The organism is Pseudomonas sp. GV105, from assembly GCF_003058185.1.
Taxonomy (GTDB): domain Bacteria; phylum Pseudomonadota; class Gammaproteobacteria; order Pseudomonadales; family Pseudomonadaceae; genus Aquipseudomonas; species Aquipseudomonas veronii.
The window spans coordinates 57,672-99,245 of the sequence record NZ_QBUF01000020.1 but is presented as its reverse complement, the minus strand read 5'-3'; the positions used below and the strand labels follow the sequence as shown (position 1 = coordinate 99,245).

The 41,574-nt window shown below is 60.0% G+C and carries 26 protein-coding genes, 1 tRNA gene and 2 pseudogenes (1 of these 29 cut by a window edge); 10 read left to right on the top strand and 19 right to left on the bottom strand.

Annotation, left to right across the window (positions count from 1 at the left end):
* Positions 1-95 precede the first annotated feature (95 nt).
* Together C8K66_RS28620 and C8K66_RS28615 are read left to right on the top strand one after the other, a co-directional pair.
* Positions 96-470, top strand: a pseudogene (locus C8K66_RS28620) (tyrosine-type recombinase/integrase); the annotation flags it as partial.
* 158 nt (positions 471-628) lie between these two features.
* Complete coding sequence (locus tag C8K66_RS28615) at positions 629-1,114, top strand: hypothetical protein (protein WP_017475282.1); 486 nt, start codon at positions 629-631, stop codon at positions 1,112-1,114.
* Positions 1,115-1,274: 160 nt separating this feature from the next.
* Here C8K66_RS28615 and C8K66_RS28610 read toward each other — a convergent pair whose 3' ends face one another.
* The 10 genes and pseudogenes from C8K66_RS28610 to C8K66_RS28565 form a co-directional block, all read right to left on the bottom strand.
* Positions 1,275-1,532, bottom strand: coding sequence for a hypothetical protein (locus C8K66_RS28610; RefSeq protein WP_108526636.1), 258 nt, complete (start codon positions 1,530-1,532; stop codon positions 1,275-1,277).
* Positions 1,533-1,658: 126 nt separating this feature from the next.
* Positions 1,659-1,934, bottom strand: a complete 276-nt coding sequence (locus C8K66_RS28605) for a hypothetical protein (RefSeq protein ID WP_108526635.1) — start codon at positions 1,932-1,934, stop codon at positions 1,659-1,661.
* Positions 1,931-2,770, bottom strand: a pseudogene (locus C8K66_RS28600) (integrase domain-containing protein); the annotation flags it as partial. The gene C8K66_RS28605 and the pseudogene C8K66_RS28600, both read right to left, overlap by 4 nt.
* A gap of 77 nt (positions 2,771-2,847) precedes the next feature.
* Positions 2,848-3,258: an NUDIX domain-containing protein gene (locus tag C8K66_RS28595; RefSeq protein WP_108526634.1), complete on the bottom strand. Its 411-nt coding sequence runs from the start codon at positions 3,256-3,258 to the stop codon at positions 2,848-2,850.
* Positions 3,259-3,427: 169 nt separating this feature from the next.
* Entirely contained in the window at positions 3,428-3,793 is a 366-nt protein-coding gene (locus C8K66_RS28590; protein WP_238587234.1) for a hypothetical protein, read from the bottom strand.
* Between the two features lie 14 nt (positions 3,794-3,807).
* Complete coding sequence (locus C8K66_RS28585; RefSeq protein ID WP_017848531.1) at positions 3,808-4,314, bottom strand: Panacea domain-containing protein; 507 nt, start codon at positions 4,312-4,314, stop codon at positions 3,808-3,810.
* Between the two features lie 298 nt (positions 4,315-4,612).
* Positions 4,613-4,688, bottom strand: a tRNA-Thr gene (locus C8K66_RS28580).
* A gap of 130 nt (positions 4,689-4,818) precedes the next feature.
* On the bottom strand, positions 4,819-6,195 hold the full coding sequence (locus tag C8K66_RS28575; RefSeq protein ID WP_046385021.1) for an HlyD family type I secretion periplasmic adaptor subunit: 1,377 nt from the start codon (positions 6,193-6,195) through the stop codon (positions 4,819-4,821).
* Positions 6,185-8,338: a type I secretion system permease/ATPase gene (locus C8K66_RS28570; protein ID WP_046385020.1), complete on the bottom strand. Its 2,154-nt coding sequence runs from the start codon at positions 8,336-8,338 to the stop codon at positions 6,185-6,187. The genes C8K66_RS28575 and C8K66_RS28570 overlap by 11 nt, the downstream gene beginning before the upstream one ends.
* A gap of 46 nt (positions 8,339-8,384) precedes the next feature.
* Complete coding sequence (locus tag C8K66_RS28565) at positions 8,385-9,737, bottom strand: TolC family outer membrane protein (protein WP_046385019.1); 1,353 nt, start codon at positions 9,735-9,737, stop codon at positions 8,385-8,387.
* A 347-nt stretch (positions 9,738-10,084) separates the two neighbouring features.
* On the opposite strand from C8K66_RS28565, the gene C8K66_RS30925 reads away from it, so the two are divergent.
* Both C8K66_RS30925 and C8K66_RS28555 read left to right on the top strand, forming a co-directional pair.
* Positions 10,085-26,392: a retention module-containing protein gene (locus C8K66_RS30925; RefSeq protein ID WP_108526633.1), complete on the top strand. Its 16,308-nt coding sequence runs from the start codon at positions 10,085-10,087 to the stop codon at positions 26,390-26,392.
* 123 nt (positions 26,393-26,515) lie between these two features.
* Entirely contained in the window at positions 26,516-26,854 is a 339-nt protein-coding gene (locus C8K66_RS28555) for a hypothetical protein (protein ID WP_057003600.1), read from the top strand.
* Between the two features lie 44 nt (positions 26,855-26,898).
* Here C8K66_RS28555 and lapD read toward each other — a convergent pair whose 3' ends face one another.
* Both lapD and lapG read right to left on the bottom strand, forming a co-directional pair.
* The gene (lapD, locus tag C8K66_RS28550) at positions 26,899-28,857 is read right to left on the bottom strand and encodes a cyclic di-GMP receptor LapD (protein ID WP_046385016.1); all 1,959 of its coding nucleotides are present in this window, start codon (positions 28,855-28,857) and stop codon (positions 26,899-26,901) included.
* 11 nt (positions 28,858-28,868) lie between these two features.
* Positions 28,869-29,585 (bottom strand): cysteine protease LapG, encoded by a 717-nt coding sequence (gene lapG / locus C8K66_RS28545; protein ID WP_017849958.1) that lies wholly within the window; start codon positions 29,583-29,585, stop codon positions 28,869-28,871.
* A 265-nt stretch (positions 29,586-29,850) separates the two neighbouring features.
* On the opposite strand from lapG, the gene bcsQ reads away from it, so the two are divergent.
* On the top strand, positions 29,851-30,810 hold the full coding sequence (bcsQ, locus tag C8K66_RS28540) for a cellulose biosynthesis protein BcsQ (RefSeq protein WP_108526632.1): 960 nt from the start codon (positions 29,851-29,853) through the stop codon (positions 30,808-30,810).
* 241 nt (positions 30,811-31,051) lie between these two features.
* On the opposite strand, the gene C8K66_RS28535 is transcribed toward bcsQ, so the two are convergent.
* The 5 genes from C8K66_RS28535 to C8K66_RS28515 form a co-directional block, all read right to left on the bottom strand.
* Positions 31,052-32,239 carry a methyltransferase gene (locus C8K66_RS28535; protein WP_108526631.1) on the bottom strand — a complete coding sequence of 396 codons (1,188 nt, stop codon included), beginning with the start codon at positions 32,237-32,239 and terminating at the stop codon, positions 31,052-31,054.
* On the bottom strand, positions 32,220-32,909 hold the full coding sequence (locus C8K66_RS28530) for an ABC transporter permease (protein ID WP_046385364.1): 690 nt from the start codon (positions 32,907-32,909) through the stop codon (positions 32,220-32,222). Before C8K66_RS28530 ends, C8K66_RS28535 begins: the two co-directional genes overlap by 20 nt.
* A 38-nt stretch (positions 32,910-32,947) precedes the next feature.
* Positions 32,948-33,643 (bottom strand): ABC transporter permease, encoded by a 696-nt coding sequence (locus C8K66_RS28525; RefSeq protein WP_046385013.1) that lies wholly within the window; start codon positions 33,641-33,643, stop codon positions 32,948-32,950.
* A gap of 74 nt (positions 33,644-33,717) precedes the next feature.
* Positions 33,718-34,470 (bottom strand): ABC transporter substrate-binding protein, encoded by a 753-nt coding sequence (locus C8K66_RS28520; protein ID WP_046385012.1) that lies wholly within the window; start codon positions 34,468-34,470, stop codon positions 33,718-33,720.
* Positions 34,471-34,483: 13 nt separating this feature from the next.
* Positions 34,484-35,257 carry an ABC transporter ATP-binding protein gene (locus C8K66_RS28515; RefSeq protein WP_017849951.1) on the bottom strand — a complete coding sequence of 258 codons (774 nt, stop codon included), beginning with the start codon at positions 35,255-35,257 and terminating at the stop codon, positions 34,484-34,486.
* 555 nt (positions 35,258-35,812) lie between these two features.
* Between C8K66_RS28515 and gabP the strand changes: the two genes are divergently transcribed.
* Positions 35,813-37,204, top strand: a complete 1,392-nt coding sequence (gene gabP / locus C8K66_RS28510; RefSeq protein WP_017849950.1) for a GABA permease — start codon at positions 35,813-35,815, stop codon at positions 37,202-37,204.
* 79 nt (positions 37,205-37,283) lie between these two features.
* Here the strand turns inward: gabP and C8K66_RS28505 are convergent, their stop codons facing one another.
* Positions 37,284-37,697 carry a hypothetical protein gene (locus tag C8K66_RS28505; protein WP_046385011.1) on the bottom strand — a complete coding sequence of 138 codons (414 nt, stop codon included), beginning with the start codon at positions 37,695-37,697 and terminating at the stop codon, positions 37,284-37,286.
* A gap of 69 nt (positions 37,698-37,766) precedes the next feature.
* A complete protein-coding gene (locus tag C8K66_RS28500; protein ID WP_108526630.1) occupies positions 37,767-38,714 on the bottom strand; it encodes an alpha/beta fold hydrolase in 948 nt (315 codons plus the stop codon).
* A 213-nt stretch (positions 38,715-38,927) separates the two neighbouring features.
* Between C8K66_RS28500 and C8K66_RS28495 the strand changes: the two genes are divergently transcribed.
* The 4 genes from C8K66_RS28495 to C8K66_RS28480 all read left to right on the top strand — a co-directional run.
* Positions 38,928-39,119 carry an antitoxin gene (locus C8K66_RS28495; RefSeq protein ID WP_081610227.1) on the top strand — a complete coding sequence of 64 codons (192 nt, stop codon included), beginning with the start codon at positions 38,928-38,930 and terminating at the stop codon, positions 39,117-39,119.
* Entirely contained in the window at positions 39,106-39,417 is a 312-nt protein-coding gene (locus C8K66_RS28490; protein ID WP_032805156.1) for a type II toxin-antitoxin system RelE/ParE family toxin, read from the top strand. Before C8K66_RS28495 ends, C8K66_RS28490 begins: the two co-directional genes overlap by 14 nt.
* A gap of 41 nt (positions 39,418-39,458) precedes the next feature.
* On the top strand, positions 39,459-40,433 hold the full coding sequence (locus C8K66_RS28485) for an arsenic resistance protein (protein ID WP_079442658.1): 975 nt from the start codon (positions 39,459-39,461) through the stop codon (positions 40,431-40,433).
* 78 nt (positions 40,434-40,511) lie between these two features.
* Positions 40,512-41,574, top strand: partial view of a glycosyltransferase family 39 protein gene (locus C8K66_RS28480; protein WP_108526629.1) — the 5' portion only. 545 nt of this gene lie beyond the right edge of the window; only the first 1,063 of its 1,608 coding nucleotides appear in the window; its start codon is at positions 40,512-40,514; its stop codon lies off the right edge, out of view.

The following is a 41,574-nucleotide window of genomic DNA, read 5'->3' as shown; positions in this document are numbered from 1 at the left end:
CACCCTTATCGTTGCTGTTAGTCATAAACATACCCGTTTGCCTATCCCTTATCGTAAGGGGGAAACGGTGTCCTGTCTTTCATGGGGCTCGTTCACAGCAGAAAACTCAACATCCAGTGCAGTTTGAAATTACTGAGCAAACACGAACAGTTCTGGAGGCCTGGATGCGTCAGGCGCATCTTCGCAGTGAGGACTTTCTGTTCCCGACGCGATTGCATGACTCAGATCATCTCTCCACCAGGCAATACGCTCGAATAGTCAAAGCATGGGTAACAGCCATTGGACTGGACCCGACGATGTACGGTACCCACACGTTACGGCGAACCAAGGCTTCGTTGATCTATCGTAGGACCAAGAAATTGAGGGCAGTTCAACTCTTGCTTGGTCATACGAAACTCGAAAGCACTGTCAGGTATTTGGGCATCGAGGTAGACGATGCTCTAGAAATGGCAGAGCAAACAGACGTGTAATCTTCCACTGCGACGGTCTGCGGCAGACCGTCGCTTTCCGACCCAAAGCTGTCGGTCAGATCCCTTGGATGTGGGACAAGTAGCCCAAACGCCTACGCATTCCCTGGCTGATATTTGAGAGGGTAAACTGAGCACCTTTCCATCTGTGTGGTACCGATATGGACATCAATCTACTGACCGAATCCATGCTTGGCCACTGGCGTGCTCCCTCGGGTGTCTGGCAATGCGAATTCCAGTTCGGCAGCCGATTGATTTACGTCCAGCACCACAATGACGAGCCACCTTACGCCAGGCTCGCCGCTGCGCAACGCGCGGTCAAGGCTACGTGGGATGATTTGCCCCAGGCACTGACGTTTGCCGAACAGCACTGTAAAGCACAGATGCCCGAACTGATGCGGTTGTACGAAACCCACATGCCGTGGGAATCTCCGTTGTTCGTGTACTCGATCCACTTCGATCTCGACAAACCTTACCCTAGCTATACCATTTCCAAGAACCCTGACTTCGATTGGGATCGCATCCTGATCGACGAAGATGAACTGTGCCAGGAGCACAGTGTTTGCATGGAGCAATATGAGCCAAAGGATAACTTTTGGGTTTACGTCAGGCGCGTGGGGTTTCAGCAATTCGAGCTTGGGGATTAGCTTGGCAATCAACTATGTATACCCCCCAGCCCCTGAATCACCGCTGATTAAGTAGACACTGGAGAGCGTCCACTTCTGGCCGAACGCAGTCGTTGGTGACGGCCGTCCATAGGCCATAAGCAACTCTAGGTGGCGAGCCGCACTTGTCTGATGCAAAGGATTAAGTTGCGACGTCAGTGGAGCCAAGAAGTAGCTCATAGGTCAACCCTGACGCATAAAACGAAGTTCGCCACTCTAGAAAACCTGGACGGTCCTCGCATAGAAGGCGGACGATCTGCCCATCCTCTGCGATAGAGACTTCTTCCACCAAAGCGATATCTCCCGGTGCCGCCTCTCGAGAGCTAATCCAATCAGTGAAAACTACTTTTGATTGATCAGCGCTGATTAGTTTTATGAGATCGCCTTTAGAAAGTGCCATGTTCTTTCGCCTGGATTTTTACTGATAACAAGAGCATGGGCATATCGGCTTTTTTAAGACAAGGCTTTTTTGGTCCGAGGGCGTCCTTTGGGCGATGTCCGCTTCTGGCCGTTTTCTGACCTTCGTTTAGAGGTTGAACTGCCAGGATTTTCCTAAGCGATGAGTGAGTAATTGCATGGTCAGCAAATAGTAATAGCGCGTCGATTGAGTGTGCTGGTTTAGGTGGTGATTCAAAAAACACACAAGGTGTTTTCTCTGCCAAGTCCATGGATTGTCGCGTTGCCAGCGCTCAGCGATCGCTGTTTGGATGGCCTTCGCCTGACGCAGGTGGCGTTGGCGCGTGGTATGCGACCCGGTCAGGACGCCCGTCAGGAACAGATCCATATCGAATACCGTGCTCATGCGCGACCACCAATGTAAGCGGCCACCACGACGATACGGTTGTGCCCCAGCTCATAGCTGATTTGTACTCGGGCTTCCTGATCGAGACGTCGGTCGAGTTGATAGCAATGGCCACCGTTGATGGGGGCGGGATGGTGGGTGATTTGCTCATAGCGTTCGCACGCATAGGCTGCCCGCAATTCGTGGAAGCCTTTGAGGTTGTACTGATGGAGGATGTCCCGTGCAGGACGGACGATTCCCCGTTGGAAATCGAGGTAGCTTTCGTTCGGTGCAAGTAGGTTGCGGCTACCGTCGGGTGAGACCTGTTCGGCGAATCTCAGCGCCTCGCGAATATGATCATCCGCCCTGATCCAGCGAGGTGCCGAGGCACCTGAGCGGCCCCCCTTGGTGCCATCCTGGATGTTGATCTTGCCGTATTGTTCGGCCTCACGTTTTAAGCGCGGAAGGTCGGCCAAAATGGCCTCACGTAAGCGCATGCCGGTGGCTCGCGCTAATTGAGCGATGGCCGCGGCACGCGGCTGCTGGTGTGCGCAAAGCACCTCTACAACCCTCTTCACATGTTCGCGGTCTTGGCCTTGCGGCACCGAACGACGAACACTGGTGCGCCGCATTCCTAGCGCCTTGCTCGGACTCGGTACTTTCACATACTGATCACCGCGAAGCGCTGCCAGGGTCCGATTGACGCTGGACAATCGGTTTTGCGCAGTGGCGATGGCGAGATCGCTGCGCTCAACCAGGTGACGCAGATGCTCCGCGTAATCCAGCAAGGTCTGCCGATCAATCTGCCGTGCGTCATTAATTCCCGGGACATCCTCCGACCGACACCAGCGGGTAAAAACGGGGTCAGACCCTTATTCCCCAGCCTCATCGGTGGGCGCTGGCCTGAATGACTCAAGAAGAGCTGAATACATACTCAGACTTCAGCAAGAGTAGTCCTGAGAAAGCTCAAAGCATCCTTGAAAACCTGATGCCATCTTTCAGAAGGCTCACTCACTAGTGGATGCCAAAAAAATCTGAACTCATGACCTCCATCGTCTTCTGCAAAATGCACCCAAGTATCGGGAAGGTCTTCGGCAACATGACACTCATGAAATGCCCATGTGTGTCCCGTTTCAATGGCACGCCATTCACCCAAATTTCGCCCTACCGCGGATTGAATCCCTGCTTCTTCTATCAGCTCTCGCACGGCAGCCAAATCGGTGGACTCACCTGGCTCCACACTGCCCTTGACCAGTTGTAGCCCTGCCAATGGATGCTCAAATGCCAAGATCTCTAGCGTTTCACGGGCTCGCAGAACCACAGGACAAGATTTATCTGCTCTCATGCCGTCACACCTTTCCCTGTTTCAACTAATCCTTAGGTAAGTCGAGAAGCATAGAGGAAGCAAGCTGTCATCGAAACCGAGTGACGCGAAAGCCCCGTCAAGGCGTGTTCTGCCCACAGAGGGGGCGCAAAAAAGGCGCCTCTGTAGGCGCCTTTGTGCACAACGAAAACTATTCACCTTTGCTTGATGTCTTGGCGCCAAATAGAAAACCGAGACATGTAGTGGTGATTCCGTACAGCCACTTCCTCAAGTCGTCCAAGCCTGGTGTTTGATTGGCAGGAAAAAAGCTGCAGCAGACAATGACAATGCAAAGGATCAGAAGCATTCCTGCAATATTCGTAGGTGCCGACGAGCTGGAGCCCCAGAGTTTTCCTAGGTGCCCCAGTTTCTGCTGGTTATGAAGAAGCTTGTAGCGTGCGGCGTCTTCAGCGAAGAAATTAGACTCGTCCTGACCTGTAGCCTGGCCTCTCGTGGTTGAGATCGCTTCTGCTTTAGGGTCAATTGGTACTTCGTCGATTGGCAGTTGCGGCTTCACACTGCTATTCGAAGTCAATGTGCTGCCGCCTGCTGCTGGGCCTGGGCTTTAGCTGCAGCTTCGCCAAACCATTGAGTGATGCGCTCAAATGGAATATCCATACCTCGGAGCCCAGGATTTTGACTCCAGGTCTGATCCCATGGAGTTCCTGGTGCGTGCGTCATTTCTGACAAAGCGATGCCGGTATAGCCACCATAGCTGTTCCATACGTTGCTCAGAAACGCACGAATATTTGGGTCGGATGGAATCGGTACCTCATTCGCCCCAAAAATGCCTATGTCAGTAGCTTTCGCCTTAATATCGCCCGAGCCGAACTGCCTGAATTCACGATAGAGCGAAGGAATAACCGGACCGTACTGCCACGCCTCAACCGACTCATTAATCAGAGGTGTGCCGGTGTAGCCGGCATACCAACCGTGAGCGTAGTAAACCAACTTTTGCAGTTTCATTGGGGTAATCGACTCGCCGTTTGCTGCCGCGAGTTCGAGAAAATAGTTGGCGATTGATTTTGGACTGAGCACGTTAATTTCCTCCTGGTTTCCCTGAGGCAGCGATCACCAGTTGCAACACTGGCACAATGACCCTAGCTCAGGCGGCGCAGTATCGCACCAATGCTGGGTGCCTACCACACAATTTGGCCTTCCGCAAAATATTTCAATACTGTATTTATGCACAGTATTTGACGGAGGTACAGCCTGAAACTTCAACCAGCTATTTCATGGGTTGATAGAGGTGGTTTCGGGGGGGGCTTGTTACGTGGCTTGTTACGTGCAACACAAAAAACAAAGGCCTGCATCGCTGCAAGCCTTTGTTTTTAAATGGTGCCGGCACCAGGAGTCGAACCCGGGACCTACTGATTACAAGTCAGTTGCTCTACCAACTGAGCTATACCGGCGTGTTAGGGCGACGATTATAGCGATTGAAAAAGTTCTGTAAACCCCTGAAATCTGACTATTTTTGCGAAAACCCAAGTTTTCGCCCTTCGCCCTGCATTTACCTGCTTCTCCCGCAGCAAAATGCCCCGATCAGCGCTCGTGCATGGCCTCTGCGCGGGATTTGATGATTGGCTTGAGCAGGTAGCTCAAGATGCTCTTCTTGCCGGTGATGATGTCCACAGAGGCCACCATGCCGGGGATGATCAGCAGGGGTTTGTCGTCGGTGCCGAGGTGGCTGCGGTCGGTGCGCAGTTTGATGACGTAGAAGGTGTTTTTCTTCTCTTCATCCATCACGGTGTCGGCGCCGATCTGTTCGAGTTTGCCTTTGAGGCCGCCGTAGATGGTGTAGTCGTAGGCGGTGAATTTGATCATTGCTTCCTGGCCGGGGTGGAGGAAGGCGATGTCTTGCGGGCGGATCTTGGCTTCTACCAGCAAGGTGTCGTCCAGCGGTACGACTTCGGCGATGTCGCTGCCGGGCTGGATCACGCCGCCTACGGTGTTGACCAGCATTTGCTTGACGATACCGCGCACGGGGGAGGTGACCATGGTGCGGCTGACGCGGTCTTCCAGGCCTTTGGAGGTGGCTTGGGCCTTGCTCAGGTTGGTGCGTGCTTCGTTCAGTTGAGCCAAGGCTTCGCTGCGGAATTTGCCGCGGGTCTCGTCGATTTTGCGTTGCACTTCGTTGATGGCGGCCTGGGCGCGGGGGATGGCCAGGGTGGTGCCGTCGAGCATGCCGCGGGTTTCCACTTCGGAGCGTTTGAGGCGCAGCACTTCTACCGGCGAGACCGCGCCCTGTTGGACCAGCGGTTCGGACATGCCGATCTCCTGGCGCAGCAGGTTCAGGCTGTTGCGGTATTGGTCCTGCTTGGAGGCGAATTCACGCAGTTCCTGCTGGCGTTGCAGCAGTTGTTGTTGCAGCCCGCCGATTTCGTCCGACAGTTGCTGGCGTCGGCTCAGGTACAGCGACTCTTCGTTCGAAGCCTGGTTGGGCACGGCTTTGCGCGCGTCTTCGGTAATGTTCAGCGGGCGATTTTCGACTTCGGCGCTGAGGCGCTCCACGCGCAGTTCCATGGCCACGCGGTCGGCTTCGGTTTCGCCGACGTTGGAGGCAAAGCGTGTGTCGTCCAGGCGTACCAGCGGCGCACCGGCGTCGACGATTTGGCCTTCATGCACGTAGATCTGGGCGACGATGCCGCCTTCCAGGTTCTGGATTTTCTGGATGCGCGAGGAGGGGATCGCCTTGCCTTCGCCTTTGGTCACTTCATCGATGATCGCAAAGTGCGCCCACAGTATCAGGAACACGAAGAAGCCGATCACGCCCCAAATGGTCAGGCGCACGATGCGCGGGGCGTCGTCGACCAGGGCTTTTTCGACTTCGGGCAAGGGCTGGTCTTCGAGCGAGTCGGTGCCTCTGAAATAGCCGAAGATGACGTCTTTCAAACGGCGTGGGCCGGATTTAAGCAACACTGATCTGCCCCTTTTTCAGCGCTTCCATGACGGCCGCTTTTGGACCGTCCGCGAGTATCTGGCCACGGTCGATCACCAGCAGGCGATCCACCAGGCTCAACAGCGAGGCGCGGTGGGTGACCAGAATCACCGTCTTGTTTTCGATCACCGACTGCAAGCGCTGTTTCAGGCGCTCTTCGCCGGTGTTGTCCATGGCGCTGGTCGGTTCGTCCAGCAGCAGGATCGGTGGGTTCAATAGCAACGCACGGGCGAGGGCGACGTTTTGTCGCTGGCCGCCGGAGAGGTTTTGCCCGCGTTCGCCCACTTGCAGTTCGTAACCTTGCGGATGCAGCCTGGCAAATTCATGCACGCCGGCCAGTTCTGCGGCTTGCAGCACCATTTCGTCGTCCACGTAGCGTGCGCCCGAGACGAGGTTGTCGCGCAAGGTGCCGGCCAGCAGTTGGATGTCCTGGGCCACGTAGCCGATGTTGTGGCGCAATTCGCTGACATCGATCTGGCGAATGTCCACGCCATCGACCAGCAACGAGCCCGAATCCGGCTGGTAAAGACCGACCAGCAGTTTGGCCAGCGAGCTTTTACCCGAGCCGCTGCGCCCGATGATGCCGATCTTCTCGCCCGCCCGCACATTCAGGTTGATGCCGCGCAGCGCCAGGTTTTGTTGGTTCGGGTAGGTGAAGTCGACTTCGCGGAACGTCATCGCGCCTTGCAGCGCCTTGCGGCTGAGCGGGCGTTCGTCGTAGTTGCGTTCTTGCGGCAACTCCATCATCTGGTCGACCGAGACCATCGTCACCTTGGCTTGCTGGTAACGCGTCAGCAGCCCCGACAGTTGCGCCAACGGGCCCAGTGCGCGGCCGCTGAGCATGTAGCAGGCAACGAGGCCGCCCATGCTGAGGGCGCCATCAATGATCTGGTACACACCGAAAATGATCATCGCCACGCCGGCCACTTGCTGGATCAGCAAGGTGATGTTCATGGCCAGGCCGGACAACACCTTGACCCGCAGTTCCAGGCGGCTGAGGGTGCCAATGGTCTGTTCCCATTGATACTGGCGCTCGCTTTCTGCGTTATTGACCTTGACCGCATCGAGCCCGGCGAGGGTTTCGATCAGGCTCGACTGACGCTCGGCGCCCAGGGCCATGGTGCGCTCCAGTGTCGCAGTCAGCGGTTTCTGGAGCATGTGGCCGATACCCAGGGCCAGCGGGAAGGCGATGATCGGAATCCACACCAGGTGGCCGCCGAGCATGGCGATCACCACCAGGATGATCAGGGTGAAGGGCAGGTCGATCAGGCTCGCGAGGGTCAGCGAGGTGAGGAAGTCGCGCATCCCCTGGAATTCATGGATGTTCTGCGCAAAGCTGCCGACCCGCGCCGGGCGCACTTTCATGGCCATGCCCACGATGCGCTCGAACAGCGTCGCGGAGATGATCAGGTCGGTTTTTTTGCCCGCCAGGTCCAGGCATAAACTGCGCAGGCTCTTGAGCAGCAGATCGAACAAGTACGCGCCGCAGATACCGATGGCCAGCATCCACAAGGTGGCGGTGGCCTGGTTGGGGACCACGCGGTCGTACACGTTCATCACAAACAGTGGTGCGGCCAGGGCGATCAGGTTGATCACCAGGCTCGCGGCGATTGCGTCGGCGTAGAGCCAGCGCGAGCGCTTGAGGGTGTCTCGAAACCACGAGCGTGCGCGCGGGATCAGCGTGCCGCTGGTGATGTCAAATTTATGCTGCGGTTGGGCGAAAAATACCCGACCGCTGTAATCCTGACTCAAGGTTTCACGGCTGACCTGTACTTCGCCGCCGTCGCTTTCGCTGAGCAGCAGTCGCGCCGTGTCGCCTTCCCAGCCCAACAGCACCGCGCTGCGCCCTTCCTTGAGCAGCAGCATGGCGGGCAGTGCGATGGATGGAATCTGTTCCAGCTTGCGCTGCAGCAACCGCCCCTGCAAACCCGCCCGAGCGGCTGCACGCGGCAGCAGCTCGGCGCTCAGACGCTGGGCCGCGAGTGGCAGCCCAGTGGTCAGCATTGCGCGGCTGGCGGGTTTGTAATGCAGTGAGCAGAGTGTCAACAACCCGTCCAGCAAGGGGTCGTCATGCTGACTGCGCGGGTCATGGTTGAGTTGCGCCACACCTATTTCAGAATCCAAGCTGACTCTCTCTTACTGCAGTTGAGTGGTCCAACGCCGTCAAGAATCAGTTCATCCCTGGCAGGTTTACCGACGGTTTAATATCGTTCTGCACAACCGATGCCATCGGCGCTACCACGCCCTGACTTCTCAGCAGTTGGCCCATGTCGGCCTTGATTCGATACTGGGTGTAGATCTGCAGGTTTTTGATCTGCGCCAGACGCTGCTGAGCGGTGAACAGTTCATTCTCGCTGTCGAGCAAGTCGAGCAGTGTACGCTCACCGAGGCTGAACTGCTGTTGATACGAGGTACGTACTCGCGTGCTGCGGTCCACGTATTCCTGCGCGATCGGCACCTGCTGGGTGGCGTTGTTGTAGGCGTTCCACGCCAGGCCCAGCTCTTCGTTCAGCTGACGCAGGGCGTTGTTGCGGATGTCCAGCGCCTGGGAGGCCTGGGAAGCCTTGGACTGCAGGTTGGCCTTGTCGGTGCCGCCGTTGAACAGGTTGAACTGCATGTTCAGCATGGCGGAATAGCTGTTGTCATGGCCTGGGTCGCCGGCGATGTTGTCGTTGGCCGAACGTTGCAGTACCGCATCGAAGCGCGGGTAGAAGGTCGACTTGGCGGATTCGTACTGCTTTTCAGCGGCGGTGATATCCGATTCGGCAGAGCGCAATACCGGGCTGTCGGCAATCATCTGGCGGCGTGCGTCATCCAGGCTGGCTGGCAGCAAGGTCACGATGCCCGCTGGCTTTTCCAGTTGGTCAGGCTCTTGGCCGACAACGCTCATGTAGTTGGTATTGGCGTCAGCCAGGTTGGTCTGTTCGGTGATCAGGTTGTTTCGAGCCTGAGCTAGACGGGCTTCGGCCTGGTCCATGTCCGCCATTCTTCCGACGCCACGGCTGGTGCGCAATTTGATCTGGTCAAAAATGCGTTCGTGGCTTTTCAGGTTCTCTTCTGCCAGTTGCACCATCTCGCGACGGGTCAAGACATCCAGATAAACCTGGGCGACCGTCAGGGCGGTGCGCTCGGTCGTGTTGAGCAGCGCATAACCGCGGGAATTGGCGGTGGCTTGTTGGCGGCCTACTTCATTTTGGGTGCCAAAACCCTGGAACAGGTTTTGCTGCAGACGAATGGTCGATTCGCCGCGGTTCATGGTTTTCCAATCGTGGCTGTTGCTGGCCGCGCGGGTGGTGGTGTTGTCCGAGCTTTCACGGCCATAACCGCCCAGCAAGTCGACTTTAGGCAAGTAGCCGCCTTTGGCTGCGTCGACTTGGTAGTCAGCAGCAATGCGCGCATTGACACCCGCTTGGATCTCCGGATGGACTTCCACCGCTTTCTGCATCGCCTCTGTCAGGGTTTGAGCCTGTACGAAACTGGCGGCTAGAGCAAAAGGCAAAGCTTTGAATAAGTGCAAACGCATTGTGATTCTTCCCTGGGGATTGGTTGCCTGGAAAACCGCAACAAACTTGAAATAGTGCATTGGATTGGCAACCGAAATCACTGCTTGTCATGAGTGCTGGACGGTGCAAACAGAAAGTCGCGATGCCGTGTAAATATCAATGTGACATTACCGGGCGGATTGTTTAGGATGGCGCCAAATAGGTCAATACCTTGACGGAAAAGTAATTCGTCGAGCAAAACACCAAAATATTGACGCCAAATTTTTTACATGGGTTTAACGTACTCCAGCTATTGAATCGGCACTAGAGAGAAAGGCCGGTCTCCATGATGGATGCCCCCTGAACGGTAATACACGGAGAGTCTTTTATGAGCAGCGTTGCGGTCGTCAAAAGCATTGTCGGTCAAGTGTTTGCGGTATCCCCGGAAGGGATTCGTCGCCTGCTGGTAGAAGGGGATCGTTTGTTTGCAGGGGAGCAGGTGGAAACCGGTCCTGCCGGCTCCGTGTCGCTGGAGCTTGCCGATGGCCGCACCCTTGACCTGGGGCGCGACACGCAATGGAGCGCGAACACGCCTGACTCAGTGACCGACCTGAGTGCCGCCACTGCCCAGGAAGCACCCTCCGTTGCCGAACTGCAGCAAGCCATCGCTGCCGGTGCCGACCCGACCCAAGACCTTGAAGCCACAGCTGCCGGCCCGACTGCCGCTGGCGCGGACGGCGCCGTGGGTGGCGGCCACAGCTTTGTCGTGCTGGACGCCACCGCAGGCACGGTTGACCCTACCATCGGTTATCCGACGAACGGCTTGAATGCCGCCGATGCCGCGACCAGCCTGTTCACCGCCGCTACCAATAACAGCCTCGATCCGCGCAGCGTCACCATCACCTTGACTGCCACGCCGAGCATCACCGAAGCCGGCGGCGTCGTGGTTTACACCGTGTTTGTCACCCAGGCGCCGACCAGTGACCTGACCGTCACCTTGTCCAACGGCTTGTCTGTCGTGGTCCTCGCCGGCCAGACCGCGGGCGCGCTGAACGTCACGTTCGCGGGCAATGACACGCCTTACCTGGATGCCTCGTCGATCTCCACCACCATCACCGGCACGTCCGGCGGCGGCAACCTGATCATCACCACCGACCCGGCGCCGGCCGTTACGCAGATCAATGACACCATCGACACCACCACCGTCACGCTGAGCGCGAACGCGTCGGTCGATGAGGGCGGCAAGATCGTTTATACCGCGACCGTGAACAACGCCGCGCAGACCGACGTCACCATCACGCTGTCCAACAACACCACCATCACCATCGAAGCCGGTAAAACCACGGGCACCGTCAGCGTCGATACGCCGGCAAACCTGGCCGATGGCAAAGACCTGACCGTCAGCGCCACCATCACCGGTGCAAGCGGCGGTAACTACGAAAACCTGGCGATCAACCCGGAAGCCGCCACTACCACCGTGATCGCTGTCGACAACCCGAGCGTGCTGGTCGCAGACACCAACACGGTTGCCGAGGAGCAGGTTGCCACTGGCAACGTGCTGAGCAATGACAGCGACATCGACAACGTGCTGACCGTCGCGACGTTCACCGTTGGCGGCACCACGTATAACGCAGGCCAAACCGCCATTGTCGAAGGTGTCGGTACCGTCACCATCGGTGCGGATGGCGCGTATGCGTTTACCCCGGTCAAGGATTACAACGGTGAAGTGCCGCAAATCGGCTACACCACCAATACCGGTTCGAGCAGCACGCTGGACGTGACGGTGACGCCGGTTAACGACGCGCCGGTGGCAGTGGTGGTTGCAGCGAACGGAGCTGAAGATCCGGCCCAGGGCATTGCGGTCAAACTGAGTGCGACCGATGGGGATGGCTTGGCGAACGTGAAATCGTTCACTGTCGGCACGCCAACCAATGGCACGTTCTACACCGACGCGGCCATGACCAAACCGGTGACCGGCTCGATCGACGCGGTCAACGGCGAAGCGACGATTTACTTCAAGCCGAACGAAAACTTCAACGGCACCGCGAATTTCACCTATACCGCGACCGACAGCGGCAACGCGGATGGCAGCAACCCGCTGACCTCTGCTCCGGCTAACGGCACTGTCACTGTGACGGCGGTCAACGATGCACCGGAAGCGATCGCGACCACTGCAACCGGGACTGAAGATCCAAGCGTAGGCATTGCGGTCAAGCTGAGCGCGACCGATGTGGATGGCCTGGCGAACGTGAAATCGTTCACCGTCGGCGAGTCGGCCAACGGCACGTTCTACACCGACGCTGCCATGACCAAGCCGGTGACTGGCGCGATTGACGCGGTCAATGGCGAAGCCACCGTGTACTTCAAGCCGAACGAAAACTTCAACGGCACCGCGAACTTCACCTATACCGCGACCGACAGCGGCAACGCGGATGGCAGCAACCCGCTGACCTCTGCGCCGGCTAACGGCACTGTCACTGTGACGGCGGTCAACGATGCGCCTGAGGCTGTGGCGACCACTGCGACGGGCTCTGAAGATTCGGTCCAGGGCATCGAAGTCAAGCTTTCGGCCACCGACGTAGACGGCGTGGACAACGTGAAATCGTTCACTGTCGGCACGCCAACCAATGGCACGTTCTACACCGATGCTGCCATGACCAAACCGGTGACTGGCTCGATCGACGCGGTCAACGGCGAAGCGACTGTTTACTTCAAGCCAAACGAAAACTTCAACGGCACCGCGAATTTCACTTATACCGCGACCGACAGCGGCAATGCTGATGGCAGCAATCCGCTGACCTCGACTCCAGCCAACGGCACCATCACTGTCACTGCGGTGAACGACGCGCCGGTGGCTGTGGCGACCACTGCGACCGGTTCTGAAGATCCGGCCCAGGGCATCGAAGTCAAGCTTTCGGCCACTGATATCGATGGCGTGGACAACGTGAAATCGTTCACCGTCGGCACGCCTACCAACGGCACGTTCTATACCGACGCTGCCATGACCAAGCCGGTAACCGGCTCGATCGACGCGGTCAACGGCGAAGCCACGGTTTACTTCAAACCGAACGAAAACTTCAACGGCACGGCGAACTTCACCTATACCGCGACCGACAGTGGCAACGCTGACGGCAGCAACCCGCTGACCTCGACCCCAGCTAACGGCACTATCACCGTGACGGCGGTCAACGATGCGCCAGAAGCTGTCGCCACTACCGCGACCGGTTCTGAAGATCCGGCCCAGGGCATCGAAGTCAAGCTTTCGGCCACTGATATCGATGGCGTGGAGAACGTGAAATCGTTCACCGTCGGCACGCCTACCAACGGCACGTTCTATACCGACGCTGCCATGACCAAGCCGGTAACCGGCTCGATCGACGCGGTCAACGGCGAAGCCACGGTTTACTTCAAACCGAACGAAAACTTCAACGGCACGGCGAACTTCACCTATACCGCGACCGACAGTGGCAACGCTGACGGCACCAACCCGCTGACTTCTACTCCGGCCAACGGCACTATCACCGTGACGGCGGTCAACGATGCGCCGGTCGCCGCACCGACCACCGCAACGGGTTCTGAAGATCCGGTTCAAGGCATCGAAGTCAAACTGAGCGCGACCGACGTAGATGGCGTGACAGACGTGAAATCCTTCACCGTCGGCACCCCAACCAACGGCACCTTCTACACCGACGCGGCCATGACCAAGCCAGTTACTGGCTCGATCGACGCCGTTAACGGTGAAGCCACCGTTTACTTCAAACCAAACGAAAACTTCAACGGCACCGCGAACTTCACCTACACCGCGACCGACGGCGGTATCGCTGACGGCGGCAGCCCGCTGACCTCTGCGCCTGCCAACGGCACTATCACCGTGACTCCGGTCAACGACGCGCCAGTGGCTGCGGCCACTACCGCAACGGGTGCTGAAGATCCAAGCGTAGGTATCGCGGTCAAACTGAGCGCCACCGACGTAGACGGCGTGACAGACGTGAAATCCTTCACCGTCGGCACCCCAACCAACGGCACCTTCTACACCGACGCGGCCATGACCAAGCCAGTAACTGGCTCGATCGACGCCGTCAACGGCGAAGCCACCGTTTACTTCAAGCCAAATGAAAACTTCAACGGCACCGCGAACTTCACCTACACCGCGACCGACGGCGGTATTGCTGACGGCGGCAGCCCGCTGACCTCGGCTCCGGCCAACGGCACCATCACCGTGACTCCGGTCAACGATGCACCGGTCGCCGCACCGACCACCGCAACGGGTTCTGAAGATCCGGTTCAAGGCATCGAAGTCAAACTGAGCGCGACCGACGTAGACGGCGTGACAGACGTGAAATCCTTCACCGTCGGCACGCCAACCAACGGCACCTTCTACACCGACGCGGCCATGACCAAGCCAGTAACTGGCTCGATTGACGCAGTCAACGGCGAAGCCACCGTTTACTTCAAGCCAAACGAAAACTTCAACGGCACCGCGAACTTCACCTACACCGCGACCGACGGCGGTATCGCTGACGGCGGCAGCCCGCTGACCTCGGCTCCGGCCAACGGCACCATCACCGTGACTCCGGTCAACGATGCGCCGGTCGCCGCACCGACCACCGCAACGGGTTCCGAAGATCCGGTTCAAGGCATCGAAGTCAAACTGAGCGCCACCGACGTAGACGGCGTGGCAGACGTGAAATCCTTCACCGTCGGCACCCCAACCAACGGCACCTTCTACACCGACGCGGCCATGACCAAGCCGGTAACCGGCTCGATCGACGCGGTCAACGGTGAAGCCACCGTTTACTTCAAGCCAAACGAAAACTTCAACGGCACCGCGAACTTCACCTACACCGCCACCGACGGCGGCATTGCTGGCGGCGGCAGCCCGCTGACCTCGGCTCCGGCCAACGGCACCATCACCGTGACTGCGGTGAACGACGCTCCGGTACTGGGCAACGCCTCGACCAACGCGTTCGGCGACACCTATATTGAAGGCAAGCCTGGCGGCTACGTGGCGGCGAACCTGACCGTCAGCGACGTCGACAACAACACCCTGCAAAGCGCAAAAGTCACACTCGTCAACCACCTGGCAGACGATGTACTGATCGCAGATGTCAGCAACACCAAAATTGCAGTCAGCTACGACAAGGCCACGGGCATCTTGACCTTGTCCGGTGAGGCCACCACGGCTGAGTACCAGGAAGTCCTGCGTTCGGTACACTTCGCCAGCGAAAGCGAGAACCCGGACCCGGCCAATCGCACCCTGACCATCACCGTCAACGACGGCCAGCTGGATTCGGCGCCTGTCACCTCCGTGGTGTACGTGGTTCCGGTGAACGATCCGCCTGAGGTCAAGTTCGACAGCACCACATTCACTGAGCAAAAAGACGCAGTCGCGCTGGTCGAAAACCTGACCATCAAAGACGTCGACAACACCACCTTCAGCAAAGTCGTGGTCACCGTCGACCACCTGGCTGCAGGTGATTTGCTCAGCAATACCGATGTGCTCAAGGCCCTGGCCGTTGCCGGGATCACCATCACCCAGAGCGGCAGCGCCGCCGACGGGAAAATCGTCTACACCCTCACCAGCGACTCGAAGGCCGGCAGCAGCGCCGCCGACTTCGTCAAACTGGTTGAAGCCATCACCTTCCAGAGCCCGGGCAATAACCCTGTCGGTACCGATCGTACCGTCACCATCGATGTGACTGACAACGGTGGCGGCAACCTGGATCGCGAACCGCCGGAAACCGGCAGCGCCACTGGCAAGGTCACTATCGACCTGTTCAACGACGCCCCGACTGCATCGGCCGACAACACCACCGCCGATGAAGACCATACCGCCAAGATCGTGCTGGACGGCAAGGATGTGGACGGTACCGTCTCCAGCTTTGTCATCACCACCTTGCCGGAAAACGGCAAGCTGTACAGCGATGCCACGCTGCAAACCGAACTCAAAGTCGGCGACTCGGTGCCAGCGGGTGCCGACGGCAAGGCCGCGGTTTACTTCGCCCCGACCGGCGACTGGAGCGGCAAAACCGAGGTGACGTTCACTGCGGTCGACAACGGCGGTAAATCGAGCGCCGTAACGACGGCCGACATCACGATCGCGCCGGTTACCGACACTCCGCACCTGGGCCTGCTCGGCGGCGGCCCTGTGACCTCGATCAACTTCGACAGCGCCAACCTCAATGGTTCGTGGGGCATCGTCGGGGTAAATGACGCCAACAACGCGCCTGTCAGTGGCACCCCGAGCACTCCGTGGCTCACGGGGAATGCCGGCGGCCAAGTCGAAATCGGCCAAAGCAGCAACTACGGCGTAGAGACCCCAGGCAACAGCCAGGTCATCGAGCTTGAGAAAAACGCCGGCGACGACTCCAGCCTGTACACCATCATCAAGGCAGAAGCCGGCACGGCGTACACCATCTCGGTCGACTACTCGCCGCGTGCGGGTGCCGAGAACAATTCGGTGATCGACGTATTCTGGGGCGGCGTCAAAGTCGGCACCCTGGATACCACCACCGTCGGCATGAAGACTTACACCTTCGTCGTGCCGGTCACTGCTGACGGCGATGCCAAACTCGAGTTCAAAGCCCCGGCCGGGGATGCAAACAACTCGTTGGGCGGCGTGCTGGACAACATCAACGTCACCCAGGTGCTGAACACCGGCCTGGAAGACCATGCGATCAAGCTGTCGACCATCGACGCATACGCCACCGACAAGGATGGCTCCGAGACGCTCAAGCTGGAAGTCGGTGGCATACCGCTCAACGCGACCATCTCCGATGGCACGCCGGGCCACACCTTCACCGCGACGGCTGGCAATCAAAGCGTCGACATCAGCAATTGGAACAAGGCCACCCTGGTCTTCACCCCGGCGGAAAACGCCAACGGCCTGGTGAACCTCACTGTCACTGCCACCGCGCAGGACGGCACGGCTGATCCGAAGTCCGAGTCGATCACCCTGCCGATCAACGTGATTGCCGTTAACGATGCGCCAGAAGCTATCGCGACTACCGCGACCGGTTCCGAAGATCCGGTTCAAGGTATCGAAGTCAAACTTTCGGCTACTGATATCGATGGCGTGGAGAACGTGAAATCGTTCGCGGTTGGTACGTCGACCAACGGTACGTTCTATACCGATGCGGCGATGACCAAACCGGTGACTGGCTCGATCGACGCCATCAACGGCGAAGCCACGGTTTACTTCAAGCCAAATGCGAACTTCAACGGCACGGCGAACTTCACCTATACCGCCACCGACAGTGGCAATGCTGACGGCAGCAACCCGCTGACCTCGGCGCCTGCCAATGGCACCATCACTGTGACTGCGGTGAACGATGCGCCGGTTGCCGCACCGACCACTGCAACGGGTTCTGAAGATCCGGTCCAGGGTATCGAAGTTAAGCTTTCGGCCACTGACGTAGACGGCGTGGCGGACGTGAAATCGTTCACCGTCGGCACGCCAACCAATGGCACGTTCTACACCGATGCGGCCATGACCAAGCCAGTGACTGGCTCGATTGACGCGATCAACGGCGAAGCCACCGTTTACTTCAAGCCGAACGCGAACTTCAACGGTACCGCCAACTTCACTTACACCGCCACCGACGGTGGCATTGCTGACGGCGGCAGCCCGCTGACCTCAGCACCTGCCAACGGCACCATCACCGTAACTCCGGTCAACGATGCGCCTGTGGCTGTGACCACTACCGCGAGCGGTGCTGAAGATCCAAGCGTAGGTATCGCGGTCAAGCTGTCCGCCACCGACGTAGACGGCGTGGCAGACGTGAAATCCTTCACCGTCGGCACGCCTACCAACGGCACGTTCTACACCGACGCCGCTATGACCAAACCGGTGACCGGTTCCATTGACGCAGTCAACGGCGAAGCGACCGTTTACTTCAAGCCAAACGAAAACTTCAACGGCACGGCGAACTTCACCTACACCGCCACCGACGGCGGTATTGCCGACGGCGGCAGCCCGCTGACCTCTGCGCCTGCCAACGGCACCATCACGGTGACTCCGGTCAACGACGCGCCTGTGGCTGTGACCACTACCGCGACCGGTGCTGAAGATCCAAGCGTAGGTATCGCGGTCAAGCTGTCCGCCACCGACGTGGATGGCGTGGCAGACGTGAAATCGTTCAACGTCGGCACGCCAACCAACGGCACGTTCTACACCGATGCGGCGATGACCAAGCCAGTGACCGGCGCTATTGATGCGGTCAACGGCGAAGCGACCGTTTACTTCAAGCCGAACGCGAACTTCAACGGCACGGCGAACTTCACCTACACCGCCACTGACGGCGGTATCGCTGACGGCGGCAGCCCGCTGACCTCCGCGCCTGCTAACGGCACTATCACCGTGACCCCGGTCAACGATGCGCCTGTGGCTGTGACCACTACCGCAACCGGTGCTGAAGATCCAAGCGTAGGTATCGCGGTCAAACTGTCCGCCACCGACGTAGATGGAGTGGCAGACGTGAAATCCTTCACCGTCGGCACGCCAACCAATGGCACGTTCTACACCGATGCGGCCATGACCAAACCGGTGACCGGTTCCATTGACGCGGTCAACGGCGAAGCGACCGTTTACTTCAAGCCGAACGCGAACTTCAACGGCACCGCGAACTTCACTTACACCGCGACCGACGGCGGTATCGCTGACGGCGGCAGCCCGCTGACCTCCGCGCCTGCTAACGGCACTATCACCGTGACCCCGGTCAACGATGCGCCTGTGGCTGTGACCACTACCGCAACCGGTGCTGAAGATCCAAGCGTAGGTATCGCGGTCAAACTGTCCGCCACCGACGTAGATGGAGTGGCAGACGTGAAATCCTTCACCGTCGGCACGCCAACCAATGGCACGTTCTACACCGACGCGGCGATGACCAAACCGGTGACCGGTTCCATTGACGCAGTCAACGGCGAAGCCACGGTTTACTTCAAACCAAACGAAAACTTCAACGGCACTGCGAACTTCACTTACACCGCCACCGACGGTGGTATTGCCGACGGCGGCAGCCCGCTGACTTCGGCTCCAGCCAACGGCACCATCACCGTAACTCCGGTCAACGACGCGCCTGTGGCTGTGACCACTACCGCGACCGGTGCTGAAGATCCAAGCGTAGGTATCGCGGTCAAGCTGTCCGCCACCGACGTGGATGGCGTGGCAGACGTGAAATCCTTCACCGTCGGCACGCCAACCAACGGTACGTTCTACACCGATGCGGCCATGACCAAGCCAGTGACTGGCTCGATTGACGCAGTCAACGGCGAAGCCACGGTGTACTTCAAACCAAACGCGAACTTCAACGGCACGGCGAACTTCACCTACACCGCCACCGACGGCGGTATTGCTGACGGCGGCAGCCCGCTGACCTCTGCGCCTGCCAACGGCACTATCACTGTGACTCCGGTCAACGACGCGCCTGTGGCTGTGACCACTACCGCGACCGGTGCTGAAGATCCAAGCGTAGGTATCGCGGTCAAACTGTCCGCCACCGACGTAGACGGCGTGGCAGACGTGAAATCCTTCACCGTCGGCACGCCTACCAACGGCACGTTCTACACCGATGCCGCCATGACCAAGCCAGTAACTGGCTCGATCGACGCGGTCAACGGCGAAGCCACCGTTTACTTCAAACCAAACGCGAACTTCAACGGCACGGCGAACTTCACCTACACCGCTACCGACGGCGGTATTGCTGACGGCGGCAGCCCGCTGACCTCGGCTCCAGCCAACGGCACCATCACCGTGACTGCGGTGAACGACGCGCCGGTCGCAGCACCGACCACTGCAACGGGTTCTGAAGATCCGGTCCAGGGTATCGAAGTTAAGCTTTCGGCCACTGACGTAGACGGCGTGGCGGACGTGAAATCGTTCACCGTCGGCACGCCAACCAATGGCACGTTCTACACCGATGCGGCCATGACCAAGCCAGTGACTGGCTCGATTGACGCGATCAACGGCGAAGCCACCGTTTACTTCAAGCCGAACGCGAACTTCAACGGTACCGCCAACTTCACTTACACCGCCACCGACGGTGGCATTGCTGACGGCGGCAGCCCGCTGACCTCAGCGCCTGCCAACGGCACCATCACCGTGACCCCGGTCAACGATGCGCCTGTGGCTGTGACCACTACCGCGACCGGTGCTGAAGACCCAAGCGTAGGTATCGCGGTCAAGCTGAGCGCCACCGACGTAGACGGCGTGGCAGACGTGAAATCCTTCACTGTCGGCACGCCTACCAACGGCACGTTCTACACCGATGCGGCGATGACCAAGCCAGTGACCGGCGCTATTGATGCGGTCAACGGCGAAGCGACCGTTTACTTCAAGCCGAACGCGAACTTCAACGGCACGGCGAACTTCACCTACACCGCCACCGACGGCGGTATCGCTGACGGCGGCAGCCCGCTGACCTCGGCGCCTGCCAACGGCAGCATCACCGTGACTCCGGTCAACGACGCGCCAGTGGCTGTGACCACTACCGCAACCGGTGCTGAAGACCCAAGCGTAGGTATCGCGGTCAAACTGAGCGCCACCGACGTAGATGGCGTGGCAGACGTGAAATCCTTCACCGTCGGCACCCCAACCAACGGCACCTTCTACACCGACGCCGCCATGACCAAGCCGGTAACCGGCTCGATCGACGCCGTCAACGGCGAAGCCACCGTTTACTTCAAACCAAACGCGAACTTCAACGGCACCGCGAACTTCACCTACACCGCCACCGACGGCGGTATTGCTGACGGCGGCAGCCCGCTGACCTCTGCGCCTGCTAACGGCACTATCACCGTAACTCCGGTCAACGACGCGCCAGTGGCTGTGACCACTACCGCAACCGGTGCTGAAGATCCAAGCGTAGGTATCGCGGTCAAACTGTCCGCTACCGACGTGGATGGCGTGGCAGACGTGAAATCGTTCACCGTCGGCACGCCAACCAACGGCACGTTCTACACCGACGCCGCCATGACCAAGCCAGTGACTGGCGCTATTGATGCGGTCAACGGCGAAGCGACCGTTTACTTCAAACCAAACGCGAACTTCAACGGCACCGCGAACTTCACCTACACCGCCACCGACGGCGGTATCGCTGACGGCGGCAGCCCGCTGACCTCAGCTCCGGCTAACGGCACCATCACCGTAACTCCGGTCAACGACGCGCCAGTGGCTGTGACCACTACCGCGACGGGTGCTGAAGATCCAAGCGTAGGTATCGCGGTCAAACTGTCCGCCACCGACGTAGACGGCGTGGCAGACGTGAAGTCCTTCACCGTCGGCACGCCAACCAACGGCACCTTCTACACCGACGCCGCCATGACCAAGCCGGTAACCGGCTCGATCGACGCCGTCAACGGCGAAGCCACCGTTTACTTCAAACCAAACGCGAACTTCAACGGCACCGCGAACTTCACCTACACCGCCACCGACGGCGGTATTGCTGACGGCGGCAGCCCGCTGACTTCGGCTCCAGCCAACGGCACCATCACCGTAACTCCGGTCAACGACGCGCCTGTGGCTGCGGCCACTACCGCGACCGGTGCTGAAGACCCAAGCGTAGGTATCGCGGTCAAGCTGTCCGCCACCGACGTAGACGGCGTGGCAGACGTGAAATCCTTCACCGTCGGCACGCCAACCAACGGCACGTTCTACACCGATGCGGCCATGACTAAACCGGTAACCGGCTCGATCGACGCCGTCAACGGCGAAGCCACCGTTTACTTCAAACCAAACGAAAACTTCAACGGCACCGCGAACTTCACTTACACCGCGACCGACGGCGGTATCGCTGACGGCGGCAGCCCGCTGACCTCAGCGCCTGCCAACGGCACCATCACCGTAACTCCGGTCAACGACGCGCCGACTGCGAGCAATGGCTATGTAGAAAGCAACGAAGACACCCCAGTCGAGCTGAAATGGTCGACGTTCGGGGTCAGTGATGTGGATTCCACGGACCTGAAAGTCGTCTTCACCAGCCTGCCCAACGGTGCCATCGAGTACAAAGTCGACGGTGTCTGGGTCAAGCTCAGCGCGGCTGATCTGAAAACCGATACGTCGCCGGGCAAGGCCTTCAGCCAGGCCGACTTCGACAATCACAATGTGCGTTACAGCCCAGCGGCCAACGAGTCGGGCGATAACAGCTTCGGCAACGCCGGCGTCGGTAACAAGCAGGGTGATTACACCGAGCTGAAGTTCCAGGCGACCGACGGCCAGCTCAACAGCGATACGAAAACCATCACCGTGGATATCCACCCAGTGACGGACGTTCCTGTCGTGACCGTCGGCGCATTCGGTGACGTGCCAACCGGCTTGACCATTCAAACCTGGACCGGCGGCAACCTGCCGGGTGCATTGGGTACGAACGGCAATGGGGTTGTTCAGTCCAGCGATTTGATCCGGGTCATCAACGCCCAAACGCCTGACAGCGCAGCCTCCACGGGTGTGACCGCCAACGTGAGCAACGCTAATGTGGTGGAACTCACCGCGACCAAAGTCTCCGGCCTGATTTACCTGGAAGCCGGCAAGAGCTACAGCTTCACCGGCAGCGCCGATGACAGCCTGGCGGTTACCGTCGGCGGCAAGTTGGTGTCGACCGAGACCTGGAGCCAGGGCACCGGGATCAACGCAACCCCCTTCACGCCGACAGAGTCGGGTTATTACACCCTCGACATCTATCACTACAACCAGGCCGGCCCGGGCAACTACGACGTCAATGTCTCGATCAACAACGGCCCGTCGATGGCGTTGGGCAGCAGCGGCGTGCAGACCTATACCAGCCTGGAAGCGTTGAAAGCCGCCGGGGCGGTGTTTGACGATGCTCACGTGGTCAACGGAGAAGGTTATTACACCGGCTACGTTTATAACCACGGCCTGGAAGACACTGCGATCAAGATCAGCCCGATCACGACCACGTTTGTCGACAATGACCAGTCGGAATCGCACAAGGTAGAAATCAGCGGCCTGCCTGAAGGCGCTGTCATCACCGACGGCGCCACGGGCCACAGCTATACCTCGACGGGTGCGACCACCCAGTACGATGTCAGCAATTGGAACCTGGCTACCCTGACCGTCACTCCGGCCAAGGATGCGACTGCCAATTTCGATCTGACTGTGACGGCAACGGCCAAAGAGTTGAGCACGCAGGTTGAAGAAGTCACGACTGGCAAGGTGAGCGTGGTGATCACTGCGGTCAACGACGCGCCGGTGGCTGTGGCCACCACTGCGACGGGTGCTGAAGACCCAAGCGTAGGTATCGCGGTCAAACTGAGCGCGACCGACGTAGACGGCCTGGCGAACGTGAAATCGTTCACCGTCGGCACGTCGACCAACGGCACCTTCTACACCGACGCGGCCATGACCAAACCTGTGACCGGCGCCATTAACGCTGTCAACGGCGAAGCCACCGTGTACTTCAAGCCGAACGCGAACTTCAACGGCACGGCGAACTTCACCTACACCGCGACCGACGGCGGCAACGCTGACGGCAGCAACGTACTGACCTCGCCAGCAGCCAACGGCAGCATCACCGTGACTCCGGTCAACGATGCGCCAGTGGCTGCAGCAACCACCGCGACCGGTTCTGAAGACCCAAGCGTAGGCATCGCGGTCAAGCTGAGCGCGACCGACGTCGATGGCCTGACCAACGTCAAGTCGTTCACCGTCGGCACGCCAACCAATGGCACGTTCTATACCGACGCGGCGATGACCAAAGCGGTGACCGGCGCCATTAACGCTGTCAACGGCGAAGCCACCGTGTACTTCAAGCCGAACGCGAACTTCAACGGCACGGCGAACTTCACCTACACCGCGACCGACGGCGGCAACGCTGACGGCAGCAACGTACTGACCTCGCCAGCAGCCAACGGCAGCATCACCGTGACCCCGGTCAACGATGCGCCGGTTGCAGCGGCAACCACCGCGACCGGTGCTGAAGATCCAAGCGTAGGTATCGCGGTCAAGCTGAGCGCGACCGACGTAGACGGCCTGGCGAACGTGAAATCGTTCACCGTCGGCACGCCAACCAATGGCACGTTCTATACCGACGCGGCGATGACCAAAGCGGTGACCGGTGCGATTACCGCGGTCAACGGCGAAGCCACCGTGTACTTCAAACCGAACGCGAACTTCAACGGCACGGCGAACTTCACCTACACCGCCACCGACAGCGGCAACGCTGACGGCAGCAATGTACTGACCTCGCCAGCAGCCAACGGCAGCATCACCGTGACTCCGGTCAACGATGCGCCGGTTGCAGCGGCAACCACCGCGACCGGTGCTGAAGATCCAAGCGTAGGTATCGCGGTCAAGCTGAGTGCGACCGACGTAGACGGCCTGGCGAACGTGAAATCGTTCAGCGTCGGCACGCCAACCAATGGCACCTTCTACACCGACGCAGCGATGACCAAACCCGTGACCGGCGCGATTACCGCGGTCAACGGCGAAGCCACCGTGTACTTCAAACCGAACGCGAACTTCAACGGCACGGCGAACTTCACCTACACCGCCACCGACAGCGGCAACGCTAACGGCAGCAATCCGCTGACCTCGGCCCCGGCCAACGGCACTATCACCGTGACCTCGGTCAACGACGCACCGACCCTGGACCTGAGCACCACAGACGGTTCCGTCCTCACCAGCTACAGCACGGCCTACTCCGAGCGCAGTACGGGTGGGATAGCGATCACCGGCAACGTAGCCATCGGTGACGTCGACAGCAGCCAGATGCAAAGCGCGACCATCACCTTGAAAAACGCCAGCGCGGGCGACCAGCTCAGCTCGAGCCTGGTGACCGTGGGCGGTACTTACAACGGCGTCACCCTGACCAGCGTTGGCACCGACGTCAGTGGCAAAATCGTCCTGACCCTGTCGGGCGCGGCTGACACGGCCACCTACAAGTCGTTGCTCGAGTCGTTCCAGTACTCCAGCACCAGCAAGTATCCGACCACGGGTGATCGCACTGTCGAGATCGCCGTGAAGGACAACGCCGGTGCTGACAGCCTGAGTTCGTCGGTGGCCACCAGCACCATTACCGTTACGCCACAGACTTATGTGGTGACGGAAGGCGGCGGCGCCGCCGATGTCGTCGACCTGAGCAATACCTCGGCCAACAACATGGTGGTCGGTGACAAAGGCGGTATCGTCAATGCCGGCAGCAACTACAACATTGCCTTTATCGTCGATACCTCGGGCAGTATCGGCAGCAGTGCGATGAAGTCGATCAAGGCGCAGCTTGCGAGCGTGTTCGATACCTTGATCAGCAATGCCGGTAAAAGCGACTCGGGTGTTGTGAAAGTACTGCTGGTCGACTTCGATACGCGGGTCGAAGCGCAGGTCTCTGTCAACCTCGCCGACAAGGACGCCGCTAAAGCGGCCTTGCAGGCTGTGTTGACTCAGATGACGTCAAAATCGAGCGACATGACCAACTATCAGGATGCGTTCAACGCCGCCACCAACTGGTTCAAAGGCGACGAAGCCACGAGCAATGTGGGTGCAAAAAACCTGACGTACTTCATTACCGACGGTGAGCCGAACATGTACACCGCCATTCAGGGTAACCCTCTCCTGGGCTCGACCAGTTGGTTCGGCTCGAATGTTTACTTTGATAGCATCGTCAATAGCGGCAATTACGTCTTGGGTCAGACCAACTCGGTCACAACGACAATCAACGGCAGGACGCAGGTGATTGTCGATGGCGACGGCAAGGTCTACTCCTACGATGGTTGGGGTAATAAAAACCTCGAAGGCACCGTGGTGGCCAACAGCAGCGGCGGCTTTGACGTGGCGTCGGTCTACAACGATTCCAGCACCGCCATGAGCAACGCCCAGTCGGCCTACTCCGATCTGGTCAACGCGGTTCCAGGCAAGGTTGTCGTCGAGGCCATCGGTCTGGGCTCGAACATTGATACCGCTGTGCTCAAGCAGTTTGATACCGATCATACCGTCGCCACGATCGACACCGCGAAGCTGGCGGATGCCATCACCGGCCACGCGGCCGATACCGGCGCCGACACCCTCACCGGTGGTTCGGGCAACGACATTCTGTTCGGCGACCTGATCAGCTACAACAACCTTGAAGGCAGTGCTGCACTCAAGGCGTTCGCGGCCGACAAACTGGCCACGACCGTCGATCACATTGATGACCGTACCTTGCACCAGTTCATCACCGAACACGTCGCTGACGTGGGTGCATTGGCCAGCGCGTCGAACATCTACGGCACCAACGACGGCGCTGACAAGCTGATCGGCAACGCCGGCGACGACATTCTGTTCGGCCAAGGCGGTAACGACGTGCTCAACGGCGGGGCGGGTAACGACATCCTGGTGGGCGGCAAGGGCAATGACACCCTCACCGGCGGCGCGGGGGCGGATACCTTCGTGTGGCTCAAAGGGGATACCAACACCGGGACTGGCGTCGATACCATCACCGACTTCAAGCACAGCGAAGGCGATAAGTTGGACCTGTCCGATTTGCTGCAAGGCAGTAACGACACCAACCTGACCAACTACCTGAAGTTGAGCACCGACTCGGCGGGCAACTCGACGCTGAGTGTCAGCAGCAGCGGTTCGTTCACGGCGCAGGGTGGCGGTACGGCCGATGTTACGATCAAGGTCGATGGCGCCAGCTGGGGCAGTGGCAGTGCCGCGATCAACAGCCTGATCGCCGGTGGTGATCTGACCGTCAAGCATCACGACTGATCACCCTGGAGCGCCAATCTTTCGGGATTGGCGCTCCGTGGGCACCAGCTTCGGGAAAATGTGTGTAATCTCTGTAGGAGCCAGGTGCGGCGCCTGCAGGGATTTTTTATTGGGAGAACGCTGATGTTCTACGTGCAACGCGATCAATACAACGCTTTGGTTCGCGTCGAGACGCAGGCCTTCGCCGAATCCACCGGGACTCTACCGGCGGATCATCAGGACATTCAGGCGTGGTTTGCCACGGATGTGATCGACAACAGCCTCAAGCAGCTCCAACAGAGCGACTCCGAGATGATTCGGGTGCTCGATGACTTGATCCAGGTGCTGACCGCCAAGGGCGTGATCCGCATCACTGACCTGCCGCCCGCCGCGCAGGTCAAGGTGATGGAGCGTACCCAGGCACGGACGGCGCTGGGCGGTTTGAGTGAGCTGATCAATGACGATGAAAGCGGTTTGATCTGAGGCGCACGCACCTCTTTCACGGCATGAGCGTCAAGCCGGCCTGATTACTCGGCGCTCCACGTCCACGGCGCAGGTTCACCGACCAGTTGGCCTTGCACCCCTTCGATGCCCATCTCGCGAATCACGCGCAACTCACCTTCGGTTTCCACGCGTTCTGCAATCAACGGCAAATCGATGCTGTGGGCGGCACGCTGGATCGCCTCGATAAAAAAGCGCTTGTGGCTTTCCTGATCAATGGTCCGGATGTAGCTGCCGTCGATTTTGAGGTACGCCAGGCCCAGGTTCGCCAGGTTGCCGATCATGCTGAAACGCCCGCCGAAACGTTGCAGGCCGAGGCTGTATCCGAGGCTGCGCAGGCGCCGGGTGAGACGCTCCAGCTGGGCTTGCTCGGGCACTTGCTCTTCGCCGATCTCCAGCGTCAGGCGCGTACCGAGTGTCGGGTGTTGCGCCAATCGCTCGAACATCCGCTCCAGGGCTTGTGGGTCATTCAAGGTCGCCGCCGAGAGGTTCAACGCCACCGATTGGTTGTGTTGTGCCAGGTGTTTGATCACCAGGTCGAGCATCAATTGGTCAAGGCGTGCGGTCCAGCCGAAGCGCTCCAGCCAGGGCAGGAAGTGCCCCGCCGCAATGGTCTGGTCCTGGTTGTCGAGCAGGCGCGACAGTACCTTGTAGTGCAGCACCTGACGGGTATCGCTGCTACTGACCACCGGCTGGAAAAACAAGCGGAAGCGCCCCTGATTCAGGGCCTCGTCGAGCAGGGTGTGCCAGCTATGCGGATCGTCGCTGACGGTGTCCCGGGTCTGGCGCTCCAGGCATACCCAGGTTTGGCCGCTACTGGCTTCAGCCTGGGCCAGGGCCTGGTCGGCCAGCTTCAACAGGTCGGCCGAGGCATCGCCGGGGTTGTAGGGCGCGAGGCCGATGTAGGCCACGCTCTGCATGTCTGTGGCGCCCGTTTCGTACAGGCTCTGCAGGGTGGTTTCCAGCGCCTGGGCCAATTGCACCGCTTCGTGACGCACCAGGCCTGGGGCAAGCACCGCGAACTCGCCGCCGCGGCTGCGGGTGATCAGGTTGTGGGTTTCCGGGTACTTGGCGCAGGTCCGCACCAGTTGCTGGCTGACGGCTTGCAGCAGTTGGTCGGTGCGTTGCCCGCCCAGGCGCTGGTTGAGACCGGCGAGGTCATTGACCCGCAAGATCAGCAGGTAGCCTGAACTGGCTTCTTCCAGGTTGCTGACCCGCGAGTTGAGCTGCATCTCGAAATAGCGCCGGTTGGCCAGCCCGGTCAGGCTGTCCTGGTAGGACTCCACGCGCAGCTTCTCGCTGCGCTCGGTCTGTTCATTGAACAACGCCTTGAGCTTCTCGACCATCTGGTTCATGGCCTGCACCACGCGCCGCAGTTCGGGGGTGCGGGGCAGGTCGGGCAAACTGATGAATTCGCGCCGCGCGATGGCGTGGGACTGTTCGACCATATAGTCCAGCGGCTTCAACTGACGGCGCAGCAACAGCGCGCCGAGCACCGCACTCGCGGCGCCGCAGAGCAGCAACCAGCCCAGGCTGCCCAATGCGCTCTGCCACAGTTTGGCCAGGGCGAACATCGGGTGGCTGATCACCTCGACCCGTGCCGCCTGCTGCCAGCCTCGGCTGACGATGGCATCGCCGCCGGCCGGCGCGAGGCCGATCATTTTCACGAACCAGGCTGGTACGCCGCTGGCATCAGGCTCGGCGGCACGCTCCACCAGCACCTGGTTATTGCTCAGGTCCACCACGCGGATGCTCGCGTAGTAGCCACTGTCAAAAATCGAACTGACCATCAGCTCGGTCATCGCCGGGTCATCGATGTTCGGCGTCAGCGACAGTGCCAGTGCGGTGGCCGCATCCTGGGCGTGGGAACGCAACTGGTTGACGTACTGCGCACGCGAGCTTTCCAGGCTGACGATGAAGCTACCGCTGAAGGCAACCACTAGAAACACACAGATAGCGATCAGCAATTGTTTGAACAGTGACATCGTAGCTCCTGTTAATTATCCGAACTGGCCGGAAACCCTTCGGCGGTCATTTTTTTCAAGACATCCTGCCAGCGTGACAGGCGCTTGCTATCACCGACTTTTTTGTTGCCCGCCGCGCCGGTCAGCCACAACCCTTCGCCGTTGAAAGCATAGACGGGCAGCAGGTCCGGACGTTGGCTGGCCGGCAGAATGGGGTCCATCAGGCTGTCCAGTACCAACGGCATGGCTTCCGGGCTTGCATAGTAGGTCAGTACCATATGCGCGCGATTCTGGCGCAAGGCCTTGACGTAGGTTATGCGCAGCTTCTCGGCCGGGACGCCCAAGTGACGCAGGCTGAAGTATTTGGCGATGGCATAGTCTTCACAATCACCGGCACCTTTCCACAGGGATTGAATGGGCGTCGCCCAATAATCGATCTCGTGCCACAGGTCGATATCTTCTTCGTAGTGCAACTGGCGGTTAAAGAATAAGTTGACCACGTTGAGTTGTTCGGTCTCGCTGACCTGCTTTTGCGCCGTGAGCAGGTGTTGCCAGGCATCGATACGCTGGCGCCCGGCGCCCAGGGGCCCGTACAGCGCCTCGGCGCGGCGGCTGATCTGGCTGAAATCCCAATCGGCGAGCAGATTGCCCAGCAGGCCGCCACCCAGCAACAGCGTGATGGCCAGACCGTACAGGAACCGAGGGAAGTTAAAGCGTATCGCCACTGCGAATACCCGAGCTTGCAGCATTGAAGGTGCGGCAATGGTGCGGTGATACCGGGTAAAAAACAATGGCACGATGAAATCACTTTGTAGCAATTTATCCTGAATAAGTGCCGGTAAATTGGCTATTTTCCGCTCGTCTGAAAGGGTGGCGGCAATTCCATCAAAATAATGACACCTCATAACGCCTGTCACAGAATGTCGCAACCAAAGCGCCGACAAAAAGACTTGCGGTCAGCCTTATCTTGCCGACCTTTCACGTCTTTAATGGCACTGTGAAGGAGTTATGGCCATGAGCCGTACCGATGATCTGTTTGCCCCGTCCGGCAAGAGCCTGACCCGGGAGCCCAAGGCACGGAACGCTCGGCTGCACTTTTTCGGCACCCTTCCATTCGATGATGGCACCCGCGCTAACCAGAAAGACGGCTCGCGCTTTTGCGCCAATGCGCCAGCGGCCTATGAACAACCTCATCATTATGACTTGAGCACACCGCGCCCAACCGTGGTGGCGCTGGTCTCGGTCAACGGCGGCGTCGGCCGCAGCACCCTGGCCACGGCGTTGAGCAGCGGCTTGCAGCGCTTGGGGGAGTCGGTGGTGGCGCTGGATCTGGACCCTCAAAACGCATTGCGCCAGCATTTCGGCGTGGCCCCGGAGCTCCTGGGCGTCGGCCGCGCCAGCCTGCTCAATACGCGCTGGGAGACGCTCCTGCAAACAGGGTTTGCCGGCTGCCGCGTGATCCCCTTCGGGCACACCGATATCAAGCAGAAGGACAACCTGCAACGTTGGCTCACGCGTGAACCGGAGTGGTTGGCGCAGCACCTGTCGACTCTGGGGTTGAGCGAGCGCCCGCTCATGCTCATCGACACCCCCGCCGGTAATAACGTCTATCTGCATCAAGCGTTGAGCGTGGCCGATAGCGTATTGGTCGTCGTCCAGCCGAATGCCGCGTGCCTCGGCACGCTTGACCAGTTGGACGCGGTGCTGGCGCCTTATCTTGAGCGTGAACGCCCGCCACATTGCCACTATGTGATCAATCAACTGGAAGAAAACTCGGCGTTCAGCCGGGACATGGTCAATGCCTTCAAACTGCGCCTGGGCGATAATCCGTTGGACGTGGTGCATCGCGATCCATCGATCAGCGAAGCCCTGGCCTTTTCCACGGACCCGCTGGATAACTTGGCGGCGAGCGCCGCCTGCGACGATCTCAAGAGGCTGTGCCGGTTGTTGATCGCACGGAAAAAAGCCCGCTAAATCACGCTTTATGCGCTGAACGCGAAATGCTTATGCACAATCGGCAGGTCGCCGATGGCGTCGAATGGGGTTTGGGCGGAACCATTCTCAACACGGCGCAACCGCCTGTTTTGCGTGCGTTTTATTCGTTGCACAAAAAATGATCAGTATGGCATTTGGCCTGTAGCGCAGATGGCTACAACTTCTGTAAGGATTTCATCAACAGAGTTATCCACAGGGCGCGCGTAGGAAAAAATGCGCTTTAATCGCGCTCAGCCAGCACCATAAGGTTGCGTGGGGTCAGGGTGGTTTCGCAGAAGCTGCCTACCGCCACGGTGTAGCCCTGTTCCCGCAGAAACAGAGCCCGATCCAGCACCAGCCACAGCTCCAGCGGGCGGCGGAACAACCCTCGCAGCAGTTCCAGGTTTCTGACCTCGGCCAAGCGCCGCCAGCCGTGTGCCTCCAGCGCTGTCCAATCCTGCTCGCCTGTGGATAAACCTTTGAGGCCGGCCAACTCGCGGCAATAGTCGGCGAAGGGTTTATCCAGCCAACTGGCGGGCAGGGACGGCGTGGGCAGGTACGTGTCGCAATGGCGCAATTGGCGCTGCAAGTGATCGAAACCCAGGCGCCTGGCCATGGACGTATCCCGTTGCCGGCGCACCCGCTTGCCGGCGGTGACGGTTTCACTGAGGGGCAGCCCCAGGTCATCCACTGATAAGCGCAACGCCGAAGCGCGGCCGACGCTCGACAGTGGCTGATAGCGATCGGTGCGGATGCGGTTGTAGCAGCAGGGTGCCAGCGCCAGTTGCTTGCAGCCGGCAGTGCTGGCCAGTTGCAGCAGACGCACGTGCAGGTCGCCGCAGGCGTGCAGGGCGACGGGTGTGTGTTCGGCGCTGACCGTCACGTCGGCCAGTACGTCTTGCAGGTGATGGGTGACGGGCAGTTGGTGGTGGTCGCTCAAGGCCTGCCCGGCGGCGATCAGGGCCGGATCGTATTCCAGGCAGGTCAGTTGCTGCCCGCTGTGCAGCAGGCGGCGGCCGAGGTGGCCTTTGCCGGCGCACCAGTCCAGCCAGTGCCGCGGTGGTTGCGCGAATCCCAGGGCAGCACCGAATGCTTCGATCTGTTGCCACTTGCGGCCGGGCACATCGACGTTCAGGCGCTGGCGGGCGGGTGCCAGGGGCTGCGTCGGTAACTTATCCACAGCACTGAGGCGCTGCGCCTGCGCGGCCAGCTGTGGAAAAGGCGCCGGGGCGGGCAGCTCATGGGGCCGGTTGTGGCTGCTTTCCGCGTCGGCCAGCGAGCGCCGGCGCAGCCACTGGGCGAGCGCGGGATGTTGGGATTCCCAGGGTAACTGGCGATGCGTGAAGGGCCGTGGTCGCCACAGCCCCTGATGTTCGCTGAGGAACGCATCCAGCGCCTGGAAGTGCGCTTCAACGTCCCTGGCAGGCATCGACTCGCAGCCAGCGTTCCAGCAGTTTGAAACCGCGCACCAGCACATAGGCCATCAGCAGGTAGAACAGGCCGGCGGCGAAGAAGATCTCCACTGGCAGGTACGTGCGCGCAATGATGGTGCGCGCCATGCCGGTCAGTTCGAGCAGCGTCACGGTGCTGGCCAGGGCGCTGGCCTTGAGCATCAGGATCACTTCGTTGCTGTACGCCGGCAGGCCGATGCGCGAGGCGCGCGGCAGGATGATATAGAACAGCGTCTTCGGCTTGGACATGCCCAGGGCCCGCGCCGCTTCGATTTCACCCGGCGGGATGGCCTGGATCGCACCGCGCAGGATTTCGGCGATATAGGCGGCGGTGTGCAGGGTCATGGTGGCGGTGGCGCACCAGAACGGATCGCGCAGGTACGGCCACATGAAGCTGTTACGCACCGCGTCGAACTGCGCCAGGCCGTAGTAGACCAGGAACAGTTGCACCAGCAACGGCGTGCCGCGAAAGAAGAAAATGTAGCAATAGGGCAGAGTCCGCACGTACCAGCGGCGCGAGGAGCGGGCGATGCCCAGCGGGATCGCCAGCAGCAGGCCGGCAATCACCGCAATGGCCACCAGCTCGAGGGTGAGAGTCGCGCCCTGGGCCAGTTTGGGCAGCCACTTGATGATCACGGCCCAGTTCAGGCCCAGGTCGAAATGGGACAGCCAGCTGTAGTCGCCGTTCATTGGGTGCTCCTTGCAAAGCCGCGACTGGCGCGTTCTTCCAGGAAGTGCATGCCAGTCATGGCCAGCACGGTGAGGCCCAGGTACATGAACGCCGCCACCATGAAGAAGGTGAACGGCTGCTTGGTCACGGTCACGCCGATCTGCGCATGGCGCATGATTTCTTCGAGGCCGATCACCGATACCAGCGCGGTGTCTTTCATCAGGATCATGAACAGGTTGCCCAGGCCCGGCAGGGCGATGCGCCACATCTGCGGCATGATCAAGCGGGTGAAGATGCGAAACTTCGACAGGCCCAATGCCACACCGGCTTCACGGTGGCCCTTGGGAATGGCGAGGATCGCGCCACGGAACACTTCCGTGGCGTAGGCGCCAAAGCACAGGCCCAGGGCGATGACCCCGGCGGCGAAGGCGCTGAGGGAAAGGTCGGGGTTACCGAAAAACTCCCCGAGGGCACGCATCAGGTTGACCGTGCCGAAATAAATCAGCAACACCCACAACAGTTCGGGAATACCGCGAACGAGGGTCGAGTAAGCCCCGCCCAGCCACTGCAGCGGCTTGTATGGGGAGGTCTTGGCCAAAGCGCCGGCCAGGCCGAGTACCAGCCCCAGGCACAGGGCCGTGAGCGCCAGCTTGACGGTCATCAGCGCGCCGGCGGCGAGCGCCGGGCCGAATCCGTAGAGATCGAAATTCATGGTGTTTTCATATCGCGGCAGGCAAAGCTGAAAGCCGACGCGCCCCTGGGAGCGCGTCGGGCATACCGTTCAGATCATTCGATGCTGAAAGGGAAGTACTTGTCGTTGATCTTCTTGTAGGTGCCGTCGGCCTTGATCTCTGCCAGGGCTTTGTTCAGGCGTTCGCGCAGCGGGTCGCCTTTGCGCACGGCGATACCGATCTTGTCGCTCTCGACCACCGGGTTGCCCTTGAATTCGTAGGCGGAACCGTCTTTGCTCTTGAGCCATTCGTACTGCACGTACTTGTCGGCGAGGATGCCGTCCAGGCGGCCGGACGTCAGGTCGAGGTAGGCGTTTTCCTGGGTGTCGTAGAGCTTGCTGGTGGTGTCTGGCAGCTTGTCTTCCAGGTAGGTGCCGGCCAACGTCGCGCGTTGTGCGCCGATGATCTTGCCTTTCAGGTAGGCCGCGTCGGTCTTGAAGTCTGCCGTGGCTTTAGGTGCGATGAACTGCAGCTTGTTGGAGTAGTACGGGTCGGTGAAGTCGACGGCCTGCTTGCGCTCGTCGGTGATCGACAGCGAGGACACCAGGAAGTCGAATTTCTTCGCGTTCAGCGCCGGGATGATGCCGTCCCAGTCCGATACATACACTTCGCACTTCTCGACTTTCATCTTGGCGCACAGGGCGTCGCCGATGTCTTTGTCGAAGCCGACGACGTTGCCGCTGGCATCTTTATTGTTGAACGGCGGGTAGGCCGCTTCGATCCCCATTTTCAGGGTTTCTGCCATGGCCGAGGCGCTGAACGCCATCGAAACGGCCGCGGCCAGAAGGAATTTTTTATAGTTCTGCATGCATGTTGCTCCGTTAGCGGTTGCTGGACATGAATTGTTTGCAGCGCGCCGAAAGCGGGTTTTCAAACACCTGCTGTGGCGATCCTTGCTCTTCGACCAGGCCTTGGTGCAAGAACACCACTTCACTGGACACCTGGCGGGCGAAGCCCATTTCATGGGTGACCAGCAGCATGGTGCGGCCTTCTTCGGCCAGCGCGCGGATCACATTAAGTACTTCCTGGACCATTTCCGGGTCAAGGGCCGAGGTGGGTTCGTCGAACAGGATGACTTTCGGCTGCATCGCCAGGGTACGCGCGATGGCCGCCCGCTGCTGCTGGCCGCCGGACAATTGTGCGGGGTAGGCGTGGCGCTTGTCGCCGATGCCGACCTTGGCCAGCAGGGCTTCGGCCACTTCGATGGCTTCGGCCTTGCTCTGGCCGAGCACGCGGCGTGGGGCCTCGATGATGTTGTCGAGGATGCTCATGTGCGGCCACAGGTTAAAGTTTTGAAACACAAACCCGATTTCGCTGCGCAGGCGGTTGATCTGCTTGCCGTCGGCGGCTATCAGCTCGCCGTTCTTCGCGGCCTTGAGCTTGAGCTCTTCGCCGGCCACCAGGATCTGGCCCTGGTGCGGGTTTTCCAGCAGGTTGATGCAGCGCAGGAATGTGGACTTGCCGGAACCGGAGGAACCCAGGATCGAGATCACATCGCCGTCGCGAGCGGTCAGCGAGATACCTTTGAGTACCTCCAGCTCACCATAGCGTTTATGCAAGTTGCGGATTTCAAGCGCGGGCGCGGCCAGAGCCATGTGCGGTCCTCATTGTGTTCGTTGCGTTCCTGCTGTTGGGTCGCCTTCCTGGCGAGGCGCCAACCTAGCATAGCGTCCGGATGGCAGCCAACAGCGCGGCGGATGCTTAACAGGTGGTCTGCGGCAAGGTGTCGCATCGGCACAGCGGCGTGTCGCGCCATCAACAACCGAACAGCCGTTTGAACCTGGAAAACCCGCAGGCTTCGCGTGAAAAAGGGCGCGATGGTGCCAGCTTTGGGCGGGTGTTGGAAGGGTTAACCGGGCAAACGGTGACCATCGGCCCTTTTATGGGGCGTCACGTACTTTTTGTGTGTATTTGTGGTGCGCGCGTTCGGGTAAAAGTGAGTCGCTCGGTAACGCTGTAGCGGAATGCCAGCATTCTCAATGACTTGCGAGGGCTGCTGGATCGTCCTACAGCCCGCGTCAATCGGGGTTTTGTAACATTTTGGCGCAAATATTGCGTAAAAAATAAAGAACGCCCTGTTTGTTTCTTTTCACGTGAAAGGCACGCGCCGGGCGGACCGTTTTCGCAATTCCTCGTTTAAAGGTGTGTCAATGAGTAGTACGCATAGCTCCAATGACCTCGAACAGGGGCTCAAACCGCGTCACGTCACCATGTTGTCGATTGCCGGCGTCATCGGTGCCGGTTTGTTTGTCGGCTCCGGCCACGCGATCGCCGCCGCCGGCCCTGCGGTACTGCTGGCATATGCCGCCGCCGGTGCGCTGGTGGTCTTGGTGATGCGGATGTTGGCCGAAATGGCCGTGGCGTCGCCGGACACCGGTTCGTTCTCGACCTACGCCGATCGGGCGATCGGTCACTGGGCCGGTTTCACCATCGGCTGGCTGTACTGGTGGTTCTGGGTGCTGGTGATTCCATTGGAAGCCAACGCCGCCGCGACCATCCTCCATGCCTGGTTCCCCGGCGTGGCCATCTGGGCGTTTACCCTGATCATCACCTTGCTGCTGACGGCGACCAACCTGTTCAGCGTGAAGCACTACGGTGAGTTCGAGTTCTGGTTCGCGCTGATCAAAGTCGTCGCGATCGTGGGCTTTGTGATCCTCGGCCTGCTGGCGATCTTCGGCTTCTTGCCGACCAGCCAGGTCAGCGGTGTCTCGCACCTGTTCGACACCCAGGGCTTCATGCCGAACGGCATGGGCGCTGTGCTGGCGGCCATCCTGACCACCATGTTCTCGTTCATGGGCACCGAGATTGTCACCATCGCGGCCGCCGAGTCGAAGGACCCGGGCCAGCAGATCACCAAGGCCACCAACTCGGTGATCTGGCGGATTGGTTTGTTCTACCTGCTGTCGATCTTCATCGTGGTGTCCCTGGTGCCTTGGAACGATCCGACCCTGGCTGCCGTAGGTTCCTACCAGACAGTGCTGGAAAGCATGGGCATCCCGAATGCCAAGCTGATCGTTGACCTGGTGGTCTTGGTTGCCGTGACCAGCTGCCTCAACTCGGCGCTGTACACCGCCTCGCGCATGCTGTTTTCCCTGGGTCGTCGTGGTGATGCACCCGCCGTGTCCAAGCGCACCAACAAAAGCGGCACGCCTTACTGGGCGGTGATGCTGTCCACCGGCGCAGCGTTCCTGGCGGTCTTCGCCAACTACGTGGCACCGGCGGCGGTGTTCGAATTCCTGCTCGCCAGTTCCGGCGCCATTGCGTTGCTGGTGTACCTGGTGATTGCGGTGTCGCAACTGCGCATGCGTCAGAAGCGTACTGCGGCGGGCGAGACGCTCGCTTTCAAAATGTGGTTGTTCCCAGGCCTGACCTACGCGGTGATGGTGTTCATCGTCGGTACGCTGGGGATCATGCTGTTCCAGGAAGCCCATCGGGTCGAGATCATCGCGACCGGGGTCTTGAGCTTGCTGGTGGTGGCGGCGGGGCTGCTCGTTTCGAGCCGTCGCAAGGCCCAGAGCGTAGGCGCTGCAGTACTGAATTGATGTGATGGAGTGCGGTGCTTGATTGCGCCGCAGTTCAAATGTGGGAGGGGGCAAGCCCCCTCCCACATTGCGTTTTGCGTCAGTCTTGGGAAATCACCAGCGCCTGGGATGCGGCGACGTAATCCGCCTGGAACTGCGGCGACTCGACCCACGCCAGGGCTGCCGCTTCATCCTCGGTGTCGGTAGCCCACTGCCGATATTCGATCAGTGCCGCCAGGATAAAGTCGGTGGCCTCTTCTTCGCCTTCCTGCTCCAGCACCAATGCCAACAGCGGGTGCGCCAGGAATGCCGCGCACAGCGCTTGCTGGCTGATTTCGCCGGCAGTACGCATCTCGACAAACAATTCAGTCAAATCCACCGACTCAAGATCGATGCGGCTGTCATCGCCGGCAAATGCATCCGGCTTGCTCGCGACGGCGCGTTGGGTACGGTTTTGCTTGGCCTTGGCCTTTGCCCGGTGGGCACGTTTCTGCTGCTTGTTCGGCGAGGCCATGGGCTCACGTCCTTGGTTCAGGATCTGGGTGGGTATTGAAGCGCAGGTTGAGGGAAATCCCAAGGGGTTCTAGACGCGCGCCGTTATGCGACGGCCCGGTGTACCGGGTGTTAGCGCGCCGTGCTTCAGCCATGCCAGCGCAATCGGCCACAGCCGATCCTCATACTCGCTGCGAAAGAACGCGAAATGTCCGACCTGTGTTTCTCCGATATCGTCAGGGGCGATGCGCAGGTGAGTGCGTTCGCTGCTGGCGAAGTAGCTCAGCAAGCGCTCGATGGCCGGCACGGTGCCGAAGGGATCGTCGGTGATGCTGATCGCCAGCACCTGCGCCGTTACCCGGGCAAACGGCAGTTCACCCAAGGCGCGCCCGCTGGGCCGTGTTTCATAGCTCGGCGTCGGCGTGCCCCAGTCCCGTACCACGCCGGCCGGCGTATCCTCCAGCCAGCCCAGGCGCTTGCCCGGGAAGTAGCCGAACAGCGCCGTCACCAGTGGCATCACCACATGCCACTTGCCAACCATGCGCCAGCGCCCGCTCGCTGCGTAATCGCGCCAGTAGGCGAATTGCGCGCCCACCGTCACCAGGCGCCGGATCACTGCGCCGGACGCCCCGAGCCCCGCTGCGCAGCCGCCAAAGCTGTGACCGACCACGTCGATCGGCTGCCCCGGGAACTCGCGCTGCGCCCGCTGCAATATCGCCTCGAAATCCAGGCGGCCCCAATCCGACCATGAGGCCTTGAAGCCTCGCAGCGAACCACGGCGGGACTCGCCGATGCCGCGATAGTCGTAGGTGATGACATCGAAGCCGTTGGCGAACAGGTAGTCGGCGAAGCGTGAATAGTGGCGACAGCGCACGGAGGTGGCGGCGTTGATGATGACGACCGGGCGTGTAGGGTCGCTTCGGATATGGCGCCAGGTGAAGCCGCCAAGCGGGTAGCCGTCTGCGGCGGGTGCCCTGAAGGAAGTGTTTTGGCAGGGTTGAGTTGCAGGCGTTGGCGAAGAGGCATCATTCAAATTCATCGTTTTGGGCCTGTGCCGATTTTTTATTTTTGGTAACGGTTGGCCAGTTTGCCAGCACTTGTACTTCGTTCCGCTGACTCACTAATCTCTGGCGCTCACAACGCCTACAACGCCCGTGCACAGTGGCTTGTTCCGAAAAAACCACACATCTGAGAGAAACGACAGCCAACCATGGACAGATTAGACTGGCAGGCATCCATTACGGAGGTCTCTATGAGCATTCCACGTTCTCCCATCGTTTCGGAGTTTGAAACAGAAGAGCAAGCTGCCAGCTACGACCGTTGGTTTCGTGCCAAGGTGCAGGCTTCAATTGACGATCCTCGTCCTAGTATTCCGCACGATCAGGCGATGGCTGAAGTCGAGAAGGTGCTGGAAGAGAGGCGCAAGGCTCGTGCTTCTCGTTAAATGGCGACCTGAGGCTATTGTCGCCCTGATCGAGATCATTGATTACATCGAGCAGTACAACCCGGTTGCCGCCGTCTCGCTGCACCAAACTATTGTGGTTGCCGCCGAGGGGTTGTCCCTGATGCCATACGGATTCAAGCACGGTCGCTTGTCTGGTACTCGGGAAATGGTTGTTCATCCAAACTACCTGGTGGTCTATCGGGTGACGGAGCACGTTGAGATAGTGATGGTGTTACACACTCGCCAGGAATATCCCAGGGATGTGATCGGGCCACACCACTCGACCTCACGCCAGTAGATGCTTAGGCTTGCGCCTTTGCAATCAGCGAGAGCGTCCTGATGACCCGCGACACCCTCGAACACCACCAGATTCCCCTCTACTTCGCCACCGTCCTCCTGGCCGCCGCTTTCGGTCTGCTCGCGCCGTCATTGGCGCATGGCCTCGGCGTGCTGGTCACGCCGGCCATCGCGGTGCTGATGTATGCGATGTTCCTGCAAATCCCGTTTCTGCAGCTGCGCCAAGGCGTGGGCAACCAGCGGTTCCTGGCGGCGTTGCTGCTGGCCAATTTCGTTCTCGTGCCCGTGCTGGTGTGGCTACTGACGCGTGGCCTGGTGGAGCGCCCGGCGTTGCTGGTGGGAGCGTTGCTGGTGTTGCTGACGCCGTGTATCGACTACGTGGTGGTGTTTACCCACATCGGCAAGGGCGATTCGCGCTTGATGCTGGCCGCGACGCCGCTGCTGCTGTTGTTGCAGTTGGTGTTGTTGCCGGTGTACCTGGGGTTGATGTTGGGCGCGCAGTCCGCGGTGGTGGTGGAGGTGCGGCCGTTTGTCGAGGCGTTCCTGTTATTGATCGTGGTGCCGATGGTGCTGGCGGTGATCACCACCTCGCTGGCGCGGCGATCCTCGGTCGTCAACGCCTGGAACGATGCCTGGGCCTGGTTGCCGGTGCCGGCGATGGCAGCGGTGCTGTTTGTGGTGATCGGTTCGCAAATCACCGCGGTGGTGCGCGATATCAGCCTGTTGCTGCCGGTGATTCCGGTCTACGTTGGCTTTGTGCTGTTGGCGCCATTGATGGGGATGTTCGCCGCGCGCCTGTTCGCGCTGCCGGCGGTGACGGCGCGCGCGGTGACGTTCAGCGCGGCGACGCGTAACTCGCTGGTGGTGTTGCCCCTGGCGCTGGCGTTGCCCGAAGGCGTGCGCGGGTTGGCGGCGACGGCGGTGATCCTGCAAACCCTGGTCGAGTTGATTGGCGAGCTGATCTACGTTCGCCTGATCCCGACGCTGGTGTGGCGCGCAGATCGGCCGGGCACATGAATGTTCAGGGTTGTTCAGGCGCTATTTGGGATGTGTTGGGCACTATAAGCCGCCGCTCACTACCTGGCAGGACAACCGATGGATCAGCGCAACTCTTTTCGCCTGGAGTCTCTGGGCATTTTTCTGATTGCTTTGTTGTTATTTACGTTGGGGATCTGGGACCAGCAGCCTCAGGGGTTTGACGGGCGCTGGGCGTTGTTCATGCAGGAAATGTTTCGCCATGGGGCGAGTCTTTTCCCCACCACCTACGGCCAGCCCTACGCGGATTATCCCGGTACGGCGACGTTCTTCAGTTTTGTATTCGCCCGGTTGTTCGGTGCGCCCAACCACCTGGCGAATGTCCTGCCCACCGCGCTGGCCTCTGCCGGAGTGGTGGCGCTGATCTATCGCTTGCTGGCGCCTTCCAGTCGCGCCTGGGCGCTGTTGACGGTGCTGCTGACCTTGCTCACCACCCAGTTGCTCGAAAAGTCGCGCTCGGTGTGCCTGGATCAGATGGTGGCGCTGTTGTGCGTAGGCAGCTTCTACCTGCTGCACAGTGGCGAACGCCTTGGCTCGCGGCTGCGGCAGCTGGCGGTGTTCCCGCTGTTTATCCTGGGCTTTGCGATTCGCGGGCCGTTGGGCTTGATCGAAGTCTGTGGGGTGGCCTGCGTGTATTGGGCGTTGGGTCGTCCGGGGGAGCGGGTCAGGCAAGTGCTGATCCACGGCGTTATCGGGTTGCTGCTGTTGGCGTGTTGCTGGTGGCTGCTGATGCAGTTGGCGCGGATCAGTGGGGGCCAGGCCTTTGCCGATGAAGTGTTCAAGATGCAGGTTGGCGGGCGCCTCGATGAAATCGGCGAGCCGTTCTATTTCTACTTCCAGCTGAGTCTGTACCGTTACTTCCCGGTGGTCCCCATGGCGTTGGCGAGCATGGTTGCGCTGCGTCATCGCTGGCCGGAACGCTGGGGCAATGACGACGTGCAACTGGTCGTGCGGCTCGGCGCCTGCGGCTTGATGATTCTGCTCGGGCTGTCGGTGCCGCACTTCAAGCGCGCTTATTACATCCTGCCCATGGTGCCGATGTTTGCCGCTGTCGCCGCCTATGGGCTGCTCCACGTACAGAACTGGTTCGTCGGGCTGCGTCGCTGTTACACATGGCTCGTCG

Bases quoted from the DNA above. Each gene is read 5' to 3' on its own strand.
- C8K66_RS28505 (WP_046385011.1), bottom strand. From the start codon at position 37,697: ATGGCCTCGCCGAACAAGCAGCAGAAACGTGCCCACCGGGCAAAGGCC.
- bcsQ (WP_108526632.1), top strand. From the start codon at position 29,851: ATGAGCCGTACCGATGATCTGTTTGCCCCGTCCGGCAAGAGCCTGACC.
- lapD (WP_046385016.1), bottom strand. From the start codon at position 28,857: ATGTCACTGTTCAAACAATTGCTGATCGCTATCTGTGTGTTTCTAGTG.
- C8K66_RS28495 (WP_081610227.1), top strand. From the start codon at position 38,928: ATGAGCATTCCACGTTCTCCCATCGTTTCGGAGTTTGAAACAGAAGAG.
- C8K66_RS28610 (WP_108526636.1), bottom strand. From the start codon at position 1,532: ATGGCACTTTCTAAAGGCGATCTCATAAAACTAATCAGCGCTGATCAA.
- lapG (WP_017849958.1), bottom strand. From the start codon at position 29,585: ATGCTGCAAGCTCGGGTATTCGCAGTGGCGATACGCTTTAACTTCCCT.
- C8K66_RS28525 (WP_046385013.1), bottom strand. From the start codon at position 33,643: ATGAATTTCGATCTCTACGGATTCGGCCCGGCGCTCGCCGCCGGCGCG.
- C8K66_RS28555 (WP_057003600.1), top strand. From the start codon at position 26,516: ATGTTCTACGTGCAACGCGATCAATACAACGCTTTGGTTCGCGTCGAG.
- C8K66_RS28595 (WP_108526634.1), bottom strand. From the start codon at position 3,258: ATGAGAGCAGATAAATCTTGTCCTGTGGTTCTGCGAGCCCGTGAAACG.
- gabP (WP_017849950.1), top strand. From the start codon at position 35,813: ATGAGTAGTACGCATAGCTCCAATGACCTCGAACAGGGGCTCAAACCG.
- C8K66_RS28485 (WP_079442658.1), top strand. From the start codon at position 39,459: ATGACCCGCGACACCCTCGAACACCACCAGATTCCCCTCTACTTCGCC.
- C8K66_RS28515 (WP_017849951.1), bottom strand. From the start codon at position 35,257: ATGGCTCTGGCCGCGCCCGCGCTTGAAATCCGCAACTTGCATAAACGC.
- C8K66_RS30925 (WP_108526633.1), top strand. From the start codon at position 10,085: ATGAGCAGCGTTGCGGTCGTCAAAAGCATTGTCGGTCAAGTGTTTGCG.
- C8K66_RS28535 (WP_108526631.1), bottom strand. From the start codon at position 32,239: ATGCCTGCCAGGGACGTTGAAGCGCACTTCCAGGCGCTGGATGCGTTC.
- C8K66_RS28565 (WP_046385019.1), bottom strand. From the start codon at position 9,737: ATGCGTTTGCACTTATTCAAAGCTTTGCCTTTTGCTCTAGCCGCCAGT.
- C8K66_RS28605 (WP_108526635.1), bottom strand. From the start codon at position 1,934: ATGAGCACGGTATTCGATATGGATCTGTTCCTGACGGGCGTCCTGACC.
- C8K66_RS28520 (WP_046385012.1), bottom strand. From the start codon at position 34,470: ATGCAGAACTATAAAAAATTCCTTCTGGCCGCGGCCGTTTCGATGGCG.
- C8K66_RS28500 (WP_108526630.1), bottom strand. From the start codon at position 38,714: ATGAATTTGAATGATGCCTCTTCGCCAACGCCTGCAACTCAACCCTGC.
- C8K66_RS28615 (WP_017475282.1), top strand. From the start codon at position 629: ATGGACATCAATCTACTGACCGAATCCATGCTTGGCCACTGGCGTGCT.